The 45471-nt window shown below is 71.9% G+C and carries 35 protein-coding genes, 1 tRNA gene and 1 pseudogene; 27 read left to right on the top strand and 10 right to left on the bottom strand.

What is annotated here, in order from left to right; all coding sequences use genetic code 11:
- Positions 1-88: 88 nt before the first annotated feature.
- A pseudogene (gene bagA / locus AC0682_RS15635) lies at positions 89-805 on the bottom strand (ATPase BagA); the annotation flags it as partial.
- Positions 806-877: 72 nt separating this feature from the next.
- Between bagA and AC0682_RS15630 the strand changes: the two are divergent.
- The 4 genes from AC0682_RS15630 to AC0682_RS15615 all read left to right on the top strand — a co-directional run bounded on the left by AC0682_RS15630 (position 878) and on the right by AC0682_RS15615 (position 3474).
- The gene (locus AC0682_RS15630; protein WP_003967454.1) at positions 878-1036 is read left to right on the top strand and encodes a Sp36 family protein; all 159 of its coding nucleotides are present in this window, start codon (positions 878-880) and stop codon (positions 1034-1036) included.
- A complete protein-coding gene (locus tag AC0682_RS15625) occupies positions 1036-1506 on the top strand; it encodes a RidA family protein (RefSeq protein ID WP_478533312.1) in 471 nt (156 codons plus the stop codon). Before AC0682_RS15630 ends, AC0682_RS15625 begins: the two co-directional genes overlap by 1 nt.
- A 190-nt stretch (positions 1507-1696) precedes the next feature.
- Entirely contained in the window at positions 1697-2647 is a 951-nt protein-coding gene (locus AC0682_RS15620) for an NUDIX hydrolase (protein ID WP_478533310.1), read from the top strand.
- A complete protein-coding gene (locus tag AC0682_RS15615) occupies positions 2644-3474 on the top strand; it encodes an MBL fold metallo-hydrolase (RefSeq protein WP_478533309.1) in 831 nt (276 codons plus the stop codon). Before AC0682_RS15620 ends, AC0682_RS15615 begins: the two co-directional genes overlap by 4 nt.
- 85 nt (positions 3475-3559) lie before the next feature.
- On the opposite strand, the gene AC0682_RS15610 is transcribed toward AC0682_RS15615, so the two are convergent.
- Entirely contained in the window at positions 3560-4234 is a 675-nt protein-coding gene (locus AC0682_RS15610; protein ID WP_003967450.1) for a Crp/Fnr family transcriptional regulator, read from the bottom strand.
- Between the two features lie 349 nt (positions 4235-4583).
- Between AC0682_RS15610 and nth the strand changes: the two genes are divergently transcribed.
- The 3 genes from nth (at position 4584) to AC0682_RS15595 (ending at position 7871) form a co-directional block, all read left to right on the top strand.
- On the top strand, positions 4584-5564 hold the full coding sequence (gene nth / locus AC0682_RS15605; protein WP_478533308.1) for an endonuclease III: 981 nt from the start codon (positions 4584-4586) through the stop codon (positions 5562-5564).
- Between the two features lie 102 nt (positions 5565-5666).
- A complete protein-coding gene (locus AC0682_RS15600; protein ID WP_478533307.1) occupies positions 5667-6581 on the top strand; it encodes an NUDIX hydrolase in 915 nt (304 codons plus the stop codon).
- Positions 6582-6671: 90 nt separating this feature from the next.
- On the top strand, positions 6672-7871 hold the full coding sequence (locus AC0682_RS15595; protein ID WP_478533306.1) for a MarP family serine protease: 1200 nt from the start codon (positions 6672-6674) through the stop codon (positions 7869-7871).
- A 210-nt stretch (positions 7872-8081) separates the two neighbouring features.
- On the opposite strand, the gene AC0682_RS15590 is transcribed toward AC0682_RS15595, so the two are convergent.
- The 5 genes from AC0682_RS15590 to acs all read right to left on the bottom strand — a co-directional run bounded on the left by AC0682_RS15590 (position 8082) and on the right by acs (position 13660).
- A complete protein-coding gene (locus AC0682_RS15590; RefSeq protein ID WP_478533305.1) occupies positions 8082-8315 on the bottom strand; it encodes a hypothetical protein in 234 nt (77 codons plus the stop codon).
- Between the two features lie 115 nt (positions 8316-8430).
- Positions 8431-9447: an alpha/beta fold hydrolase gene (locus AC0682_RS15585; protein ID WP_478533304.1), complete on the bottom strand. Its 1017-nt coding sequence runs from the start codon at positions 9445-9447 to the stop codon at positions 8431-8433.
- Positions 9444-9977 (bottom strand): phage holin family protein, encoded by a 534-nt coding sequence (locus AC0682_RS15580; protein ID WP_478533303.1) that lies wholly within the window; start codon positions 9975-9977, stop codon positions 9444-9446. The genes AC0682_RS15585 and AC0682_RS15580 overlap by 4 nt, the downstream gene beginning before the upstream one ends.
- 40 nt (positions 9978-10017) lie before the next feature.
- A complete protein-coding gene (gene nhaA / locus AC0682_RS15575; RefSeq protein WP_478533301.1) occupies positions 10018-11430 on the bottom strand; it encodes a Na+/H+ antiporter NhaA in 1413 nt (470 codons plus the stop codon).
- A 232-nt stretch (positions 11431-11662) separates the two neighbouring features.
- Positions 11663-13660 (bottom strand): acetate--CoA ligase, encoded by a 1998-nt coding sequence (gene acs, locus AC0682_RS15570; protein ID WP_478533300.1) that lies wholly within the window; start codon positions 13658-13660, stop codon positions 11663-11665.
- 842 nt (positions 13661-14502) lie between these two features.
- Between acs and AC0682_RS15565 the strand changes: the two genes are divergently transcribed.
- Complete coding sequence (locus tag AC0682_RS15565; RefSeq protein WP_478533299.1) at positions 14503-15837, top strand: polysaccharide deacetylase family protein; 1335 nt, start codon at positions 14503-14505, stop codon at positions 15835-15837.
- 94 nt (positions 15838-15931) lie between these two features.
- On the opposite strand, the gene AC0682_RS15560 is transcribed toward AC0682_RS15565, so the two are convergent.
- On the bottom strand, positions 15932-16927 hold the full coding sequence (locus AC0682_RS15560) for an ATP-binding protein (protein WP_478533298.1): 996 nt from the start codon (positions 16925-16927) through the stop codon (positions 15932-15934).
- A 102-nt stretch (positions 16928-17029) separates the two neighbouring features.
- Here AC0682_RS15560 and AC0682_RS15555 point away from each other — a divergent pair, with 102 nt between their 5' ends.
- Entirely contained in the window at positions 17030-17854 is an 825-nt protein-coding gene (locus AC0682_RS15555) for a Fic family protein (protein ID WP_478533297.1), read from the top strand.
- A gap of 419 nt (positions 17855-18273) precedes the next feature.
- Here the strand turns inward: AC0682_RS15555 and AC0682_RS15550 are convergent, their stop codons facing one another.
- The gene (locus AC0682_RS15550; RefSeq protein ID WP_254812268.1) at positions 18274-19122 is read right to left on the bottom strand and encodes an HAD family hydrolase; all 849 of its coding nucleotides are present in this window, start codon (positions 19120-19122) and stop codon (positions 18274-18276) included.
- A gap of 501 nt (positions 19123-19623) precedes the next feature.
- Here AC0682_RS15550 and ssd point away from each other — a divergent pair.
- The 7 genes from ssd to AC0682_RS15515 all read left to right on the top strand — a co-directional run bounded on the left by ssd (position 19624) and on the right by AC0682_RS15515 (position 25037).
- Complete coding sequence (gene ssd / locus AC0682_RS15545; RefSeq protein ID WP_478533296.1) at positions 19624-20769, top strand: septum site-determining protein Ssd; 1146 nt, start codon at positions 19624-19626, stop codon at positions 20767-20769.
- Positions 20766-21914 (top strand): TadA family conjugal transfer-associated ATPase, encoded by a 1149-nt coding sequence (locus tag AC0682_RS15540; protein WP_478533295.1) that lies wholly within the window; start codon positions 20766-20768, stop codon positions 21912-21914. Before ssd ends, AC0682_RS15540 begins: the two co-directional genes overlap by 4 nt.
- Before the next feature lie 23 nt (positions 21915-21937).
- Positions 21938-22825 (top strand): type II secretion system F family protein, encoded by an 888-nt coding sequence (locus AC0682_RS15535; RefSeq protein WP_478533385.1) that lies wholly within the window; start codon positions 21938-21940, stop codon positions 22823-22825.
- A 32-nt stretch (positions 22826-22857) separates the two neighbouring features.
- The gene (locus AC0682_RS15530; protein WP_478533383.1) at positions 22858-23724 is read left to right on the top strand and encodes a type II secretion system F family protein; all 867 of its coding nucleotides are present in this window, start codon (positions 22858-22860) and stop codon (positions 23722-23724) included.
- A gap of 84 nt (positions 23725-23808) precedes the next feature.
- On the top strand, positions 23809-24036 hold the full coding sequence (locus AC0682_RS15525; RefSeq protein ID WP_478533294.1) for a DUF4244 domain-containing protein: 228 nt from the start codon (positions 23809-23811) through the stop codon (positions 24034-24036).
- On the top strand, positions 24023-24499 hold the full coding sequence (locus tag AC0682_RS15520; RefSeq protein ID WP_478533292.1) for a TadE family type IV pilus minor pilin: 477 nt from the start codon (positions 24023-24025) through the stop codon (positions 24497-24499). The genes AC0682_RS15525 and AC0682_RS15520 overlap by 14 nt, the downstream gene beginning before the upstream one ends.
- Positions 24471-25037, top strand: coding sequence for an Rv3654c family TadE-like protein (locus AC0682_RS15515; RefSeq protein ID WP_478533290.1), 567 nt, complete (start codon positions 24471-24473; stop codon positions 25035-25037). The genes AC0682_RS15520 and AC0682_RS15515 overlap by 29 nt, the downstream gene beginning before the upstream one ends.
- On the opposite strand, the gene AC0682_RS15510 is transcribed toward AC0682_RS15515, so the two are convergent.
- Positions 24988-27468 (bottom strand): DEAD/DEAH box helicase, encoded by a 2481-nt coding sequence (locus tag AC0682_RS15510; RefSeq protein ID WP_478533289.1) that lies wholly within the window; start codon positions 27466-27468, stop codon positions 24988-24990. The two genes, AC0682_RS15515 and AC0682_RS15510, sit on opposite strands and share 50 nt — an antisense overlap.
- A gap of 79 nt (positions 27469-27547) precedes the next feature.
- On the opposite strand from AC0682_RS15510, the gene AC0682_RS15505 reads away from it, so the two are divergent.
- From AC0682_RS15505 to AC0682_RS15455, 11 genes are all read left to right on the top strand, one after another.
- Complete coding sequence (locus AC0682_RS15505) at positions 27548-27901, top strand: STAS domain-containing protein (protein WP_003967428.1); 354 nt, start codon at positions 27548-27550, stop codon at positions 27899-27901.
- A 224-nt stretch (positions 27902-28125) separates the two neighbouring features.
- On the top strand, positions 28126-28557 hold the full coding sequence (locus AC0682_RS15500) for an ATP-binding protein (protein ID WP_478533288.1): 432 nt from the start codon (positions 28126-28128) through the stop codon (positions 28555-28557).
- Between the two features lie 464 nt (positions 28558-29021).
- The gene (locus AC0682_RS15495) at positions 29022-31475 is read left to right on the top strand and encodes a sodium-translocating pyrophosphatase (RefSeq protein ID WP_478533287.1); all 2454 of its coding nucleotides are present in this window, start codon (positions 29022-29024) and stop codon (positions 31473-31475) included.
- Positions 31476-31838: 363 nt separating this feature from the next.
- On the top strand, positions 31839-32474 hold the full coding sequence (locus tag AC0682_RS15490) for a small secreted protein (RefSeq protein WP_478533286.1): 636 nt from the start codon (positions 31839-31841) through the stop codon (positions 32472-32474).
- Positions 32475-32621: 147 nt separating this feature from the next.
- Entirely contained in the window at positions 32622-34160 is a 1539-nt protein-coding gene (locus AC0682_RS15485) for a DUF7059 domain-containing protein (protein ID WP_478533284.1), read from the top strand.
- 854 nt (positions 34161-35014) lie between these two features.
- A complete protein-coding gene (locus tag AC0682_RS15480) occupies positions 35015-35212 on the top strand; it encodes a hypothetical protein (RefSeq protein ID WP_367891565.1) in 198 nt (65 codons plus the stop codon).
- A 280-nt stretch (positions 35213-35492) separates the two neighbouring features.
- Positions 35493-38354 carry a type I DNA topoisomerase gene (topA, locus tag AC0682_RS15475; protein WP_478533283.1) on the top strand — a complete coding sequence of 954 codons (2862 nt, stop codon included), beginning with the start codon at positions 35493-35495 and terminating at the stop codon, positions 38352-38354.
- Between the two features lie 157 nt (positions 38355-38511).
- Complete coding sequence (tmk, locus tag AC0682_RS15470) at positions 38512-41898, top strand: dTMP kinase (protein ID WP_478533282.1); 3387 nt, start codon at positions 38512-38514, stop codon at positions 41896-41898.
- Positions 41899-42005: 107 nt separating this feature from the next.
- Entirely contained in the window at positions 42006-43220 is a 1215-nt protein-coding gene (locus AC0682_RS15465; protein ID WP_478533281.1) for a DNA polymerase III subunit delta', read from the top strand.
- 81 nt (positions 43221-43301) lie between these two features.
- Positions 43302-44834 carry an alpha/beta hydrolase gene (locus AC0682_RS15460; RefSeq protein ID WP_478533279.1) on the top strand — a complete coding sequence of 511 codons (1533 nt, stop codon included), beginning with the start codon at positions 43302-43304 and terminating at the stop codon, positions 44832-44834.
- A gap of 118 nt (positions 44835-44952) precedes the next feature.
- Positions 44953-45026: transfer RNA gene (locus tag AC0682_RS15455), tRNA-Thr, on the top strand.
- Positions 45027-45471 lie beyond the last annotated feature (445 nt).

Here is a 45471-nt window from a genome sequence, read left to right as displayed (position 1 = left end):
TTGGTTAGGGGAGGCTGCGTTGGCGACAGGGACCACCCCCCCCCCCCCCCCCCCCCCCCTCCCCCCCCTCTCCCCCCCCCCCCCCCCCCCCCCCCCCCCCGGTGCGCAGGGTCTCCTCGTCGACGACGTGCGGGCGGACCATGTTCACGATGACGTGGCCCACGGGCAGGTCGGCGGCGCGCAGTTCGGCGATGCCGTCCGCGGTCTCCTGGACCGGCATCTCCTCCAGCAGGGTCACCAGGTGCACCGCGGTCCGGGGGGACTTCAGGACCCGCATCACGGCCTGTGCCTGGTTGTGTATCGGGCCGATCCTGGCCAGCCCCGCGACCTCGTCGTTGACGTTCAGGAAACGGGTGACACGGCCGGTCGGCGGCGCGTCCATGATCACGTGGTCGTAGACGAACCGGCCCTGCTTGTCCTTGCGGCGTACGGCTTCGCAGGCCTTGCCGGTCAGCAGCACGTCCCGGACCCCGGGCGCGATGGTGGTGGCGAAGTCGATCGCGCCGAGCTTCTTGAGGGCCCGGCCCGCGCCGCCGAGCTTGTAGAACATCTGGAGGTAGTCGAGGAGCGCCTGCTCGGCGTCGATCGCCAGCGCGTGCACCTCGCCGCCGCCCGGCGCGACGGCGATCCTGCGCTCCTCGTAGGGCAGCGCGTCGGTACCGAAGAGCTGCGCGATGCCCTGTCTGCCCTCGACCTCGACGAGGAGGGTGCGCCTGCCCTCGGTCGCGAGGGCGAGCGCGAGGGCGGCGGCGACCGTGGTCTTACCGGTACCGCCTTTGCCGCTGACGACCTGGAACCTGCTCACGTATTCGAGCCTAACCAGTCCGGCCCCGGGCTACGCACGGGACCGTCGGTGCCAGGCGTTACAGTCAGGCCCATGACCAAGTGGGAATACGCGACCGTGCCCCTTCTCGTGCACGCGACCAAGCAGATTCTGGACACCTGGGGCGAGGACGGCTGGGAGCTGGTCCAGGTCGTGCCCGGGCCGAACAACCCCGAGCAGCTCGTGGCCTACCTGAAGCGGGAGAAGGCGTAGTGGCGGGCGCCGTCGAGGCACAGCTCGCCGAGCTGGGCCTGACCCTGCCCGCCGTCGTGCCGCCGCTGGCCTCGTACCAGCCGGCCGTGCAGTCCGGGGTGTACGTCTACACCTCGGGCCAGCTCCCGATGGTGGACGGCAAGCTCGCCGTCACCGGCAAGGTCGGCGCCGAGGTGACGCCGGACGAGGCCAAGGAGCTGGCGAAGACCTGCGCACTCAACGCCCTGGCCGCCGTGAAGTCGGTCGCCGGTGACCTGGACCGGATCAAGCGCGTCGTGAAGGTCGTGGGCTTCGTCGCCTCGGCCTCCGACTTCACCGGGCAGCCCGCCGTGGTCAACGGTGCGAGCGAGCTGCTGGGCGCGGTCCTCGGTGACAAGGGCGTGCACGCGCGCAGCGCCGTGGGCGTCGCCGTACTGCCGCTGGACGCGCCGGTCGAGGTCGAGGTCCAGGTCGAACTCGTCGAGGCCTGAGCCGTACGAAGTTCCCGGCATCCCGTCCGACCCCGTCCGATCCCGTCCGATCCCGTCCGGTCCCGCGACCGGGCGGGATCGAGTCGCGTACGGGGGTGGGCAGCCGGGGCCCTGTCGGGGCACGGATCGGGACGCTGTGACGATCACGGTGCCTCTCGAACATCGGCGCGGTTCCCGATAGCCTCCGGCCATGTCCCAAGGTCAGTGGTACCCCCCGGAATGGCCCGGCCGGATCCGGGCCCTCGCCGCCGGCGAGCTGACGGCCGTGGCGCCCCGGCGGGCCGCCACCGTGATGCTGCTCCGCGACCCGGGGCACCGGGCCCCGGCGCCCGGCCCCGTCGTGCACATGTTGCGCCGGCGGACCTCCATGGCGTTCGCCGGGGGCGCGTACGCCTATCCGGGTGGCGGCGTCGATCCGCGCGACGACGACCGGCTGATCGGGTGGGCCGGCCCCTCCCTGGAGCACTGGGCCGCCCGGCTGGGCGTGGCGACGGCGGCCGAGGCGCAGGCCATCGTCTGTGCGGCGGTGCGCGAGACGTTCGAGGAGGCGGGGGTCCTGCTCGCCGGGGAGACCGCCGGGACCGTGGTCAGCGATACGACCGGGGCCGACTGGGAGGCCGACCGCGAGGCGCTGGTGGCCCGGGACCTGTCCTTCGCGGAGTTCCTGGACCGGCGCGGGCTGCTGCTCCGCTCGGACCTGCTGGGCGCCTGGGCCCGGTGGATCACGCCCGAGTTCGAACCGCGCCGGTACGACACCTGGTTCTTCGTCGCCGCGCTTCCCGAGGGGCAGCGCACCCGCGCCGTCTCCACGGAGGCGGACCGTGCGGTGTGGATCGCGCCGGGGGAGGCGGCCCGCCGCTACGACCTGGGCGAGCTGCTGATGATGCCGCCCACCGTGTCGACGCTGCGGGCCCTGACGTCGTTCAGGACGGCCGCCGAGGCGCTCGGGGCGGCGGACGCCCAGGACCTGGCTCCCGTACTCGCGCAGGCCCGTCTGGAGGGGGATGAGCTGGTGCTGAGCTGGCCGGGGCACGACGAGTTCACCAAGCACGTGCCCACGGCGGGCCAGAGGTCCACGGAGGGCGGGAGGCCCGCGGCGAGCGGTGGGCCCGCGTCGGGAGAGGGCGGGGGCGCGGCATGAGCGACGCGGCCGCCCTCCCGGGACAGCCGCGCGGAGTGGTGTCTTCCGGGCCCGCCACCGCCCGTACGGTCAACGTCCTCGCGCCGAACCCGTCCGCGATGACGCTCGACGGCACGAACACCTGGATCGTCGCGGAGCCCGACTCGGATCTCGCGGTCGTCATCGACCCCGGGCCGCTCGACGACGTACACCTGAGGGCCGTCATCGACGCGGTGGAGCGGTCCGGGCGCCGCGTCGCCCTCACCCTGCTCACCCACGGCCATCCCGATCACGCGGAGGGGGCGGGGCGGTTCGCGGAACTGACGCGGACGAAGGTGCGGGCGCTGGATCCGGCGCTGCGGCTGGGGGACGAGGGGCTCGGGGCGGGCGATGTGATCACCACCGGCGGCCTGGAACTGCGGGTCGTGCCGACGCCGGGCCACACCGCCGACTCGCTCTCGTTCCATCTGCCCGCCGACCGGGCGGTGCTGACGGGCGACACGATCCTGGGCCGCGGTACGACGGTGGTAGCGCACCCGGACGGGCGGCTCGGGGACTACCTGGACTCGCTCAGGCGGCTGCGGTCGCTGACGGTCGACGACGGCGTGCACACGGTGCTGCCGGGCCACGGGCCGGTCCTGGAGGACGCCCAGGGGGCCGTGGAGTTCTATCTGGCGCACCGCGCGCACCGGCTGGCCCAGGTGGAGACGGCGGTGGAGGCGGGGCACCGCACGCCGTCGGAGGTGGTGGCCCGGGTCTACGCCGATGTTGACCGCTCCCTGTGGCCGGCCGCCGAGCTGTCGGTACGGGCACAGCTGGAGTACCTCGCGGGGCACGGTCTCATCTGAGGCCGCCCCCTGGAGAGGCCTGTCCGAACGTGAGGGGCCCGCGCCCACCGGACGTCCTCCGGTCGGCGCGGGCCCTTCTCACGCGTCAGCGCGAACGCTTCGCCAGCCGCTCCACGTCCAGCAGGATGACCGCGCGGGCCTCCAGCCGCAGCCAGCCACGGCCCGCGAAGTCCGCGAGGGCCTTGTTGACCGTCTCGCGGGAGGCGCCGACCAGCTGGGCCAGCTCCTCCTGGGTGAGGTCGTGGACCACGTGGATGCCTTCCTCCGACTGCACGCCGAAGCGGCGCGACAGGTCCAGGAGGGCGCGGGCGACGCGGCCCGGCACATCGGAGAAGACCAGGTCGGACATCTGGTCGTTGGTCTTGCGCAGGCGCCGGGCGACCGCGCGCAGCAGCGCGGTGGCCACCTCGGGCCGGGCGTTGAGCCAGGGCTGCAGGTCGCCGTGGCCGAGGCCGAGGAGCTTGACCTCGGTCAGCGCGGAGGCGGTCGCCGTGCGCGGGCCGGGGTCGAAGAGCGACAGCTCACCGATCAGCTCGCCGGGGCCGAGCACGGCCAGCATGTTCTCGCGCCCGTCGGGCGAGGTGCGGTGGAGCTTCACCTTGCCCTCGGTGACCACGTACAGGCGGTCACCCTGGTCGCCCTCGTGGAAAAGCGCGTCGCCGCGCGCGAGGGTCACCTCACTCATCGAGGCGCGGAGCTCCGCGGCCTGCTCGTCATCGAGCGCCGCGAAAAGCGGGGCGCGCCGCAGAACGTCGTCCACGAGTTCTCTCCTTGTCGGCCTGTTCAGGGAACCGTGGTCCCCATCATGCCGGACGGTAAAACAGTGCGATCAATCACAAACCAGTTTGACGCACGGGCGTGCCGTTCCCTACGGCAGGGGGCCGATCGGGGCCGGATACGCGGTGACCGGGGCGGTTGTCAGCGGCGGGCTCTAGGCTGGCCGGGTGTCCAGAATGCCGGGGAGAACGCGGGTCGAAGGGGCTGATGGAGTGTCGGAGAAGCGCGATTCCGCCGTGGGCGAACACTCCCCGGTTCGCCCGGAGAGTGCCGCAAATGGCTCTCCCGGAGGGCCGGGGAAGCCGGTCCGGAAGACGGCCAGGAGGCCCGCAGTGACAGCGTCGAAGCCCGGGACGACCGCCAAGGGTGCCGAGGTGCCTGCTGAAGCGCCTACCGGAGCACCCGCTCAAGCGCCCGTCGAAGCCGCAGTCCAGGCGCCTGCCAAAGCCGCAGTCAAGGCGGCTGCCGAAGCCGCAGCCGAGGCGCCTGTCAAAGGCGCCCGGACCGCCAAAGGGCCCAAAGCGGGTAGAGCGGTCAAGGTCCCCCGGGGCGAGTCGCACCTCGCGCTGGTCCGCCGTGCCCGCCGGATCAACCGGGAGCTGGCCGAGGTCTATCCGTACGCCCACCCCGAGCTGGACTTCCGCAACCCCTTCGAGCTGCTCGTCGCCACGGTCCTCTCCGCCCAGACCACCGACCTGAGGGTCAACCAGACCACCCCCGCGCTCTTCGCCGCCTATCCGACGCCCGAGGACATGGCGGCGGCCGTCCCGGAGGAGATGGAGGAGCTGATCCGGCCGACCGGCTTCTTCCGGGCCAAGACCAAGTCCCTCCTAGGCCTCTCCGCCGCCCTGCGGGACGACTTCGGCGGCGAGGTCCCCGGCCGGCTGGAGGACCTGGTCAAGCTGCCCGGTGTAGGCCGCAAGACCGCCAACGTCGTCCTGGGCAACGCTTTCGGCGTGCCCGGCATCACGGTGGACACGCACTTCGGCCGCCTGGTCCGGCGCTGGAAGTGGACGGACGAGGAGGACCCGGTGAAGGTCGAGGCGGTCGTCGCCGACATCTTCCCGAAGAGCGAGTGGACGATGCTCTCGCATCGGGTGATCTTCCACGGCCGTCGCATCTGCCACTCCCGTAAACCGGCCTGCGGTGCCTGCCCCATCGCCCCGCTCTGTCCTTCGTACGGTGAGGGGGAGACCGACCCGGAGAAGGCCAGGAAGCTGCTGAAGTACGAGATGGGCGGCTATCCGGGCCAGCGGCTCAGCCCGCCCCCGGACTTCCCGGGCAAGGCCGCTCCCGCGCTGGGAGCCGCCTGAGGGAGCGCCGGATCGAGCGCCCACCCGACGAAGCACGGAATGGCTCGGAACGAAATGGCCGACGACAGGCGTTGTGGAACCAGGGGAACGAGGGGGGTGCCTATGACGCACACGCACACACGGACCGACGCACACGCGGACACCCGGACGCCCGAGAACCGTACGGCCGGGAACGGCACGCCCGGGAGCGGCATGTCCGAGGACCGGCCGCAGGGGGATCGCACCCCTGACGCCCGCCCGTCCGTCACCCGCGCGGACGACACCCGTACGGCGGCGGAGCACCCGGGAGCGGGCCGTACGCCGACAGACCGCGCGGCAGCCGACCGTGCGGCGGCCGCGGCGGACCGTGCGGCGGTCGGCGTGACCACCGACGGCCTGCCCGCCTGGCTCGACCCCGTGGCCGAGGCCGCCCGCACCGTCCGCCCGGACCAGCTCAGCCGCTTCCTGCCGCCCGAGAGCGGTGCGGGTCGGCAGTCCGCCGTCCTGGTCCTCTTCGGCGAGGGCGCACGCGGCCCCGAGCTGCTGCTCATGGAGCGCGCCGGCACCCTGCGCTCCCACGCCGGACAGCCCTCCTTCCCCGGCGGCGCACTCGATCCCGAGGACGGCGACCAGGCCACCACCGGGCCGCTGCGCGCCGCGCTCCGCGAGGCCGAGGAGGAGACCGGCCTCGACCCCCGGGGCGTCCAGCTCTTCGGCGTGCTGCCCCGGCTCTACATTCCCGTCAGCAGCTTCGTCGTGACCCCCGTCCTCGGCTGGTGGCGTGCGCCCAGCCCGGTCGGGGTAGTGGATCCGGCGGAGACGGCCCGGGTCTTCACCGTTCCCGTGGCGGATCTCACGGACCCGGCCAACCGGGCCGTGGCCGTCCACCCGAGCGGACACACCGGCCCGGCCTTCCTGGTCGAATCGGCTCTGGTCTGGGGATTCACCGCCGGAGTGATCGACCGGATCCTGCACCACGCGGGCTGGGAACGCCCCTGGGACCGGGCGAGACAGGTGCCGCTCGACTGGCGCTCATGACACGCTTGCTGTCCTGCTGCGCTGTACCGGGCCCGGCCCGGACCCCGTCACCCCGACGGGCCAGGTGACGAAACTGCGAGGCTATTGACGGTGAACGTGCTGGACATCCTGCTGCTGCTCGCCGCCGTATGGTTCGCGGTCATCGGCTACCGACAGGGCTTCGTCGTCGGCATCCTGTCGGTGATCGGCTTCATCGGCGGCGGTCTCGTCGCGGTCTATCTGCTCCCGATCATCTGGGACCGGGTGACCGAGGGGGCGGAGGTCTCCACAGCGACCGCCATCGGCGCGGTCGTCGTCGTGATCGTCTGCGCCTCGATCGGCCAGGCCTTCACCACCCACCTGGGCAACAGGCTCCGCAGGTACATCACCTGGTCGCCCGCCCGCGCGCTGGACGCCACCGGTGGTGCCCTGGTCAACGTGGTGGCCATGCTGCTGGTCGCCTGGCTGATCGCCCTGCCGCTGGCCCGCACCTCACTGCCGACCCTCGGCAAGGAGGTCCGCAACTCCTCGGTCCTCCTCGGGATCTCCCGGGTGATGCCCCAGCAGGCGCCCCCGTGGTTCCGGGACTTCTCCTCCGTCCTCGCGCAGAACGGCTTCCCGCAGGTCTTCAGCCCCTTCGCCAACGAGCCGATCACCGACGTCCGGCCCCCGGATCCCGCCCTCGTGGGCAGCCCGGTCGCCGCCCGCGCGAAGAAGTCGATCGTCAAGGTGGTGGGTACGGCCCCGAGCTGCGGCAAGGTCCTGGAAGGCACCGGCTTCGTCTTCGCCGAGCGCCGCGTGATGACCAACGCCCATGTCGTCGGCGGGGTCGACGAGCCGACCGTCCAGATCGGCGGCGAGGGCCGGCTGTACGACGCCAAGGTCGTCCTCTACGACTGGCAGCGCGACATCGCGGTCCTCGACGTCCCCGACCTCAGGGCCACCCCCCTGGAGTTCACCGGCGACGACGCGAGGACCGGCGACAGCGCGATCGTGGCGGGCTTCCCGGAGAACGGCGCCTACGACGTGCGCTCCGCCCGCGTCCGCGCCCGTATCGACGCCAACGGCCCCGACATCTATCAGCGCGGCACCGTCGTGCGCGACGTCTACTCCCTCTACGCGACCGTCCGCCAGGGCAACTCGGGCGGCCCGCTGCTCACCCCGGACGGAAAGGTGTACGGGGTGGTGTTCGCCAAGTCGCTCGACGACCCGGACACCGGCTACGCGCTCACGGCCGACGAGATCCGGGAGGACATCGAGATCGGCCGCACGGCCAACCAGCAGGTCGACAGCCAGGGCTGCGCGCTCTGAGGCCGGTCACGTCCCAGACGCGGCTCATGTCCGAGGCCGGTCCGCGTGCGCGGCGGCTCACGTGCGAGGCCGCTTCACGTGCTCAGCGGCTCATGTCCGAGGCCGCTTCACGTGCGAGGCACGTACGGGTGCGCCGTAGCCGATGAAGGCCCCCGCCGGTCGACGCATGCCGATCGGCGGGGGTGGGGTTGTCAGGAGAGATTGGAGAGGTCAGCTACGGGGGTGGCGCAGCCGCGCCGAGACCCAGCGGGCCCGACGGCGAAGGATGCGCGAGATCCCGAGCCGGTGTTTCCCGGGCTGGTGACTCCCGGGCCGGTGAGGATGAAGGTCCTGCACATCGTGCACCCGGCCCAGAGGACCGCCCCCCTCATGAGTGCTCGCACCGGCAGTCGCGGTGGAGCGGCGGTTGCGTGCTTCGTCAGTGAAGTCGTGCGTCCAGCCCATACCCCGACGTCTGCCCGTGACCCAAGGTCGGTAATCGTGCGCGAGTCAGCCAATTGGCTTATGCGGCAGGCAAGTGGCTGTTCGTCGGACAGCTGTGCCCCGGGCTGGTGCGCGGCTACCGGTCGGGCTCAGGATCCTTGAGCCAGTTGATGAGTTCGGTGGAGAAGCCGATCGGATCCTCCTCGTGGGGGAAGTGACCGACACCGTCGAAAAGTCGCCATCGGTAGGGCGCCTCGACGTACTGCCCCGACCCCGCCGAACTCCGGGTCCGGACCGCCGGATCGAGTGACCCGTGCAGGTGCAGCGTGGGTACGCGTACGGGCCGCTTCATCCGACGGTTGAACTGGACCCCGTCAGGACGAGCCATCGAGCGGACCATCCAGCGGTACGGCTCGATCGAGCAGTGGGCGGTCGAGGGGATACTCATGGCCCGCCGGTAGACGGCCAGGGCCCCCTCGTCGGGGAACTCCGGATTCCGGGGCCCGGCCCACTCCCGGACCAGCCGGCCCACCAGGGCGGCGTCGTCCGCGACGAGCTGACGCTCCGGCAGCCAGGGGCGCTGGAAGCCCCAGATGTACGAGCCCGCCCGGGACTGGGCGAAGTCGGACAGCATCGAGGAGCGCCAGCGGCGCGGGTGGGGCATGGAGGAGACGGCGAGCCTGCGCACCAGCTTGGGCCGCATCACCGCGGCGGTCCAGGCGAGGTAGCCGCCCAGATCGTGGCCGACCAGGGCCGCGTCCGGCTCACCGAGGGAGCGGATCACCCCGGTGACGTCGAGCGCCAGGTTGGCGGGGTCGTAACCGCGGGGCGTCCGGTCGCTGCCGCCCACCCCGCGCAGGTCCATCGCGACGGCTCGGAAGCCCGCATCGGCGAGGGCGGGCAGCTGGTGGCGCCAGGTCCACCAGAACTGCGGGAACCCGTGCAGCAGGAGGACCAGCGGCCCCTCGCCCATCTCCGCGATGTGGAACCGTGCCCCGTTGGCCGCCACATCGCGGTGGGTCCAGGGGCCGTCGAGCCGTACGGGGCCTCCGGCGCCGACCGGGCTCGTCGATGAGCCCGGAGGGCCGACCGAACCCGGCGGGCTCATCGACGAGCCCGCCGGGTCGAATGCGCTGGAATCGGGAACCGTCATGTGGACGAGCGTGCCACAGAGGCGGCCTTGTCCTTGCCCGGCAGGCTCTCGACGCCCGACACCGCCGCGAGACTGGAGCCGGAGCGCCTGAGGATCGCGTCGGCCTCGATCGCCGGGCGCGGGTGCGGCTTGGCGTTCTGCAGGACGGCGGCGGTCTGCTTGGCGGAGGCGATGGACTTCTCCGGCGGCTTGATCTTCTTGAACTTCCGCAGCCCGACGAAGCCGATCAGGGCGGCCAGCAGGATGAAGGCGCCGGCGACGATCAGGAACGACCAGGCCAGGCCCAGGCCCAGGTTGTGGATCCCGTACGCGGCCGCGAAGCTCAGCATCGGCATCGTGAACAGGAGCAGCACCCCCGCCGCGATGAACGCCGCGCTGCCGATCGCCCCGCGCTTGACGTCCTGGCGCACTTCAGCCTTCGCCAGGGCGATCTCGTCGTGCACCAGCGCGGACATCTCGGCCGTCGCCGCGGCGACCAGCTGCCCGATGCTGCGGTCCGTGCTGCCCGCGTAGTTGCCGGGGTCGCTCATCCCTGACTCCCTCTCCGTCTTCGACACATCCGATGTCAGATCATGCCGGACTCTCCGGTCCGTTGCCCGCTGCCCCGGCCTGTTCGGCGCGACGGCGGTGCTCGGCCGCCTTCTCCTCGTGGATAGCGGCCATCCGCAGGTGGTACCCCGGATCGTCCTGCTCATAGATGTCCGGGACGCCGGATCCGTCCTCGTCCAGCTCCTCGGCCTCGAAGAGCGCGCGGTGCCGGCGGACCCGCATCCGGAGCAGGACGCAGGCGAGGAGGGCCGCGGCCAGCGAACCGATGAGCACGGCGGCCTTGATCTCGTTGGTCATCTCCGCGTCGTCCTGGAACGCGAGCTCACCGATCAGCAGGGAGACGGTGAAGCCGATGCCCGCCAGCGAGGCGAGGGCGAGTACGTCCGCCCAGGCCAGGTCCTTGTTCAGCTCGGCCTTGGTGAAGCGGGCCGCGAGATACGTACCGCCGAAGATGCCGAAGGTCTTGCCCAGGACCAGACCGAGCACGACGCCGAGGGTCTCGGGCCGGGTGAACACGCCTGCCAGGGCCTCGCCGTTCATGGACACCCCGGCTGCGAACAGCGCGAACAGCGGGACGGCGACCCCGGCCGAGACCGGGCGGACCAGGTGCTCGATGTGTTCCCCCTGGGAGTGCGCCTCGCCCTCCCGACGGGTGCAGCGCAGCATCAGGCCCATCGCGACACCGGCGATGGTGGCGTGCACCCCGCTGTTGTACATCAGGGCCCAGATCGTCAGGGCCAGGGGTACGTACACGTACCAGCCCCGTACCTCGAAGCGGAGCAGCAGGTAGAAGACGACCAGGCCGACGACGGCCCCGCCCAGGGCCAGGAAGTTCAGGCCCGAGGTGAAGAAGACCGCGATGATCAGGATCGCGAAGAGGTCGTCGACGACGGCCAGGGTGAGGAGGAAGGCGCGCAGTGCGGACGGGAGGGAGGCGCCGATCACCGCGAGGACGGCGAGGGCGAAGGCGATGTCGGTGGCGGTGGGTACGGCCCAGCCGGCGAGGGAGCCCCCGCCGACGACCACGGTGAGCGTGTAGACCAGGGCGGGCACCGCCATACCGCAGATGGCCGCCACCACGGGCAGAGCGGCTTTCTTCGGGTCCCGCAGCTCGCCGGCGACCAGTTCCCGCTTCAGCTCGACGCCCGCCACGAAGAAGAAGATGGCGAGCATCCCGTCCGCTGCCCAGTGCGCGACGGAGAGGTCCAGACCGAGGAAGTCGGGGCCGAAGTGGAACTTGCTGACCGCTTCGTACGAGCCGCCGAAGGTGTTGGCCCAGGTGAGCGCGGCCACGGCGGCGATGAGGAGGAGGATGCCGCCGACGGTCTCGGTGCGCAGGGCCTCGGCCACATAGCTCCGCTCCGGAAGCGGAAGCCTCCCGAAGAGGGTGCGGGACGAGGGGGGAGGGGTGGGGGTGGGGGTGGGCGGGGCCACGAAGGAGTCCTCCGAATCGGTATGGCGAAAACGGCATGGCTGATGACACGTGCCGACCAGACTTCCCGGCGCCCCTGTGGATATCTGTATGAAGTTATGACTGGAAGCGCCCACTCTACCTGGGGTGCCTTCATCACTACCGGTGACGGTCCACTACCCCATGATCTCCTCCCCGAACGCCGATGGGCACCCGGCGCGTGACCGGGTGCCCATCGGCGCTGTACGGGAGCCGCTAGTCCTCGGAGGAGGCCGACGGCAGCTGGGTGGTGATCAGGTCCATCACCGAGGAGTCCGTGAGCGTGGTGACATCGCCCAGCTCACGGTTCTCGGCGACATCGCGCAGCAGGCGGCGCATGATCTTGCCGGACCGGGTCTTAGGCAGCTCGGCCACCGGCAGCACCCGCTTGGGCTTCGCGATCGGGCCGAGCGTCGCTCCGACGTGGTTGCGGAGCTCCGCGACCAGGTCGTCGGAGGCGGTCGCCGTGCCGCGCAGGATCACGAACGCGACGATGGCCTGGCCCGTCGTCTCGTCGGCCGCACCGACGACGGCCGCCTCGGCCACCGACGGGTGGGAGACGAGTGCCGACTCGACCTCGGTGGTCGAGATGTTGTGGCCCGACACGAGCATGACGTCGTCGACCCGGCCGAGCAGCCAGACGTCGCCGTCCTCGTCCTTCTTGGCGCCGTCGCCCGCGAAGTACCTGCCCTCGAAGCGCGACCAGTAGGTGTCGAGGAACCGCTGGTCGTCGCCCCAGATGGTGCGGAGCATGGACGGCCACGGCTCGGTGAGGACGAGGTAGCCACCGCCGCCGTTCTCCACCTCGTTCGCCTCGTCGTCCACGACCGTGGCGGCGATGCCCGGCAGAGCGCGCTGGGCGCTGCCCGGCTTGGTCGCGGTGACGCCCGGCAGCGGCGAGATCATCATCGCGCCGGTCTCCGTCTGCCACCAGGTGTCCACGATGGGGCACTTGTCGGCGCCGATGTGCTTGCGGTACCACATCCACGCCTCGGGGTTGATCGGCTCACCGACCGAACCGAGGACCCGCAGGCTGCTCAGGTCGAACTTGGCGGGGATGTCGTCTCCCCACTTCATGAACGTACGGATCGCGGTCGGCGCGGTGTAGAGGATCGTCACGCCGTACTTCTGCACGATCTCCCAGAAGCGCCCCTGGTGCGGGGTGTCGGGCGTGCCCTCGTACATGACCTGGGTCGCGCCGTTGGCCAGCGGCCCGTAGACGATGTACGAGTGGCCGGTCACCCAACCGACGTCGGCGGTGCACCAGTAGACGTCGGTCTCGGGCTTGAGGTCGAAGACCGCGTGGTGCGTGTACGCCGCCTGGGTGAGGTAGCCGCCGGAGGTGTGCAGGATGCCCTTGGGTTTACCCGTGGTGCCCGAGGTGTAGAGGATGAAGAGCGGCTGCTCCGCCTCGAACGCCTCGGGAGTGTGCTCGGCCGACTGCCGGCCGGTGATCTCGTGCCACCAGACGTCGCGGCCCTCGGTCCAGGCGGTGTCCTGACCGGTGCGGCGGACGACGAGGACGTGCTCGACGTTGTCGATACGGGAGAGGGCGTCGTCGACCGCGGGCTTGAGCGCGGAGGGCTTGCCCCGGCGGTAGCCTCCGTCGGCGGTGATGACGACCTTGGCGTCCGCGTCCTGGATGCGGGTGGCGATGGCGTCGGCGGAGAAGCCGCCGAAGACCACCGAGTGCGTGGCGCCGATCCGGGCGCAGGCCAGCATGGCGACGGCGGCCTCGGGGATCATCGGGAGGTAGACGGCGACCCGGTCGCCCTTGCCGACGCCCAGCTCGGTCAGGGCGTTGGCGGCGCGGGAGACCTCGTCCTTCAGCTCCGCGTAGGTGATGGCGCGGCTGTCGCCGGGCTCGCCCTCGAAGTGGATGGCGACCCGGTCGCCGTTGCCCGCCTCGACATGCCGGTCCACGCAGTTGTACGCGACGTTCAGCTTGCCGTCCGCGAACCACTTCGCGAAGGGAGGGTTGCTCCAGTCGAGGGTCTCGGTCGGCTCGGTGGCCCACGTAAGGCGGCGGGCCTGCTCGGCCCAGAAGCCCAGCCGGTCCGCCTCGGCCTGCTCGTACGCCGCTGCGGTGACGTTGGCGTTGGCGGCCAGCTCGGCAGGCGGAGCGAACTTCCGCTCTTCCCGAAGCAGGTTGGCCAGGCTCTCGTTGCTCACGACTTCTCCCAGTCCCAGGGTGTCCGTTGTGTCCCGGGGCATAGCTCATCAGGCGCGGGGCCGGGTGACAAGTGTCTGCCGGGAATTGGTTTAGACCTGTGTCTTCGTGTATGGAAGCATGATCCCGCTCCGCTGGTCAGGGCGGCTTTACGACGTGTGTCCACGACGTGTGGCGCAAAGTCGCCCTGTCGGATTCCTGCTGTTGTCGGATGGGCGGCGTGGAGGTGTCCGGCGCGGGGGCGCCTGTTTGCGGAGTGGGGTCATCAGGTCTCACGGACCCGGGGTCCGTCCGGTTCAGACGGTGGGTCAGGCCGTGGTGCAGGCGTGGCGGGGTGGCAGGTGGATCAGGCGGTGGGGCGGGCTCCGGGAAGAGCCGCGAGGGGCTCTTCCCTTCAGGGGCGAGTCGGCCCAGCTCGTCGCGGACCGGGAGCGCGGTGTTCCGCTGGAACGAACTCAGGCCGCTCCGCAGGCGATGGGCGCCCCCAGGCGATTGGTGCAGACGAGCGCCGGCGGGACGGCGATGAGAAAGGCGGCGGTCGAGGCGGATGCATCCGCGCCCGCGACCCGTGGGCGGGCAGGTCGGCGGGTGGGGGCAGTGCGGCGGGACGCGCGGTCATGACGAGTGGGGGCGTAGGCGGACATGTTTCCCCTCTCCTGGGGCACGGTACGCGGCGGCAGCTCCTCAACTTCCAGTAAGTGAATGGTAACAGAGAGTGATGATTGGCCGTTCGCATGTGGGCATTTAGTTCATCAGATCACTCATTCAAGTGAATAGGCAGCTTTTCATTCGGCCTGTCGCTCTTCTCCCCGGTCGGTCGCGTGCGAGTTTGACCGCGCTGTGTCGGCACTCAACGCAGATAACCTGCAAGGAAGAGGGTGGGCGGATGATGGCCGCCACGAAGAGGATCGCCTTGGGCGTCATGGCCTCGGCGCTGGTCGCCGTACTCGCGGGCTGTTCCGGTGCCGGATCCGGGAGTTCCGCGTCCGGTGGCGCCGGTGCGGGAGCCGAGAAGGGTGCCCACGGCGCGAAGGAGAACGCTCCGCAGGCCGCCCCCAAGGGGGCCGTCAGGCTCATCGGCGACGGCTCCACCGCCTTCACCGGCGTCCAGCCGAACGTGCCGGCCGTCCAGCGCCTGGCGCCCGGTCAAAAACCCCCTCAGTTCGTGGTGTTCTCCTGGGACGGCGCCGGAGAGGACAGCCAGAAGCTCTTCTCGCACTTCCGCGGCGTCGGCAAGAAGTACAACGCGAAGATGACGTACTTCCTCAGCGGTGTGTATCTGCTGCCAGAAGAGAAACGATCCCTCTACGCCCCGCCGCAGCACGCGGTGGGCCGGTCCGACATCGGCTTCAACGACACCGAGGGCATCCGCAACACTCTCGCCGAACTGCGCGCCGCCTGGAAGGACGGCAACGAGATCGGCACCCACTTCAACGGACACTTCTGCGGCAAGGACGGCGGGGTGGGCACCTGGTCCGTCGAGGAGTGGAAGAGCGAGATCAGCCAGGCGAAAGCTTTCGTCAAGAACTGGAAGACCAACGTCCCCGAGCTGAAGGGCGAGGCGCCGCTTCCCTTCGACTACGACCAGGAGCTGGTCGGCGCCCGCACCCCCTGCCTCGAAGGCCAGAAGAACATGGTCGCCGCGGCTCGGACCATGGGCTTCCGCTACGACTCCAGCGGGGTCGGCAACCAGGTCTGGCCCAAGAAGAAGGACGGCGTCTGGGACATCCCGCTCCAGCTCGTCCCGATGCCCGGCCGCGCCTTCGAGACCCTCTCCATGGACTACAACTTCATGGTCAACCAGTCCGGTACGAAGACCCAGGGCGACCCCTCCCAGCACACGTACTGGGGCAACCAGATGCGCGACGGCCTCCTCCAGGCCTTCGACCGCTCGTACAACGGCAACCGGGCGCCGCTGATCATCGGCAACCACTTCGAGTCCTGGAACGGCGGCACCTACATGCGCGCCATCGAGGAGACCATCGCGAAGGTGTGCACCAAGGCGGACGTGCGGTGCGTGACCTTCCGGCAGCTCGCGGACTGGCTGGACGCGCAGGACCCGCAGGTGCTGGCCAAGCTCACCACGCTCGGCGTCGGTGAGGCGCCCAAGCAGGGGTGGAAGACCTACCTGGGCGCCCAGGCCGCCGCTGCTCAGCAGGGAGAGAAGGACAAGGCCGCCGGACCGGAGGCCGACGCCCCGGCCCCCCGGAACGCAGGCTAGCCGCGACGCACCGGACCTGCACCGCACCGGCCCGCGCCCTCTTCGCACCGCGGTGGCGGGAGGGTGTTCGGCGGGCCGGCCCGGGTCCGGAGGGTCAGGCGGGCGCGGGCACGGATGCCTCCGTGCGCGTCTGACCGAGGACGAAGGAGGGGTCGACCTGGGCGGCCAGGTCGGCGCCCGTCTTCTCGTTGCCCCAGCTCTCCGCGTTCTTCAGGTGGAAGTGCACCATCTGCCGCGTGTACCGCTCCCAGTCGCGCAGCCCGTACGAGTCCTCGGCGGCGTTCTGGAGGGCCTGGAGGGCCATCCGGTTCTCCGCCTCCAGCAGTTCGAACCGCGACGGCCGCCCCTTCTCCATGGACCGCACCCAGTCGGAGTGCCCCACCCCGATCAGCAGGTCGTCACCGACCTCCGCGCGCAGGAAGTCCAGGTCGTCCTGGCTCTGCACCTTGTTCCCGACGACCCTCAGCGCGACGCCGAAGTCCCGGGCGTACTCCTTGTACTGGCGGTACACCGACACCCCCTTCCGGGTCGGCTCCGCGACCAGGAACGTCATGTCGAAGCGCGTGAACATCCCCGAGGCGAACGAGTCCGACCCCGCCGTCATGTCCACCACGACGTACTCGTCCGGACCGTCGACGAGGTGGTTGAGGCAGAGCTCGACCGCCCCGACCTTGGAGTGGTAACAGGCGACCCCGAGGTCGGACTCCGTGAACGGGCCGGTGGCCATCAGCCGGACCTCCCCGTCGTCGAGCCGGACCGTACGCGCGCAGGCGTCGAAGACCGGGTTGTCCTCGCGGACCCGCAGCAGCCGGGAGCCCTCGCCGGGCGGCGTGGTCTTGATCATCGTCTCGGCGGAGGCGATACGGGGGTTGGTGCCGCGCAGATGGTCCTTGATGAGGGGGAGGTGCTCCCCCATGGCGGGCAGCGCGGCGGCCTCCGCCTCGTCGAGACCGAGGGCGGCCCCCAGGTGCTGGTTGATATCGGCGTCGACGGCGATGACGTGGGCTTCGTTGGCGGCGAGGTGGCGGATGAAGAGCGAGGACAGCGTGGTCTTTCCGCTGCCGCCCTTCCCGACGAAAGCGATCTTCATGTTCACCTAGGGTAGTGGGTCGACCGCAGTGCGCTGTCGATGTTCGTGAAGATGGCCACGTGGGCGCGGTCCGGGTGCAGGGGGCGCGTAGCCTCGCTACTTATGAGTACGCCTCCCTCGGATCCGCTCGCCACGCTCGGTTCTCTGCCCGGAGTGCCTGACGCCGTGGACTCCGTACGCAAGGCCGTCGACCGGGTCTACGGTCACCGCGTCATGCGCCGCCGCAGCAACGAGGTCACCGCCGAAGCCGCGCTGCGGGGCTCCCGGGGGTCGGCCGCGCTCGCCGGTGCCGACTGGAACCTGGAGGAGGTGCGCCGGCGCACCGACTTCAGCGGCGAGGGCGAGGCGCGTACGGTCGGCGCCGCGCTGAGGCTCACCGCCGAGGCCGGGCAGCTGCTCTCCATCTGGCGGCAGTCGCCGCTGCGGGTCCTGGCGCGGCTGCACCTGGTGGCGGCCGGTGGCGCCGCGCCCGACGACGCCGTCGGCCGTCCGAGGCTGGCCGGTGAGACCGTGGACGAGCCGCTGATCGAAGAGCCGCTCCCCGGCGCCGACGAGGTGGCCGGGCGGCTCGAAGGGCTCTCCCGGCTCATCATCGCGGGCACCACCGCCCCCGCCCTGGTGACGGCCGCGGTGGTGCACGGCGAGCTGCTGGCGCTGCGGCCCTTCGGTTCGCACAACGGCCTGGTGGCGCGGACGGCCGAGCGCATCGTGCTGATCGGCAGCGGACTGGACCCGAAGTCCATCTGCCCGGCCGAGGTGGGCCACGCGGAACAGGGGCGTGCGGCGTACGTCGCGGCGTTCGAGGGGTACACGGCCGGGACCCCGGAGGGCGTGGCCGCGTGGATCGCGCACTGCGGGCGCTCCGTCGAGCTGGGAGTGCGCGAGTCGACGGCGGTCTGTGAAGCCCTCCAGCGCGGCGCCGCGTAAGGGCTGTCCCGCAATCCCTGGCGGGCGCCCGGCGGGGCGAAGGGGCAGGGAAAAGGGTTGCGGCGGTACCGGAATGCGGTACCGCCGCTGGCACGTCCGCCCAGTTACCAAGCGTCCTCGTGAATTGCCCATCAGGTCGGGTGCTTTGCCCGTCACCTGGTGCGGCTGGCCCGTAATCGACGGGTCGACGTCGCGTGGGTGCTCGGCTTTCGTGCTCGGTCCGTGGGGCCGTCACTGCGTAACAGGTCATCCTCGCGGATGTCCTTGGTCTCGCGGGCCGTTGACTCCTTTGTACTCCAGGACGGGGGGAAGGGAAAGCCCTGGGCGGACTTCTTTACTTTTGGGTTCAATCAAGGGCGAATCGGGCGGCGCTGCCCGACGGTGCCGCCCGGTGGCGGGGCGTCCTGTCGTGGGTCGGTTCAGCCGGGCAGTGCCACGCCGCCTGCGGTGCGTCGGCGGCTGGCGTACCAGACGAGCCCCGCCGTGACGGCTGCGGCCCCGACCGCGGCGGCCGCGACGAGAGCCGGGCGCGGCGGCATCGAGAAGGCGGGCAGTCGCTGCTTCAGCCGGACCGGGCGGTTGAAGACGAGAACCGGCCACTCGCGGAGGGTTGCTTCGCGGCGCAGCGCGCGATCGGGGTTGACCGCGTGCGGGTGACCGACCGCTTCCAGCATCGGTACGTCGGTCGCCGAGTCGCTGTAGGCGTAGCAGCGCGAAAGGTCGTACCCCTCCGACACCGCGAGCGCCCGCACGGCCTCGGCCTTGGTCGGACCGTAGGCGTAGTACTCGATCTCTCCCGTGAAGCAGCCGTCGTCACCGACGACCATGCGCGTGGCGACGACGCGGTCGGCGCCCAGCAGTTCGCCGATCGGTTCGACGACCTCCGCTCCGGAGGTCGAGACGATGACCACGTCACGGCCGGCTGTGTGGTGTTCCTCGATGAGGGTGGCCGCCTCGTCGTAGATGATCGGGTCGATCAGGTCGTGCAGGGTCTCGGCGACGATCTCCTTGACCTGCTGGACGTTCCATCCCTTGCAGAGGGCGGAGAGGTAGGCACGCATCTTCTCCATCTGCTCGTGATCGGCGCCCCCTGCCAGGAACACGAACTGTGTGTACGCGGTGCGCAGTACGGCACGGCGGTTGATCAGTCCGCCTTGGTAGAAGGACTTGCTGAAGGTCAGCGTCGAAGACTTCGCAATGACCGTCTTGTCCAGGTCAAAGAAGGCTGCTGTGCGCGGCGAGAAGCAGTTTTCCACAACGCTGAGCATAGGGGCCCGCCATTCGGCGTAAAATCCGGCGCGTGGGTTTGCCTGAGAAGGCCGTCGGGTACACCATGGAAGTCACGGATCGTTCGCGACCGTGCTAACCCCGGTCCGGCTCCTCCCCCCCCGAGTCGGCCGTGGGGACGACCCCCGCTCTCCCCCCCGGCGGGGGTCGTCGCATGTCCGGATGCGTTTCTGGCTCCCGGGCCCAGCACTTCCCCTCCTTCCCGGCCCACGGGCCCGCTCGTGCGAGGCGTCGACGACGACTCCGCCTCGTCACAGTGTGTAGCAACAAGACTGCGCTCCGGAAGTCGCTGGTTCGGGTGACCGGGATATTCACAGCGTCGAAGTTGTCCACAGTTTTGGAGCAAGATCCACATCTTTTTCCGGAGTGCCGCACGTTGATTCCTCCCGCGAAGTGCGCGGGTACCGGAATCGCGCATCTCGGAAACGCTCCGAGATCGCCGCGAACCGCACTGAACAGGCAGTGGGAAGGGGGCGGAGATCGTGGCTGGATCCCTTGCGCGAGAAGGGCTGACGGTCGCCGGAGGGCGACGCGGCGGGCCGCTGATCGTGACGGAGGACATGGAGTTGCTCGACGACCTGCTGAGGCTCTGCGCGGCCGCCGGGGCGGAGCCGGAGGTCCATCACGGGCCGCCCGAGCGGCCCGGGCGGCGCGGCGGCTGGGAGCAGGCCCCGATGGTCCTGGTGGGCGACGACGCGGCTCCGCGGTGCCGCGGGGCCGCCCGCCGGAGGGGGGTGATGCTGGTCGGGCGGGACCAGGACGACCCGGACGTCTGGCGGCGGGCGGTCGAGATCGGGGCCGAATATGTGCTGCGGCTGCCGGAAGCGGAAGGCTGGCTCGTCGACCAGATCGCCAATGCGGCCGAGGGCGTCGGCCGACCGGCGCTCACCGTCGGGGTGATCGGCGGACGGGGCGGCTCCGGCGCATCGACGCTGGCCTGCGCACTCGCCATCAGCGCCGCGAGGGCCGGACGGCGGACGATGCTGATCGACGCGGACCCGCTGGGCGGCGGCATCGACGTCCTGCTCGGCGGGGAACGGGCCGAAGGTATGAGGTGGCCGGATTTCGCCCACTCGAAGGGGCGCCTGGGCGGCGGGGCTCTGGAGGACTCCCTGCCCGCACTCCACGGGCTGCGGGTGTTGAGCTGGGGCCGTGAGGAGGAGACGGCCATCGCGCCGCAGGCCGTGCAGGCGGTACTGGCCGCCGCGCGCAGGCTCGGCGGCGTGGTGGTCGTGGATCTGCCGCGCCGGGTGGACGAGGGCGTCGCGGAAGCTCTGGCCCAGCTCGACCTGGGCCTGCTCGTCGTGCCGGGCGAGCTGCGGGCGGTCGCGGCGGCGAAACGTGTGGCGTCCACGGTTCGCACAGTGCTGGACGACGTGCGGGTGGTGGCCCGGGGACCGTATGCGGCAGGCCTGGACGAGCGCTGGGTCGCCCAGGCCCTCGGCCTGCCACTCGTCGGTGAACTGCCCCTGGAGCCCGGCCTCCTGGCCGCCCAGGACGGCGGGACGCCGCCCGGAGGCAGCGCCCGGGGCCCGCTGGCCCGCTTCTGCGCGGAGTTCTGGGAGCAGACGGCGGCAGCGGGCGAGCCCGGCTCCGCCTCCACCCCGGCCGGGGGAGGGGCGCCGTGACCGACGCGCTGCTCGACGCGGTAAGGCAACGGCTGGCACGCAGTGGAGACGCGCCCACACCCGCCGGAGTAGCGGCCGCGCTACGGGCCCAGGGGCGACTGCTGGGCGACGCGGAGGTGCTCGGGGCGGCTGCCGAACTGCGCGGTGAACTCGTCGGGACCGGCGTGCTGGAGCCGCTGCTCGCCGACCCCGAGGTGACCGATGTGCTGGTGTCCGCGCCCGACCGGGTGTGGGTGGACCGGGGCGGCGGGTTGCAGTTGACGGGCGTCACCTTCCCGGACGCCGCGGCGGTGCGGCGACTTGCCCAGCGGCTCGCCGCGGTGGCGGGCCGTCGGCTGGACGACGCCAGGCCGTGGGTGGACGCGCGGCTGCCGGACGGGACGCGGATGCACGCCGTGCTGCCCCCGGTCTCCGTCGGCTCGACCTGCCTCTCCCTGCGGGTGGTGCGCCCGCGGGCGTTCTCCCTGGCGGAGCTGGTGGAGGCCGGGACCGTGCCGCCGGGTGGCGACCGGATTCTGCGCGCCATGGTGGAGGCCCGTCTCTCCTACCTGATCAGCGGAGGCACCGGCGCGGGCAAGACGACCCTCCTCGCCAGCCTGCTGGGCGCCGTCGGCGCGGACGAACGGATCGTTCTCGCCGAGGACTCCGCCGAGCTGCGCCCCGACCACCCCCATGTGGTGCGCCTGGAGTCCCGGCCCGCCAACCAGGAGGGCGCGGGTCGGGTCACCCTGCGCGATCTCGTACGCCAGGCGCTACGGATGCGCCCCGACCGGCTGGTGGTGGGAGAGGTCAGAGGAACGGAAGTGACCGAGCTGCTGGCCGCCCTGAACACCGGTCATGAAGGAGGCTGCGGCACTGTCCATGCCAACGCTGCCGAGCATGTGCCGGCCCGGCTGGAGGCGCTGGGGACCGCCGCCGGGCTGGACCGGACCGCCCTGCACAGCCAGTTGGCGGCAGCGCTCTCGGTGGTGGTCCACCTCGTACGGGACCGGGCAGGCCGACGCCGGATCGCCGACGTGCATGTCCTCGAACGGGACGCGGCCGGGCTGGTGTTCACCGTGCCCGCCCTGAGCTGGGGCGCCGAGGGATTCGTTCCGGAGCGGGGCTGGGCGCGGCTGGAGTCGCTGATCGGGGGCGCGCCGTGAACGGGGGAGCGCAGGGCTGCGCGATGTACCTGGCGGCCCTCTGCGCGGGCGCGGCGGTCTGGTTGGTCGCGATGCGGGAGCCCGGGGTACGAAGGGCGCGGGTCCTGTTCGTGGACGGGCCGGTCGAGCCACGGTCGGGGTGGCGGCCACGGCCTTCTCTGCTCAGGGCCCGGGCACTGGCCGTGGAGCGGCGCGAGTGGTGGTGCGTTCCGGTGGCGGTGCTGCTCGCGGTCCTGGGGGCGTCGGTGCTGCCACTGCTCGCGGGAGCCGTGGCGGTGCCGTTGGTGCGGAGGTGGCTGCGCGGTCGCGCCCGGCGGCGGCAGCGCGAGCGGGCGGCGGACACGGTGGCGGCGCTGTGCGGGGCCGTGGTCGGGGAGTTGCGGGCCGGACAGGAACCGGGCCAGGCCCTGTTGGCCGGGTTGCGGGAGTGCTCGGCGGAGGCGGGGCCGTCGGTCGGGGGCGGGTCGGGAGGCGGTGCGTGGCTGGGGGAGGCGGAGGCCGCCGTGCTTGCGGCCGCGCGGTTCGGGGGCGATGTGCCGGCCGCGTTGCGGCAGGCGTCGGACGGGCCGGGGCTGGAGGGCCTGTCGGGGATGGCCGCGTGCTGGCGGGTGGCGGTGGACGGAGGCGCCGGACTGGCGGCCGGTCTGGACCGCCTGGAGACGGCGCTCCGGGCCGACCGGCGCAGACGGGAGGAGTTGCGGGCCCAGTTGGCGGGTGCCTGGTCCACCGTCGTGGTGCTGGCGCTGTTGCCGGTGGCGGGGCTGGGGCTGGGTGCCGCGCTCGGGGCCGAGCCGTTGCGGGTGCTGCTCCACACACCGGGCGGGCTGCTCTGCCTGGTGGTCGGTGGGCTCCTGGAGGCGGCCGGGCTCTTTTGGGCCTGCCGGATCGTGCGTGGAGGGGAGGCGCCGTGAGTGCGGCGGGAGAAGTTCTCCACAGCCTGGGGATGCTGGGGGCGCTGGCGGGCGCGGGGGTGCAGCTCGTACTCGCCGTGACGGCGCGGCACCGGGGACGAGCGGTGCGAGGCCGGGGCGCGGTGCTGCTGGATGCCGCCCCGTCCCTACGACCGGGCCGGTGGTCCCGGGCGGCGGGCGTACGGGGCTGGGCGGGGAGCGGCGTTCGGGGCGGCGGTGGCGCGCGGGCGGCGGGCGGGTCCGGTGCGGATGACGGAGCCGGGTCTCGGCCTGGGGCCGGGGGGCGGGTCGACGTGCGACGGTGGGCGGCTCCGGCGGGGGCCTTGCTGACCGGATGGGTTCTGATCGGCGGGCCGCTGGGGTGTGCCGTCGGTTCGGCGGCGGCCTACGGGGCATGGCGGTGGCAGCGCTCCCGGCCCGGGCCCGGCCCGGGTGAGACCCGGGAGGAGCAGGCCGTCATCGCCGGGCAGCTCCCCCTGGCCGCTGATCTGCTGGCGGCCTGCGTCGCCGTCGGTGCCGGGCCCCGCGAGGCCGCGGAGGCCGTCGGCGAATCCATCGGCGGCCCGGTCGGCGACCGTCTTGCCCGCGCCGCTGCCGAGATCCGCCTGGGCGGGGAGCCCGCCGAGGCGTGGGGGCGGCTCGGGGAGATACCGGGGGCAGGCCCCTTGGCCCGCTGCCTGCACCGAGCCGGATCGACCGGGGCCCCGGCGGCGGAGCCGGTCTCCCGGCTGGCCGAGGCGATGCGTGCCGAGCGGGCCGGTGCGGCGGTGGCGCGGGCCCAGCGGGCCGGGGTGCTGATCACCGCGCCGGTGGGGCTCTGCTTCCTGCCCGCTTTCCTGGCGGTCGGGGTGGCGCCGGTGATCATCGGCCTGGCCGGCGGGCTGCTGGCGGCGGGGTAGCCCGCTCCGGCTCTCGTTCATGGGCGAGAGCCGCTCTCACGATTCGTGATCCACGAGATCCATCGATGTCCATCGGGGGAAGAAATGAACAAGAAGATCACAGAGCGAGCCATGGGCATGACCGCGGGGCTCGCGCGGTGGGCGGGAAGGCTCGGGCGCTCGTCCGATCGCGGAATGACCACCTCCGAGTATGCCGTCGGCACCATCGCGGCCTGTGCCTTTGCCGCCGTGCTCTACAAGGTGGTGAACAGCGGTCCGGTGCTGGCGGCGCTGCAATCCCTGGTCGAGGGCGCGCTCGATGCGAAGTTCTGAGGGCGGGACGGGCCGGGGGGCGGTTCGGCGGCGGGGCCCGGGGCGGGTGCGCTGCCGGAGACAGGCGGGAGAACCGGGCTACGCCCGGCGCCGGGACCGTGGGGCGGTGACGGCCGAGGCGGCGGTGGTGATCCCGGTGCTGGTGACCTTCGTCATGGCGTTGCTCTGGGTTCTGGCGGCGGCCGCGGACCAGATCCGCTGTGTGGACGCGGCACGGGCGGGGGCGCGGGCAGCGGCACGTTCGGAGCCGGAGGCGGCGGTGCTGGCAGCGGCGAGGGAGACGGCGCCCCGGCGGGCCCGGGTCGAGGTGGGGAGAGCGGGGGACATGTGGCACGTCCGGGTGGAGGCGCCCACTCCGGGCCCGGGCCCGCTGTCCCTGACGCTGAGAGCCGAGGCAGCCGCCTTGGCCGAGGACACGGTGGGGGGTGTCGGCCATGACGTCGATGACGTCGACGGGCCCTGAACGCGGCAGGTACCGGTCGCGCCGCCTCAGGCGCCGGGCCCGGCTCCGGGCCAGGGCCAGGCGGTCCGGGGGTCGGCACCCCTGGAAGGCGGCACGGACCGGAGAACGGGCGGCGTCGGACCGGGGGGTGGCGACCGTGTGGGTGGCGGTCATCGCGGCGGCCATGTGTGCCGTGTTCGCCGTTGTCCTGGCGCTCGGGCAGGCGGTGGCCGCGCGGCACCGGGCCGGCGGTGCCGCGGATCTGGCGGCACTGGCGGCCGCCGACCGGGCGTGGGAGGGCCCGGGGGACGCCTGTGGGGCGGCCCGGCGGGTGGCTCTGGCGCAGAACGCGGTGATCGTCCGGTGCGCGGTGCACGGGGAGATCGCGGACGTGGTCGCCCGGTCGTCCTTCGGGCCCTACGAGCCCGCTGTCAGAGCCCGCGCCGGCCCTCCGGCGGCTGCGCCGCACGCGGGGGCGGGCACGCCGCCGCCGTGGTCCGGCCCGACCGTCAGGTCTCGGGCCGGTCCGTCGCAGGGGGCTTGGGAGGTGCCGCCTTGAGGAGTTCGGTGAGCAGGCGTACGGCGCCCCGCTTGTGCAGGGGTTCGTTCCCGTTGCCGCACTTGGGGGACTGGATGCAGGAGGGGCAGCCGGCCTCGCACTCGCAGGAGGCGATCGCTTCGCGGGTCGCGGTCAGCCAGGTACAGGCGGTGTGGAAGGCGCGCTCCGCGAATCCGGCGCCGCCCGGGTGGCCGTCGTACACGAAGACCGTCGGCAGCAGGGTGTCCGGATGCAGCGGTGTCGAGACGCCGCCGATGTCCCAGCGGTCGCAGGTGGCGAAGAGCGGGAGGAGGCCGATCGAGGCGTGTTCGGCCGCGTGGAGGGCCCCGCCGAGGATCTCCGGGTTGACGCGGGCGGCGTCGAGCTGGTCCTCGGTGACGGTCCACCAGACGGCGCGGGTGCGCAGGGTGCGGGGAGGCAGGTCGAGCTTGGTCTCGCCCATGACCTCACCGGTGATGAGTCTGCGGCGGAGGAAGGAGACGACCTGGTTGGTGACCTCGACGGAGCCGTAGGAGAGCCGCCCCTGGCCCCAGGGGATCTCGGTGTCGGTCTCCAGGACGGAGATGGCGGTGGTGTCGCGGGCGACGGTCGAGTACGGGGGGTCGGCCTGCTCGACCAGGGCGACGGAGTCCTCCAGGTCCAGCTTGCGGACCAGGTGGGTGCGGCCCTGGTGGAGGTGGACGGCGCCCTCGTGGACCGCGGTGTGGGCGGCTGCCGCGTCGACTGTGCCCAGCAGGCGCCCGGTGCTCTCCTCGACGATCTGGACGGGGCGTCCGCCCCCGCCCCGGATGTCGGTGAGGTCGGCGGCCCGTTCACGGCGGGTCCAGTGCCAGCCCGACACCCGTCGCCGCAGCAGCTTCGCGGCCTCCAGCTGCGGCAGCAGCTCGGGCACCGCGGGCCCGAAGAGTGCGATGTCGGGCTCGGTGAGCGGCAGCTCGGCGGCCGCGGCACAGAGGTGGGGGGCCAGGACGTAGGGGTTGTCCGGGTCCAGCACGGTCGACTCCACGGGCTGCCGGAACAGCGCCTCGGGGTGGTGTACCAGATAGGTGTCCAGCGGGTCGTCCCGGGCGACCAGGACGGCCAGAGAGCCCTGCCCTGATCGGCCGGCGCGGCCCGCCTGCTGCCAGAGGGAGGCCCGGGTGCCCGGGTAGCCGCAGATGACGACGGCGTCGAGGCCCGAGACGTCGATGCCCAGTTCGAGGGCGGTGGTGGCGGCCAGCCCGAGCAGTTCGCCGGAGTGCAGGGACCGTTCCAGGGCTCGGCGCTCCTCCGGGAGGTAGCCGCCGCGGTAGGCGGCGACCCGCCCGGGCAGGGAGCGGTCCACCTCCGCGAGGCGCTCCTTCGCGATGACCGAGATCAGCTCGGCACCGCGCCGGGAGCGTACGAAGGCGACCGAGCGGACCCCCTGGACGGTCAGGTCGGTGAGCAGATCGGCGGTCTCGGCCGTGGCGGTGCGGCGTACGGGGGCGCCCTTCTCGCCGCGCAGGTCGGTCAGCGGGGGCTCCCAGAGGGCGAAGGCCAGCTCACCGCGCGGGGAGGCGTCGTCGGACACCTCCTCGACCGGCAGACCCGTCAGACGCCCGGCGGCGACCGAGGGGTCGGCGGCGGTGGCGGAGGCCAGCAGGAAGACCGGGTCGGCCCCGTAGCGGGCGCAGAGGCGGCGCAGCCGCCGCAGGACCTGGGCGACATGGGAGCCGAAGACGCCCCGGTACGTGTGGCACTCGTCGATCACGACGAAGCGCAGCGCGCGCAGGAAGGAGGACCAACGGGGGTGCGACGGCAGGATTCCGCGGTGCAGCATGTCGGGGTTGGTCAGGACGTAGTTCGCGTACTGCCGTACCCACTCGCGCTCCTCGACCGGGGTGTCGCCGTCGTAGACAGCGGGCCGGACGGCGTTGCCGAGGGGGGCCGCCAGGGCCTTCACGGAGCGCCGCTGGTCGGCGGCGAGCGCCTTGGTGGGGGCGAGGTACAGGGCGGTCGCCCCGCGGCCGTTGGGGGCCTCGGAGCCCTCCAGCAGGGTGCTGAGGACCGGGGCGAGGTACGCGAGCGACTTGCCCGAGGCCGTGCCGGTGGCGATCACCACCGATCGGCCGTCCAGCGCGTGCTCGGCGGCGGTCGCCTGGTGGGCCCACGGATGGTCGATCCCGGCCTTCCCGATCGCCGAGATCACTTCTGGCCGGATGCGATCCGGCCAGATGGCATGGGTTCCCGATCTGGGGGGCAAGTGCTCCGTATGAGTGATGCGCGCGGCCCGGCCCGCCCCTGCGGCGAGCCGGTCGAGGATCATGGCGGGAGAGGGGCGCGTGTCCCCACTCTCGGGTGGTCGTCCGGGACGGTGATTCTTGGCCATCGGCACCGAGTGTGTCACTGGCGTGACAGACAATGGTCCCAAGGCGTCGTGCATGGCTGCTGGTAAGTGATTGAATGCCATCGCGGCTGGCGATCCGTCCCCTGGCCTCCGTCGGGGAGACCGAGGGGCGACCGCTCGATAGCAAGGTGCTGGAGGATCCGTGGACCTGTCCCTGTCGACTCGCAATGTGTCCGGGCCTGGTGGCGACCGTACGGTCGTCGAGGTCGGTGGCGAGATTGATGTGTATACCGCGCCCAAGCTGCGCGAGCAGTTGGTCGAGTTGGTGAATGACGGCAGCTACCACCTGGTTGTCGACATGGAAGGTGTCGACTTCCTCGACTCCACCGGCCTCGGCGTGCTCGTGGGCGGCTTGAAGCGTGTCCGGGCCCATGAGGGCTCGTTGCGCCTGGTCTGCAACCAGGAGCGCATTCTCAAGATCTTCCGGATCACGGGTCTGACCAAGGTGTTCCCGATTCACACCACGGTCGACGAGGCTGTCGCCGCCACCGACTGAGGTCGGCTTCGACCGGTCCCCGGGCCGGTCGTCAGGCAGCGGATCGGGCCGACAGCGGCAGCGACCGGGCCGCGACGGGCAGGCGGTCGGCCTTCGGGCCGGCTGTCGGTTCCGTCGATCCCGTAGCTGTGGGTTCCGTCGGCCTCCGGAGGAGGAGAGCAGGGGTGCCGGGCTGTGGGCCCGGGGCCTCTGACGCGTACGCCCGAACGTTCCAGGGGGATGGCATGGCCACCGTTGAACTCCGCTTCAGTGCCCAGCCTGAACATGTCAGGACGGCCCGCCTGGTGGCGGCCGCCGTGGCACGCCGGGCCGGTGTCGACGAGGCGGTGCTCGACGAAGTCAGACTCGCCGTCGGTGAGGCGTGCAGCCGGGCCGTCGGGCTGCACCGCAGCCACGGCATCACCGAGCCGGTCAGCGTGGTGCTGACCGAGGAGGAGAAGGCGTTCTCCATCGAGGTCGGTGACGGCGCCCCCGGTCCCGGGAGCGGCCCTGGCGCGTCCGGAGGCGCGGACGAGGCCGATAGCGATGGCGGCGAGGACGAGATGGGCCTCGCGGTCATCAGCGGACTCGTCGACGAAGTGGAGGTCCGGTCCGGTGCGGACGGCGGGACCATCCGGATGAGCTGGCCGACGGCCCTCGCCACGGTGCACCCCTGAGGCATACCGTCCCGTACGGCGTAGCCCGCCCTGCACGGCATGGCCCGTGCTGTGTCGCGCTGGCCCCGTCCCCCTCCGGTGCTGTGCCGTAGGCCCCTCCCCACTGCTCCGTGACGCACGGCGTAGCCCGTGACCGTGGCCTACGGCGGATCATGCCGCTCCGTGCCGGTTTCTCCGGGCCCTGCCTGCTCGGCAGGGCCCTTCTCATGTGTCTCGTACGGGTCCACGCGCCCCCGGCGGCCCGCGTAGCCCGTCCGGCCCGGACGGGCTCGATTCCGCGTCATACGGCAACGCAATTCCTTGCGTAACACGCCCGTCCCATTACTGCATTCGAGGAAGAGTCATCCGTCGATCTTTCGGCGTTGGGGGGAGCGCGATCAATTCTCTTCCGGGCCTCTGTTTTGATCCGGCTCCGCTCCCTACAATCCGTCCACGTCTTGAGCGCTGAGCGTCAAGGAGGACGTATGGCGGAGTTCTTCACCACCCCAATGGCTGCACCGGCCGCAATGGCTGCACCGACGCAGGAATCCGCACTTTCCGACGGGCCCGCCTCCCTCGCGGCGGCGGTCCTCACCGACGACAACCGGCTGATCGTCATCATCGTGGCGGTCGTGGCCGTCGCCGCGCTCATCGTCGCCCGGCTGCTGGTGCGCCAGGTCATGGCGGCCGGCGAGGGCACCGAACGGATGAAGGAGATCGCCGCTGCGGTCCAGGAGGGCGCCAACGCCTATCTGGCGCGGCAACTGCGCACGGTCGGTGTTTTCTCCGTGATCGTGTTCTTCCTGTTGCTGGTGTTGCCCGCCGACAACTGGTCGCAGCGCGCGGGGCGCTCGCTCTTCTTCCTGGTGGGTGCGCTTTTCTCGGCGGCGACCGGATACATTGGTATGCGGCTCGCCGTACGGAGCAACGTGCGCGTGGCCGCCGCCGCGCGGGAGGCGAATTCGGAAGAGGGTGAGCCGGAAAAGGATCTCACCGCCGTCTCGCACCGGGCGACGAAAATCGCCTTCCGTACCGGCGGTGTGGTCGGAATGATCACCGTGGGGCTCGGGCTGCTCGGCGCCTCCTGTGTGGTCCTCGTCTACGCGGCCGACGCGCCCAAGGTGTTGGAGGGCTTCGGCCTCGGCGCGGCGCTGATCGCCATGTTCATGAGGGTCGGTGGCGGCATCTTCACCAAGGCCGCCGACGTGGGGGCCGACCTCGTCGGCAAGGTGGAGCAGGGCATTCCGGAGGACGATCCGCGCAACGCCGCCACCATCGCCGACAACGTGGGCGACAACGTCGGGGACTGTGCGGGCATGGCCGCCGACCTCTTCGAGTCGTACGCCGTGACGCTCGTCGCCGCGCTCATCCTGGGCATGGCCGCCTTCGGCGACTCCGGCCTGGCCTTCCCCCTGATGGTCCCGGCGATCGGCGTCGTCACCGCCATGATCGGGATCTTCGCCGTCGCCCCGCGCCGCGCCGACCGCAGCGGGATGACCGCGATCAACCGGGGTTTCTTCATCTCCGCGGTGGTCTCGCTCGTCCTGGTGGCCGTGGCCGCGTTCGCCTACCTTCCGTCCTCGTACGCCGAACTCAGCGGGGTCACCGACGAGGCGGTCGCGTCCCACGGTGGTGACCCGCGGGTCTTCGCCCTGGTCGCGGTGGCCATCGGCATCGTCCTGGCCGCGTTGATCCAGCAGCTCACCGGCTACTTCACCGAGACCAACCGCCGCCCGGTCCAGGACATCGGCAAGTCCTCCCTGACCGGCCCGGCGACCGTGGTGCTGGCCGGCATCTCCATCGGCCTGGAGTCGGCCGTCTACACCGCCCTGCTGATCGCCCTCGGTGTCTACGGGGCGTTCCTGCTGGGCGGTACGTCGATCATGCTGGCGCTCTTCGCGGTGGCGCTCGCCGGGACCGGGCTGCTCACCACGGTCGGCGTCATCGTCGCCATGGACACCTTCGGACCGGTCTCCGACAACGCCCAGGGCATCGCGGAGATGTCCGGAGACGTCACCGGTGCCGGGGCCCAGGTGCTCACCGATCTGGACGCCGTCGGCAACACCACCAAGGCCATCACCAAGGGCATCGCCATCGCCACCGCCGTCCTGGCGGCGGCGGCCCTCTTCGGCTCCTACCGCGACGCCATCGCCACGGCGGTGGCCGACGTGGGCGCCGGGGCGGGAGAGCTGGGGCTGAGCCTGGACATCTCGCAGCCCAACAACCTGGTCGGCCTGATCCTCGGCGCTGCGGTCGTCTTCCTCTTCTCCGGGCTCGCCATCAACGCGGTCTCCCGGTCGGCCGGAGCCGTCGTCCACGAGGTCCGGCGGCAGTTCCGCGAGCACCCCGGGATCATGGACCGTACGGAGAAGCCGGAGTACGGGCGGGTCGTCGACATCTGCACCAAGGACGCCCTGCGCGAACTGGCCACGCCCGGCCTCCTCGCGGTCCTGGCGCCGATCGCGGTCGGCTTCACCCTCGGCGTCGGCGCGCTCGGCTCGTACCTCGCGGGCGCCATCGCCACCGGCATCCTGATGGCGGTCTTCCTCGCCAACTCGGGCGGCGCCTGGGACAACGCCAAGAAGCTCGTGGAGGACGGGCACCACGGCGGGAAGGGCAGTGACGCGCACGCCGCGACCGTGATCGGTGACACGGTCGGTGACCCGTTCAAGGACACGGCGGGACCGGCGATCAACCCGCTCCTGAAGGTGATGAACCTGGTCGCGCTGCTCATCGCCCCGGCGGTCGTGCAGTTCAGCTACGGGGCGGACGCGAACCCCTGGGTGCGGGCGGTGGTGGCGCTCTTCGCCATCGCCGTCATCGTCGGCGCGGTGTACGTCTCCAAGCGGCGCGGCATCGCCGTGGGCGACGACGACAGCGGTGGCCCCGGGGGCGGCGGCCCGTCGCTCCCGTCACCCGATCCCGCGGCGGCCTCGTGAGGGGGGTGCGTGGGGGCAGGTACGGAAGGGGGTCCGCCGCTTCCGAACCATCCGGGCTCCCCGGCTGACGGAAGGTCACTTGATGGTCGGGCGGTACGTGTTGAAGGACCGCCCGCCCGCTCGTGACCCCAAGAGGTGGCCGGCCCTCAGGAGGGACCGGCGCCCGCGGGGCGGGCGGTGGCCGAAGACCACCGTTCCGGTGAGTGACCGTACGGGTGTCGGATTCTCCGGCAGAGTGGCATCTCCCTCATTTCCCTTGGTGCAAATGGCTTCAAAAGAGGGCGTATCAGATGCTCGACACCCGGATGGAGCCCCCTCGGCGTGTAAGTTCCGGGGCCGAGAGCCTTGGAAGGGACCCATCCGGTGAACAAGAAGCTTGCGGCCGCCCTGTCCGGCGGTGCGGTACTCGTACTGACCCTGTCGGGCTGCAGCGACGACAGCGGCGACAAGGTGAACGACTGGGCCAAGAACGTCTGCGACCAGTTCCAGCCCCAGCTCCAGAAGATCATCGACGCCAACGCCTCCATCAAGCGGCAGACTGCCGACAACAGCAAGCCCGCTGATGTCAGGGAAGCCGACTCGATCGCCTTCCAGCAGATCTCCCAGGCGTACAAGGAGCTGGGCGCGGCTGTGGAATCGGCCGGTCCGCCGCCGGTCGACGATGGCGAGACCACGCAGAAGGAAGCCGTGAAGGAGCTCAACGACGCCTCCAAGGCCTACGCGGCCCTGAAGGTCAAGGTCGAGGGCATCGAGATCAAGGACCAGGCGAAGTTCGCCGACGGCCTCAAGGGCATCGCCGAGGAGCTGCACAAGATCAGCACCAACGGTGACCAGGCGCTGAAGAAGCTGGAGTCCGGTGAACTGGGCACCGCGATGGCGAAGCAGAAGGGCTGCCAGAAGCCGACGCCCTCGACCGGGCCCGCCAGCCCCGGGGGATCCGAGGCGCCGGACGCGGCTGCCACCCCCTCGGCCTCGGCTTCGGACGAGAAGAAGGCGTAACCCGCGGAGAAGAAGGCGTATCCCGCTGTTTTCGGGGAGACCCGGGGGCCTGGGGGCCGGCGGAACGGCTCCGACGCGCGGCGGCCCGGGCACCCGGTGGGTGTCCGGGCCGCTGCCGTTGTCAGCGGGACCGGCCACAATGGTCGGGTGAGTGAGACCAGCCTTCCCGTGACCGACCACACTGCCGCCCTCCGCGAGGCGCTGCTCGCCGCGGACTTCACCGCCGACGGCCTCCTCGACCGGCTGGGCGCGGCCGCCTACGCCGCGCTCGCCCGCAGCGAGACGGTTCCCGCCCTGCGCGCCACCCGGGGCGTGTCGCCGCTCGACACGCTGGTCCGGCTGTTCCTCCTCCAGCGCCCCGTCCCCCAGGAGCAGGCACGCGCCGCGCTGCCCCTGGAGGAGTGCGTCCAGGACGGCTGGGTGCGTGTCCAGGACGGCCAGGTCCGCGCCACCGTCGATGTACGGCCGTACGGCGGGCCGGACGGCGAGGACTGGTTCATCGTCTCCGACCTCGGCTGCGCGGTCGGCGGTGCGGGCGGCATCGGCTCGCGCGAGGAGGGCGTCGTCCTCGGCGTCGGCGGGGCCTCCACCACGCTCGCCTCCATCACCGTCCGTACGCCGGTCGCTTCCGCCCTCGACCTCGGTACGGGCTCCGGCATCCAGGCGCTGCACGCCGCCCAGCACGCCACCCGGGTCACCGCCACCGACCTCAACCCCCGCGCGCTGGAGTTCACCGGCCTCACGCTCGCCCTCTCCGGCGCCGTCCCCGCCGACCTGCGCGTGGGCTCCCTCTTCGAGCCGGTCGGCACCGAGACCTTCGATCTGATCGTCTCCAACCCGCCCTTCGTCATCTCGCCCGGCGCCCGCCTGACCTACCGGGACGGCGGCATGGCCGGCGACGACCTGTGCCGCACGCTGGTGCGGCAGGCGGGCGACCATCTGAACGAGGGGGGCTACGCCCAGTTCCTCGCCAACTGGGAGCACGTGGAGGGCGAGGAGTGGCAGGACCGGCTGCGCGCCTGGGTGCCCGCCGGGTGTGATGCCTGGATCGTCCAGCGCGAGGTCCAGGACATCACGCAGTACGCCGAGCTGTGGCTGCGCGACAGCGGCGACCACCGCACCGACACGGCTGCGTACGCCGAGCGGTACGAGGCCTGGCTCGACGAGTTCGAGGCGCGCGGCACCACGTCCGTCGGCTTCGGCTGGATCACCCTGCGCAGGTCCGCCGCCGCGGCCGAGGGGCGCCCCTCGATCGTTGTCGAGGAGTGGCCGCACGCCGTGCAGCAGCCGCTGGGCCGGGCGGTGGAGGAGCACTTCGCCCGCCAGGACTATCTGCGTGACCAGGACGACGCCGCGCTGCTCGCCGCGCACTTCACCCTCGCCGCCGAGGTGGTGCAGGAGCAGGTGGGGCTGCCCGGGGCGGAGGATCCCGAGCATGTGGTGCTGCGCCAGCACCGCGGGATGATGCGGGCGACCAAGGTCGACGCGGTGGCCGCCGGGTTCGCCGGGGTGTGCGACGGTTCGCTGCCCGCCGGGCGGATCCTGGACGCCATCGCCCAGCTGATGTCCGAGGACCCGGTGCTCCTGCGCGACCGCACCCCCCAGGCCATCCGCCTCCTGGTCGAGGAAGGCTTCCTGGAGCCGGTGCCGGCATCCGGGACCGTACGGGGGGAGGGCCTGGCCTGAGGGGCCGTCACGGGCGAACGGGCTTTGGGGAGCGGCACATGGGCGGCACCTCTGGCCCCCTTGGTTCGTAGGGGCGGCCGTACCGGCCCTACGCCCTGGGCCTCTTGGGGCGTGCGTCCTGCGTGTCCCGCGTGGCCGACGCCCCACCTCTCTCCGCCGCTCTCCGCCGCGAAACATGGCGCCCGGCCCCGGTCGCCGTGCGCGTCCACGGTGGCGCGACGGCGCTCTCTGGTGACCGCGGGTACGGCCCGCCGGGACCCGACCGCCCCGGCCCTGCCGCCACACTCCGCTCCGGACCAGGACGGCGCTGCCCTCCGCTCCCGACACCTCACTCACCAGCCTCTTCGCGCCAGCCGCCGTCTCGTACCCTCCCGCACTGCGGATTCCGCTCACGGATTCGCGGGTGGGCCGCCGGACCCCCTACCGGTGCTCCTCGCGGCTGCGGGCGAGGGCTCGGTGCACGGGGCCGTACCACGGGAGTCCGGGCCCCGTGCCGGTGACGTGCCCCTGACCGCCGATGTGGCCGGATCCGTACGGCGTACGGCGACATCGGCGGATGCCGGCCACGGCGCATGCCCGCACCGGGGCTTCCGGCACCGGTGCGGGAGAGCCCGGCGCGTGCAAACGCCGGTGTACAGCGCTACCGGGCGCGGGTTGACACCGGCGCGCGCCGAGGCGCCCGGTCCCACCCGGAGCGGACTGACGGCATGTGACGGCTCAGATACTCCCGGTGGGAGTGTGCTGTTCACCCGGGGTTCGTGTCGGCGACGCTCCGGGGTGGCAGTCTCCCTCATGGTCGAGCAGCACGGCGGGCTCGGGTGGTACGAGGGGTCCGGAAGGTCGAGAGGTACGTCATGGAGAGTGTCGCAGCAGTCTTCGCGGGCACGGCCTTCGCACTGTTCGGTGCCGCCCTCCTCGTCTGGACCGGGGCGCGCGCCCTGCACCGTGCGCCGGTGCTGCACGGTGTGAGCCCCGTCGCCTCCACCGCACTGACGACCCTCTTCGGCGTACTTTTCCTCGCCCTCGGCGTCTGGTGCTTCACGCTCGTCTGACCCCGCCCCCGGCCGGGGGCGCGCCCCGGTCCAAGGGCTGCTCCGCGGGCGCTTCCACCCCTTGCGGATATCCGTAGGCCGGGGCTTCGCGCGGCGCGGACCCGACGGTCCGGGCGGCAGGAATGGCGGAAGTCGGGTTACCGTTCGAGTGGCCGTTGCGGGCTTTTGCCGTTTGACACGGGGGCGGGTTGTACCGTCACACTCCGCAGCGACAGCACCGCGGAAGCGCTTCGGCGCTGCCCGGATGCCCATCGAGTGTCGACCGGAGAGAAGAGCGAAGTTGTCCCCGACCAGCGAGACCGCACAGGGCGGCCGCCGACTCGTCATCGTCGAGTCGCCTGCCAAGGCGAAGACGATCAAGGGCTATCTCGGCCCCGGATACGTTGTCGAGGCGAGCGTCGGGCACATCCGCGACCTCCCGAACGGCGCGGCCGAGGTCCCGGACGAGTACACCGGCGAGGTCCGCCGCCTCGGCGTGGACGTCGAGCATGACTTCCAGCCCATCTACGTCGTCAACGCCGACAAGAAGGCCCAGGTCAGGAAGCTCAAGCAGCTGCTGGCCGAGTCCGACGAACTCTTCCTCGCCACCGATGAGGACCGCGAGGGCGAAGCCATCGCGTGGCACCTCCAGGAAGTCCTGCGGCCCAAGGTCCCGGTCCACCGGATGGTCTTCCACGAGATCACCAAGGACGCGATCCGGGCCGCCGTCGCCAACCCGCGCGAGCTGAACCAGCGCATGGTCGACGCCCAGGAGACCCGCCGTATCCTCGACCGCCTCTACGGCTACGAGGTCTCGCCGGTCCTGTGGAAGAAGGTCATGCCGAAGCTGTCGGCGGGCCGCGTCCAGTCCGTGGCCACCCGTCTCGTCGTCGAGCGGGAGCGTGAGCGCATCGCCTTCCGCTCCGCCGAGTACTGGGACCTGACCGGCACCTTCGCCACCGGCCGTGCCGGGGGCGCATCCGACCCCTCGACCCTCACTGCCCGCCTCAGTGCGGTCGACGGCCGCCGCATCGCCCAGGGCCGCGACTTCGGCCCCGACGGGCAGCTCAAGGCCTCTTCCGCCCAGACGCTCCACCTGGACGAGGCGAACGCCCGCGCCCTGGCCGCCGCGCTCGCCGACTCCGCCTTCGCGGTCCGGTCCGTCGAGTCGAAGCCGTACCGACGCTCCCCGTATGCCCCCTTCCGTACGACGACCCTCCAGCAGGAGGCGAGCCGCAAGCTGGGCTTCGGGGCCAAGGCGACCATGCAGGTGGCGCAGAAGCTGTACGAGAACGGCTTCATCACCTACATGCGTACGGACTCCACGACCCTCTCCGACACCGCGGTCGCCGCGGCCCGGGCGCAGGTCACCCAGTTGTACGGGGCGAACTACCTCCCCGAGAAGCCGCGTACGTACGCCGGCAAGGTCAAGAACGCGCAGGAGGCGCACGAGGCGATCCGCCCCTCCGGTGACCGCTTCCGCACGCCCGGCGAGGCCGGGCTCACCGGCGACCAGTTCCGGCTGTACGAGCTGATCTGGAAGCGGACGGTCGCCTCCCAGATGAAGGACGCCACCGGTAACTCGGTCACCGTCAAGATCGGCGGCCGGGCGAGCGACGGCAGGGACGCCGAGTTCTCCGCCTCCGGCAAGACGATCACCTTCCACGGCTTCATGAAGGCGTACGTCGAGGGTGCCGACGACCCGAACGCCGAACTGGACGACCGGGAGCGCCGCCTGCCGCAGGTCGCCGAGGGCGACGCGCTGACCGCCGACGAGATCACGGTCGACGGACACGCCACCAAGCCCCCGGCCCGCTACACCGAGGCCTCGCTGGTCAAGGAGCTGGAAGAGCGCGAGATCGGCCGCCCGTCGACGTACGCCTCGATCATCGGGACCATCCTGGACCGCGGTTACGTCTTCAAGAAGGGCACCGCGCTCGTCCCGTCCTTCCTCTCCTTCGCCGTGGTCAACCTGCTGGAGAAGCACTTCGGCCGGCTCGTCGACTACGACTTCACCGCCCGCATGGAGGACGATCTCGACCGCATCGCGCGGGGCGAGGCCCAGTCCGTGCCGTGGCTGAAGCGCTTCTACTTCGGAGCGGCCGGTTCCGGCGACGACCCGGCCGGTGCGGGCTCCGCATCCGACGCGGGCAACGGCGACGGCGACCACCTCGGCGGCCTGAAGGAGCTGGTCACCGACCTCGGCGCGATCGACGCCCGGGAGATCTCCTCCTTCCCCGTCGGCAACGACATCAAGCTCCGCGTCGGCCGCTACGGCCCGTACATCGAGCGGGGTGAGAAGGACGCCGAGGGCCACCAGCGCGCCGACGTGCCCGAGGACCTGGCCCCGGACGAGCTGACCGTCGAGCTGGCGGAGGAGCTGCTGGCCAAGCCGAGCGGCGACTTCGAGCTGGGTACGGATCCGGTCAGCGGCAACCAGATCATCGCCAAGGACGGCCGCTACGGCCCGTACGTCACCGAGGTACTGCCCGAGGGGACGCCGAAGACCGGCAAGAACGCGGTGAAGCCGCGGACCGCCTCCCTCTTCAAGTCCATGTCCTTGGACACGGTCACCCTGGAAGACGCCCTCAAGCTGATGTCGCTGCCGCGCGTCGTCGGTGAGGACGCCGAGGGCGTGGAGATCACCGCGCAGAACGGCCGCTACGGCCCGTATCTCAAGAAGGGCACCGACTCCCGGTCGCTCACCTCCGAGGAACAGCTCTTCGACATCACCCTCGAAGAGGCTCTCGCGATCTACGCCCAGCCCAAGCAGCGCGGCCGGGCCGCGGCCAAGCCGCCGCTCAAGGAGCTGGGCACCGACCCGGTCAGCGAGCGGCCGGTGGTGGTCAAGGACGGTCGCTTCGGCCCGTACGTCACCGACGGCGAGACCAACGCCACCCTGCGGACCGGCGACAGCGTCGAGGAGATCACGCCGGAGCGCGGTTACGAGCTGCTCGCGGAGAAGCGCGCCAAGGGGCCCGCCAAGAAGAAGACGGCGAAGAAGGCCCCGGCGAAGAAGGCGACGGCCAAGAAGACCGCTGCCAAGAAGACGACGGCCACCAAGACCGCCACGGCCGCCAAGAAGACCGCTGCGAAGAAGACGACGGCCAAGAAGGCCACGGCCAAGAAGACCGCTTCCGCGGCTGCTCCTGCTGAGGACTGACCGCTCCGGCGATCGCGTGACGCTGCCCGGCACCTTCCTACAGAGGTGCCGGGCAGCGTCACGTCAAGAGGCTGTGGGCGAGTCGGCCGGAAGTGATCTGTGGCCATATGTTCGGACGGGCCGACAGTCACCGCGCCGCTGCCGATAGGCTGGGCGGATGACGCGAGCCGAGCAGCCAACGGTCGTGAGCCCCACCTCCGACACACTTGCCGCAGACTCACGCGAGCGCGCCGTACGAGCCCTGTTGCGTGTTCCCCCGCTGAAGCGGTTGTGGAGCGCCCAGCTCGTCGGCGGTATCGGCGATGCACTCGCCCTTCTCGTGCTGGTGCTGTTGTCGCTGCAAGCAGCGGTCCTGGAGGGCTCCTTCGGGACCGGATACCGCGGGGCGGCCTTCGCCGTCGCCGCCGTGTTCGGTGCCCGGATCCTTTCCACCGTGCTCTTCGGAGCCGTACTCCTGGGGCCTTTGACGTCACTCACCGCGCCCGGCGGGAGACTGGACCGGCGATGGCTGATGATCGGGACGGACGGGCTGCGGCTGGCCCTCCTGGTCATCGCCCCGCTGTGGATCGACTGGATGCCGGACAAGGCGCTCATGATGATCCTCATCACCGTCTTCGTGACGGGTGCCGCCGAGCGCCTGTGGTCGGTGGCCAAGGAGAGCGCCGCCCCGGCGCTGCTGCCGGGCCCGCCGCTCGAAGGCGATGCCGTCCGCCCGCTCCCCGACCACCTCGACGCCCTGCGCAGGCTGTCGCTCCGTACGAACTTCCTCGCCGTCCCCGCCGCCGCGGTGGTCCTGCTGGCCGCCACGCTGATCGGCAACCTCCTCGGCACGGGCCTGGAGTGGTTCTCCTTCCACCAGGCGGCGCTGGGATCCTATGTGGCGGCCGGTCTGTTCTCGGCCTCCATCTCGACCCTGTACTTCCTCGAACTGCCCGACACCGCCACCCCCCGGCCGCGCTCGCCCCTGGAAGGGCTGCGCCGCCCCACCCACGACGGCCGCCCTGACAAGGGCCGCACGGGCGCGCTCCTGCTGACCGTCGCCGTCTGCGCCGCCGTCGCCGGGGCCATCGCCGCGGCCGCCGCCGTATCCGTCCTGCACGCCTACGACCTGGGCGGCGGGCCCGTCACGTACGCGCTGCTGATCCTCGCGCTGACCGGCGGTACCGCCCTCGGCATCCGTACGGCGCGGAAGGTGCTGCCCACCCTGTCGCGGCGGCGCCTCCTCGCGCTGGCCACCGCCGCCACGGGCGTCGCGCTCCTCGCGCTCGGCCTGGTGCCGGACACGGCGACCGGAATCGCGATCGCGCTGCTGGCCGGTTATGCGGCCGGGGTCACCGCCAACATCGGCCACGCGATCATCGACCAGGAGACCGAGGCGCCCCGGCAGGCCCGGTCCACCGAGCACCTTCAGGCCGTCGTCCGCGTGCTCGTCGCGCTCGGCGCCGTCGCGGGTCCGCTGCTCGCCGCCGCGATCGGGCAGCACCGGCTGGCCTCCGCCTCCGGGGACTTCGTCTTCGCCCACGGCGGCGCGGCCTTCACCCTGATGCTGGTCGGCGCGCTGCTGCTGCCACTGGCCGCGATCGTGGTCGCCAAGACCGACGACCGGGCGGGCGTACCGCTCCGCCGCGACCTGCGCGAGGCGCTGCGCGGCGGCGACCCGGCCGTCGCGCCCGCGGCCACCGGCTTCTTCCTCGCCCTGGAGGGCGGCGACGGAGCGGGCAAGTCCACCCAGGTCGAGGCGCTCGCCGACTGGATCCGGTCCAAGGGCCACGAGGTCGTCGTCACCCGCGAGCCCGGGGCCACCCCGGTCGGCAAGCGGCTGCGGTCGATCCTGCTGGACGTCTCCTCCGCCGGTCTCTCCAACCGAGCCGAGGCCCTGCTGTACGCGGCCGACCGCGCCGAGCACGTCGACTCCGTGGTCCGCCCGGCCCTGGAGCGGGGCGCGGTCGTCATCTCCGACCGCTACATCGACTCCTCCGTCGCCTACCAGGGCGCGGGCCGGGACCTGGCCCCGACCGAGATCGCCCGGATCTCCCGGTGGGCGACGAGCGGCCTCGTACCGCATCTGACGGTGCTGCTGGACGTCGACCCGCAGACCGCGCGGGAGCGGTTCACGGAGGCGCCGGACCGGCTGGAGTCGGAGCCCGCGGAGTTCCACGAGCGCGTACGGTCCGGGTTCCTGACCCTGGCCGCCGCCGACCCGACGCGCTACCTGGTGGTGGACGCCGGGCAGGAGCCCGAGGCGATCACCACGGTCGTACGGCGCCGGCTCGACCAGCTCCTTCCGCTCTCCGAGGCCGAGATCCAGGCCATCGAGGAGGCCCGGCGCAAGGCCGAGGAGGAAGCGCGGCGCAAGGCGGAGGAGGAGGCCGCCCGCAAGGCCGAGGAGGAGCGCCTGGAGAAGGAGCGCCAGGAGCAGCTCGCCCGGCTGCGCGCCGAGGAGGAGGAGCGCAAGCAGCGCGAGCTGGAGGAGGCGCGCCGGCGCGAGGCCGAGCGCCAGGCGGAGGAGGCCCGGCAGCGCGCCGAGGAGGCCCGCCGCCGTGCCGAGGAGGACCGCCGCCGACTGGAGGCCGAGGAGCGGGCCCGCGAGGCCGAGCAGGAACGCCTCCGCAAGCAGGCGGAGGAGGAGGCCCGGCAGCGCAAGGAGGCCGAGGCGCTCCGCCTGGAGAAGCAGCGGAAGGCGGAAGAGGCGCTGGTCCGGGCCGAGGAGGCCCGCCGGAGGGCCGAGGCGGAGGCCGCAGCGCGTACGGAGGCGGCTCGGGTGGCGGCGGAGCGCGCTTCCCGTGACTCCCGGTCCGAGGCGTCCTCGCGGTCGGAGGGGCACGGGCCGACCGTTCCGGAGAACGAGCTCACGGTGCCCACACCGATCGTGAACCCGAACGAGATCACGCAGCCGGTGCCGACGGCACGTCCGGGGGCGTCGCGTCCGGAGGGGGCCGGTTCGGAGGAGTCCGGTGCGGGGGCGTCCCGCCCGGACGACGACGTGACGGCGATGCTGCCGCGGGTCACGGAGGAGGGGCGCCAGGGCGGTGACGCCGGGGGCGGCCGTGCTGCGCGGGACCCGCGTGCTGCGCGGGACTCCCGTGACGCCGGTGGTGCCCGCAGCGCCTGGGGCGCACGTGAAGCCGGAGCCTCCGACTCCACCGATCCCCGGGACTCGCGGAACTCGGGAGGTTCACGGGACCCGCGTGCCGCCGGTGCCGCTCCTGACGCCGACGAGACGGCCGTGCTGCCGCCCGTACGCGGCGATCAGCCCTCCCGTCCCGCCGACCGGGTGCCCAAGGGCTACTTCCGGGACGAGGCGCCGGAGCCCTCCCCGGCGGAGAGCGAGAACGAGCGCACCCGGGAGCTGCCGCAGATCGAGGACCCGCAGGCGGCCGCCCCGGCGGACGGCGGTTCCCGCAGCCGCCCCAGGCGCCCCCGTCCGGACTGGGCCGAGGAGACCCCGCTCGACGACCTGCCGACGCTGGCGGACGAGCTGCTCGGCGGGCACGACGACGACGGCCCCACCGGCGGCGGCCGGGGGCGCCGCCCGCGCGGCTGACGTACAGGCGCACCGACGTCCGGCATCCGGCCCGTCCGCCCCGAGGGGGTGGGCGGGCCGGACTGTCAGTGGCGTCCCCCACAATGGAATCCGAAAGGCGGTGACCGATGACCGTATGGGACGACCTGGTCGGGCAGGACCGGGTGAGGGAGCAGCTCTCCGCCGCCGCCAGGGACGCCGACGCGCTGGTCACGGCGGTCTCCGACGGCAGGCCGGAGGACCCCGGGGCGCAGGGCTCGAAGATGACCCACGCCTGGCTGTTCACCGGACCGCCGGGTTCCGGGCGGGCCACCGCTGCCCGGGCCTTCGCCGCCGCGCTCCAGTGCACCAGCCCGGACCGGGCGCTGGGCGGGGAGCCGGGCTGCGGCTTCTGCGACGGCTGCCACACGAGCCTGATCGGTACGCACGCCGACGTCCAGGTCATCCGCACGGACCTGCTCTCCATCGGCGTGAAGGAGACCCGCGACCTGGTCCGCCGCGCCCAGCTCTCCCCGGCGGTCGGCCGGTGGCAGGTCATCGTGATGGAGGACGCCGACCGGCTCACCGAGGGCGCGGGGAACGTGCTGCTGAAGGCGGTCGAGGAGCCTGCGCCGCGCACGGTCTGGCTGCTGTGCGCGCCCTCGCTGGAGGACGTGCTGCCCACGATCCGTTCCCGCTGCCGCCACCTCACCCTGAGCACCCCGCCGGTGGAGGCCGTGGCGGACGTCCTGATCCGCCGCGACGGCGTCGACCCGGAGCGCGCCCACGCCGCGGCGCGGGCCACCCAGGGGCACATCGGCCGGGCGCGCCGGCTGGCCACGGACGAGCGGGCGCGGGCACGCCGGGCGGCGGTGCTCAAGGTTCCGCTGCGGGTCGCCGATGTCGGCGGCTGCCTCAAGGCGGCCCAGGAGCTGATCGACACGGCCACCGAGGACGCCAAGCAGCAGGCGGAGGAGGTCGACGCCAAGGAGACCGAGGACCTCAAGGCGGCGCTCGGCGCGGCCGCGGGGGGCCGGATGCCGCGCGGCACGGCGGGGGCGATGAAGGAGCTGGAGGACAAGCAGAAGCGCCGCAAGACGCGTACGCAGCGCGACAGCCTGGACCTGGCGCTGACCGAGCTGACCGGGTTCTACCGGGATGTGCTGGCGCTCCAGCTCGGTTCGCGGATCGCCATCGCCAATGCGGACGTGCAGGACACGCTGGACCGGATCGCGGAGTCGTCGACGCCCGCGCAGACGCTGCGCAGGATCGAGGCGGTGATCGCGTGCCGCCGGGCGATGGACCGCAATGTGGCGCCGCTGCTGGCGGTGGAGGCGATGACGATGTCGCTGAGAGCGGGCTGACGGACCTGGGGGGCCCGGCTCCGGTTCACCCGAATGAGCAGGGAATCGGACGACTCGTCACCTGCCGGATACGCTCCCAGAATGAACACCAGGCGCCTGCTCCGCACCTTCGCCATCGGGATCGGCACGGCCGGTCTGCTCGCCTCCGGCTGCAGCGGCGGAGGCTCGTCGCCGAGCGCCTCCGCCACCGGCACGGCCGCCCCCGCCGGGCTGGACTCGTACTACGCGCAGCGGCTCAGCTGGCGCGACTGCGGGGTGGAGGGGTTCGAGTGCGCGACGATGAAGGCGCCGAAGGACTACGACAAGCCGTCCGACGGCGACATCGACCTCGCCGTCTCCCGCAAGAAGGCCACCGGCCCCGGCAAGCGGATCGGCTCGCTCCTGGTGAACCCGGGCGGCCCCGGCGGCTCCGCGATCGGCTATCTCCAGGGGTACGCGGCGCTCGGCTACCCGGCCCCGGTGCGCGCCCGCTACGACATGGTGGCCATCGACCCGCGCGGCGTGGCCCGCAGCGAGCCCGTCGAGTGCCTGACGGGCAAGGAGATGGACGCCTACACCCAGGTCGACCAGACCCCGGACGACGAGGCGGAGGTCCGGAAGCTCACCGACGCCTTCGAGAAGTTCGCGCAGGGCTGCGAGAAGCGGACCGGCGAGATCCTCCCGTACGTCTCCACCGTCGACACGGCCCGCGACATGGACGTGCTGCGCTCCCTGCTGGGCGACGGGAAGCTGAACTACGTCGGCGCCTCGTACGGCACGTTCCTGGGCGCCACGTACGCGGACCTCTTCCCGGACCGGGCCGGCCGCCTGGTCCTGGACGGCGCGATGGACCCGTCCCTCCCGGCGGTCGATCTGAACCGCGACCAGACGGCGGGGTTCGAGGGGGCGTTCCAGTCCTTCGCCGCCGACTGCGTCAAGCAGCCGGACTGCCCTCTGGGCACGACGTCCACGGCGGACGCGGCGACGGCGCTGAAGCAGCTCTTCAAGGACCTGGACGCCGAGCCGATCCCGACGGGCGACGAGGACCGCAAGCTCGGCGAGTCCCTGGCCACCACCGGAGTGATCGCGGCGATGTACGACGAGGCGGCCTGGCCCCAGCTCCGCGAGGCGCTGGAGGGCGCCCAGCGAAGCGACGGCTCCGGACTCCTCTCGCTGGCCGACAGCTACTACGAGCGCGGCCCGGACGGAGAGTACGCGAACCTGATGTTCGCCAACGCCGCCGTGAACTGCCTCGACCTCCCGCCCGCCTTCGACGGCCCCGACGCGGTGGAGAAGGCGGTCCCGGACTTCGAGAAGGCCTCCCCGGTCTTCGGCCGGGGCTTCGCCTGGGCCTCCCTGAACTGCGCGTACTGGCCCACCAAGCCCACCGGCACCCCCCGCCGCACCGAGGCGAAGGGCGCCGCCCCGATCGTCGTGGTCGGCACCACCCGCGACCCGGCCACCCCCTACAAGTGGTCCCAGGCCCTCGCCGCCCAGCTCGACTCCGGCACCCTGCTCACCTACGACGGCGACGGCCACACCGCGTACGGCCGGGGCAGCGACTGCATCGACACGGCGATCAACACCTACCTCCTGGAGGGCACCCCGCCCACCGACGGCAAGAAGTGCACCTGACCTCCCCACACCGGCCCTGACCAGCACAGACGCCTCCGGGGGCGCGGTGTGCGGAGCACCCCCGGAAACTGTGTAGACTTGGCCCCGCTGCTGATCGCACCATAGTGCGACAGGGCGTGCCGCCTTAGCTCAGTTGGCCAGAGCAACGCACTCGTAATGCGTAGGTCTCGGGTTCGAATCCCGAAGGCGGCTCAGTAAAGGCCCAGGACAGATAGCCTCTGACCTGGGCCTTTGTTCTTTCCGTGATCCATTTCTGTGGGTACTGCTGCCCTCCCGGGGCCTCATGATTGCCCCCGGTGGACAACCGGTGGACAGGCGTGCAGCGGGCGTGCAAAGCGGTGGACGGGGGGCGAGTCGGTGGCCTCTCCGAGGAGTAGGCACTGAGGGGTGAAACCGCAGTTCTAGAGGTCGCGATCGATGTGGAGGAAGTTGGCCGATTCCCACAGTTCCCGGCGCAGCGCCCCGGTGCGTGGGGGGACCGTCACCTCAACCCGAGCTGTCGGTCTCAGCTGTGGCGTGGATCCCGAGCGCGTCGAGATTGACGCAGAAACTAAAGTGATGCAGCATGATCCCGTCGAGCGGTAAAGTCCGCTGGGGCGTTGAACTGTCCTACTAGGGGTGGGTTCCTTGACGTTGC

Source organism: Streptomyces sp. NPDC043746, assembly GCF_056436485.1.
This window is presented reverse-complemented; position numbering and strand designations above follow the sequence as displayed.

Excerpts from the sequence above, each read along its gene's own strand:
- AC0682_RS15525 (WP_478533294.1), top strand. The coding sequence starts at position 23,809 with ATGAACAAGAAGATCACAGAGCGAGCCATGGGCATGACCGCGGGGCTC.
- AC0682_RS15560 (WP_478533298.1), bottom strand. The coding sequence starts at position 16,927 with ATGAAGATCGCTTTCGTCGGGAAGGGCGGCAGCGGAAAGACCACGCTG.
- AC0682_RS15480 (WP_367891565.1), top strand. The coding sequence starts at position 35,015 with ATGGAGAGTGTCGCAGCAGTCTTCGCGGGCACGGCCTTCGCACTGTTC.
- AC0682_RS15585 (WP_478533304.1), bottom strand. The coding sequence starts at position 9,447 with ATGACGGTTCCCGATTCCAGCGCATTCGACCCGGCGGGCTCGTCGATG.
- AC0682_RS15590 (WP_478533305.1), bottom strand. The coding sequence starts at position 8,315 with ATGGGCTGGACGCACGACTTCACTGACGAAGCACGCAACCGCCGCTCC.
- AC0682_RS15465 (WP_478533281.1), top strand. The coding sequence starts at position 42,006 with ATGACCGTATGGGACGACCTGGTCGGGCAGGACCGGGTGAGGGAGCAG.
- AC0682_RS15535 (WP_478533385.1), top strand. The coding sequence starts at position 21,938 with ATGTACCTGGCGGCCCTCTGCGCGGGCGCGGCGGTCTGGTTGGTCGCG.
- AC0682_RS15615 (WP_478533309.1), top strand. The coding sequence starts at position 2,644 with ATGAGCGACGCGGCCGCCCTCCCGGGACAGCCGCGCGGAGTGGTGTCT.
- AC0682_RS15620 (WP_478533310.1), top strand. The coding sequence starts at position 1,697 with ATGTCCCAAGGTCAGTGGTACCCCCCGGAATGGCCCGGCCGGATCCGG.
- AC0682_RS15510 (WP_478533289.1), bottom strand. The coding sequence starts at position 27,468 with ATGGCATTCAATCACTTACCAGCAGCCATGCACGACGCCTTGGGACCA.
- AC0682_RS15550 (WP_254812268.1), bottom strand. The coding sequence starts at position 19,122 with ATGCTCAGCGTTGTGGAAAACTGCTTCTCGCCGCGCACAGCAGCCTTC.
- AC0682_RS15630 (WP_003967454.1), top strand. The coding sequence starts at position 878 with ATGACCAAGTGGGAATACGCGACCGTGCCCCTTCTCGTGCACGCGACC.
- tmk (WP_478533282.1), top strand. The coding sequence starts at position 38,512 with ATGACGCGAGCCGAGCAGCCAACGGTCGTGAGCCCCACCTCCGACACA.
- AC0682_RS15515 (WP_478533290.1), top strand. The coding sequence starts at position 24,471 with ATGACGTCGATGACGTCGACGGGCCCTGAACGCGGCAGGTACCGGTCG.
- AC0682_RS15460 (WP_478533279.1), top strand. The coding sequence starts at position 43,302 with ATGAACACCAGGCGCCTGCTCCGCACCTTCGCCATCGGGATCGGCACG.
- AC0682_RS15555 (WP_478533297.1), top strand. The coding sequence starts at position 17,030 with ATGAGTACGCCTCCCTCGGATCCGCTCGCCACGCTCGGTTCTCTGCCC.
- AC0682_RS15495 (WP_478533287.1), top strand. The coding sequence starts at position 29,022 with ATGGCGGAGTTCTTCACCACCCCAATGGCTGCACCGGCCGCAATGGCT.
- AC0682_RS15565 (WP_478533299.1), top strand. The coding sequence starts at position 14,503 with ATGATGGCCGCCACGAAGAGGATCGCCTTGGGCGTCATGGCCTCGGCG.
- AC0682_RS15580 (WP_478533303.1), bottom strand. The coding sequence starts at position 9,977 with ATGAGCGACCCCGGCAACTACGCGGGCAGCACGGACCGCAGCATCGGG.
- acs (WP_478533300.1), bottom strand. The coding sequence starts at position 13,660 with ATGCCCCGGGACACAACGGACACCCTGGGACTGGGAGAAGTCGTGAGC.
- AC0682_RS15600 (WP_478533307.1), top strand. The coding sequence starts at position 5,667 with ATGACGCACACGCACACACGGACCGACGCACACGCGGACACCCGGACG.
- AC0682_RS15530 (WP_478533383.1), top strand. The coding sequence starts at position 22,858 with ATGCTGGGGGCGCTGGCGGGCGCGGGGGTGCAGCTCGTACTCGCCGTG.
- AC0682_RS15520 (WP_478533292.1), top strand. The coding sequence starts at position 24,023 with ATGCGAAGTTCTGAGGGCGGGACGGGCCGGGGGGCGGTTCGGCGGCGG.
- AC0682_RS15500 (WP_478533288.1), top strand. The coding sequence starts at position 28,126 with ATGGCCACCGTTGAACTCCGCTTCAGTGCCCAGCCTGAACATGTCAGG.